54 protein-coding genes (2 of these 54 running past the window's edge) are annotated in these 57,671 nt (G+C 30.7%); 29 read left to right on the top strand and 25 right to left on the bottom strand.

The genetic code is table 11. The features are described from left to right. Positions 1 to 1,618 carry the 3' portion of an ABC transporter permease gene (locus tag LPB136_RS03610; protein WP_072556895.1) on the top strand. 875 nt of this gene lie to the left of the window's left edge, so 1,618 of the gene's 2,493 nt are visible here — the last part of the coding sequence; the start codon falls outside the window, past its left edge; its stop codon occupies positions 1,616 to 1,618. Between the two features lie 47 nt (positions 1,619 to 1,665). On the opposite strand, the gene LPB136_RS03605 is transcribed toward LPB136_RS03610, so the two are convergent. Next, positions 1,666 to 2,013 carry a winged helix-turn-helix transcriptional regulator gene (locus LPB136_RS03605; RefSeq protein WP_204218360.1) on the bottom strand — a complete coding sequence of 116 codons (348 nt, stop codon included), beginning with the start codon at positions 2,011 to 2,013 and terminating at the stop codon, positions 1,666 to 1,668. 218 nt (positions 2,014 to 2,231) lie between these two features. On the opposite strand from LPB136_RS03605, the gene nfsB reads away from it, so the two are divergent. The 7 genes from nfsB (at position 2,232) to LPB136_RS03570 (ending at position 9,340) form a co-directional block, all read left to right on the top strand. Continuing rightward, positions 2,232 to 2,891 carry an oxygen-insensitive NAD(P)H nitroreductase gene (gene nfsB / locus LPB136_RS03600; RefSeq protein ID WP_072554827.1) on the top strand — a complete coding sequence of 220 codons (660 nt, stop codon included), beginning with the start codon at positions 2,232 to 2,234 and terminating at the stop codon, positions 2,889 to 2,891. A 20-nt stretch (positions 2,892 to 2,911) separates the two neighbouring features. Further along, positions 2,912 to 3,751, top strand: a complete 840-nt coding sequence (locus LPB136_RS03595) for a DUF4437 domain-containing protein (protein WP_072554826.1) — start codon at positions 2,912 to 2,914, stop codon at positions 3,749 to 3,751. Between the two features lie 71 nt (positions 3,752 to 3,822). Beyond that, entirely contained in the window at positions 3,823 to 4,416 is a 594-nt protein-coding gene (locus LPB136_RS03590; RefSeq protein WP_072554825.1) for an NAD(P)H-dependent oxidoreductase, read from the top strand. Between the two features lie 6 nt (positions 4,417 to 4,422). After that, complete coding sequence (locus LPB136_RS03585) at positions 4,423 to 6,303, top strand: monovalent cation:proton antiporter-2 (CPA2) family protein (protein ID WP_072554824.1); 1,881 nt, start codon at positions 4,423 to 4,425, stop codon at positions 6,301 to 6,303. 28 nt (positions 6,304 to 6,331) lie between these two features. Further along, positions 6,332 to 7,465: an MBL fold metallo-hydrolase gene (locus tag LPB136_RS03580; protein ID WP_335743867.1), complete on the top strand. Its 1,134-nt coding sequence runs from the start codon at positions 6,332 to 6,334 to the stop codon at positions 7,463 to 7,465. Between the two features lie 22 nt (positions 7,466 to 7,487). Then, positions 7,488 to 8,366 carry a helix-turn-helix domain-containing protein gene (locus tag LPB136_RS03575; protein ID WP_072554822.1) on the top strand — a complete coding sequence of 293 codons (879 nt, stop codon included), beginning with the start codon at positions 7,488 to 7,490 and terminating at the stop codon, positions 8,364 to 8,366. Positions 8,367 to 8,461: 95 nt separating this feature from the next. Then, positions 8,462 to 9,340 (top strand): nuclear transport factor 2 family protein, encoded by an 879-nt coding sequence (locus LPB136_RS03570; RefSeq protein ID WP_072554821.1) that lies wholly within the window; start codon positions 8,462 to 8,464, stop codon positions 9,338 to 9,340. 71 nt (positions 9,341 to 9,411) lie between these two features. Here the strand turns inward: LPB136_RS03570 and LPB136_RS03565 are convergent, their stop codons facing one another. The 5 genes from LPB136_RS03565 to LPB136_RS03545 form a co-directional block, all read right to left on the bottom strand. Then, a complete protein-coding gene (locus LPB136_RS03565) occupies positions 9,412 to 10,089 on the bottom strand; it encodes a type 1 glutamine amidotransferase domain-containing protein (RefSeq protein WP_072554820.1) in 678 nt (225 codons plus the stop codon). A gap of 137 nt (positions 10,090 to 10,226) precedes the next feature. Beyond that, entirely contained in the window at positions 10,227 to 11,384 is a 1,158-nt protein-coding gene (locus tag LPB136_RS03560) for an iron-containing alcohol dehydrogenase (RefSeq protein WP_072554819.1), read from the bottom strand. 16 nt (positions 11,385 to 11,400) lie between these two features. Then, positions 11,401 to 12,033 (bottom strand): nitroreductase family protein, encoded by a 633-nt coding sequence (locus tag LPB136_RS03555; protein ID WP_072554818.1) that lies wholly within the window; start codon positions 12,031 to 12,033, stop codon positions 11,401 to 11,403. An 8-nt stretch (positions 12,034 to 12,041) separates the two neighbouring features. Further along, the gene (locus LPB136_RS03550) at positions 12,042 to 12,707 is read right to left on the bottom strand and encodes an NAD(P)H-binding protein (protein ID WP_072554817.1); all 666 of its coding nucleotides are present in this window, start codon (positions 12,705 to 12,707) and stop codon (positions 12,042 to 12,044) included. A 1-nt stretch (position 12,708) separates the two neighbouring features. After that, entirely contained in the window at positions 12,709 to 13,293 is a 585-nt protein-coding gene (locus tag LPB136_RS03545) for a TetR/AcrR family transcriptional regulator (protein ID WP_072554816.1), read from the bottom strand. A 752-nt stretch (positions 13,294 to 14,045) separates the two neighbouring features. Here LPB136_RS03545 and LPB136_RS03540 point away from each other — a divergent pair. The 14 genes from LPB136_RS03540 (at position 14,046) to LPB136_RS03475 (ending at position 28,723) form a co-directional block, all read left to right on the top strand. Beyond that, on the top strand, positions 14,046 to 15,383 hold the full coding sequence (locus tag LPB136_RS03540) for a TolC family protein (protein WP_072554815.1): 1,338 nt from the start codon (positions 14,046 to 14,048) through the stop codon (positions 15,381 to 15,383). An 11-nt stretch (positions 15,384 to 15,394) separates the two neighbouring features. Next, complete coding sequence (locus tag LPB136_RS03535; RefSeq protein ID WP_072554814.1) at positions 15,395 to 16,492, top strand: efflux RND transporter periplasmic adaptor subunit; 1,098 nt, start codon at positions 15,395 to 15,397, stop codon at positions 16,490 to 16,492. A gap of 3 nt (positions 16,493 to 16,495) precedes the next feature. Further along, positions 16,496 to 17,734 carry an ABC transporter permease gene (locus tag LPB136_RS03530; RefSeq protein ID WP_072554813.1) on the top strand — a complete coding sequence of 413 codons (1,239 nt, stop codon included), beginning with the start codon at positions 16,496 to 16,498 and terminating at the stop codon, positions 17,732 to 17,734. Between the two features lie 12 nt (positions 17,735 to 17,746). Further along, positions 17,747 to 18,421, top strand: coding sequence for an ABC transporter ATP-binding protein (locus tag LPB136_RS03525; RefSeq protein ID WP_072554812.1), 675 nt, complete (start codon positions 17,747 to 17,749; stop codon positions 18,419 to 18,421). A 124-nt stretch (positions 18,422 to 18,545) separates the two neighbouring features. Further along, the gene (locus LPB136_RS03520; protein WP_072554811.1) at positions 18,546 to 18,905 is read left to right on the top strand and encodes a DUF2147 domain-containing protein; all 360 of its coding nucleotides are present in this window, start codon (positions 18,546 to 18,548) and stop codon (positions 18,903 to 18,905) included. After that, the gene (locus LPB136_RS03515) at positions 18,890 to 19,819 is read left to right on the top strand and encodes a DUF6268 family outer membrane beta-barrel protein (protein ID WP_072554810.1); all 930 of its coding nucleotides are present in this window, start codon (positions 18,890 to 18,892) and stop codon (positions 19,817 to 19,819) included. Before LPB136_RS03520 ends, LPB136_RS03515 begins: the two co-directional genes overlap by 16 nt. 53 nt (positions 19,820 to 19,872) lie before the next feature. Next, positions 19,873 to 20,895, top strand: coding sequence for a sensor histidine kinase (locus tag LPB136_RS03510; protein WP_072554809.1), 1,023 nt, complete (start codon positions 19,873 to 19,875; stop codon positions 20,893 to 20,895). A gap of 1 nt (position 20,896) precedes the next feature. Continuing rightward, positions 20,897 to 21,670, top strand: a complete 774-nt coding sequence (locus tag LPB136_RS03505) for a LytR/AlgR family response regulator transcription factor (protein ID WP_072554808.1) — start codon at positions 20,897 to 20,899, stop codon at positions 21,668 to 21,670. 20 nt (positions 21,671 to 21,690) lie between these two features. Then, a complete protein-coding gene (locus LPB136_RS03500) occupies positions 21,691 to 22,095 on the top strand; it encodes a hypothetical protein (protein WP_072554807.1) in 405 nt (134 codons plus the stop codon). Positions 22,096 to 23,013: 918 nt separating this feature from the next. Beyond that, positions 23,014 to 23,973, top strand: a complete 960-nt coding sequence (locus tag LPB136_RS03495) for a tRNA dihydrouridine synthase (protein WP_072554806.1) — start codon at positions 23,014 to 23,016, stop codon at positions 23,971 to 23,973. 14 nt (positions 23,974 to 23,987) lie between these two features. Beyond that, positions 23,988 to 25,187, top strand: coding sequence for a multidrug effflux MFS transporter (locus LPB136_RS03490; protein WP_072554805.1), 1,200 nt, complete (start codon positions 23,988 to 23,990; stop codon positions 25,185 to 25,187). Next, on the top strand, positions 25,174 to 26,220 hold the full coding sequence (locus LPB136_RS03485) for a TlpA disulfide reductase family protein (RefSeq protein WP_072554804.1): 1,047 nt from the start codon (positions 25,174 to 25,176) through the stop codon (positions 26,218 to 26,220). The genes LPB136_RS03490 and LPB136_RS03485 overlap by 14 nt, the downstream gene beginning before the upstream one ends. Continuing rightward, positions 26,221 to 26,925 carry a pseudouridine synthase gene (locus LPB136_RS03480; protein ID WP_072554803.1) on the top strand — a complete coding sequence of 235 codons (705 nt, stop codon included), beginning with the start codon at positions 26,221 to 26,223 and terminating at the stop codon, positions 26,923 to 26,925. It begins immediately after the preceding gene. A gap of 25 nt (positions 26,926 to 26,950) precedes the next feature. After that, positions 26,951 to 28,723, top strand: a complete 1,773-nt coding sequence (locus LPB136_RS03475) for an ABC transporter ATP-binding protein (protein ID WP_072554802.1) — start codon at positions 26,951 to 26,953, stop codon at positions 28,721 to 28,723. Positions 28,724 to 28,973: 250 nt separating this feature from the next. On the opposite strand, the gene LPB136_RS03470 is transcribed toward LPB136_RS03475, so the two are convergent. From LPB136_RS03470 to LPB136_RS03450, 5 genes are all read right to left on the bottom strand, one after another. Continuing rightward, positions 28,974 to 29,153 carry a CPXCG motif-containing cysteine-rich protein gene (locus tag LPB136_RS03470; RefSeq protein ID WP_237267414.1) on the bottom strand — a complete coding sequence of 60 codons (180 nt, stop codon included), beginning with the start codon at positions 29,151 to 29,153 and terminating at the stop codon, positions 28,974 to 28,976. Further along, the gene (locus LPB136_RS03465; protein ID WP_072554800.1) at positions 29,153 to 30,157 is read right to left on the bottom strand and encodes an NADP-dependent oxidoreductase; all 1,005 of its coding nucleotides are present in this window, start codon (positions 30,155 to 30,157) and stop codon (positions 29,153 to 29,155) included. The genes LPB136_RS03470 and LPB136_RS03465 overlap by 1 nt, the downstream gene beginning before the upstream one ends. A gap of 132 nt (positions 30,158 to 30,289) precedes the next feature. Then, complete coding sequence (locus tag LPB136_RS03460) at positions 30,290 to 32,278, bottom strand: alpha-ketoacid dehydrogenase subunit alpha/beta (RefSeq protein WP_072554799.1); 1,989 nt, start codon at positions 32,276 to 32,278, stop codon at positions 30,290 to 30,292. Positions 32,279 to 32,385: 107 nt separating this feature from the next. Further along, positions 32,386 to 32,865 carry an Lrp/AsnC family transcriptional regulator gene (locus LPB136_RS03455; RefSeq protein WP_072554798.1) on the bottom strand — a complete coding sequence of 160 codons (480 nt, stop codon included), beginning with the start codon at positions 32,863 to 32,865 and terminating at the stop codon, positions 32,386 to 32,388. A gap of 84 nt (positions 32,866 to 32,949) precedes the next feature. Then, a complete protein-coding gene (locus tag LPB136_RS03450) occupies positions 32,950 to 33,993 on the bottom strand; it encodes a M14 family zinc carboxypeptidase (protein WP_072554797.1) in 1,044 nt (347 codons plus the stop codon). Positions 33,994 to 34,324: 331 nt separating this feature from the next. Between LPB136_RS03450 and LPB136_RS03445 the strand changes: the two genes are divergently transcribed. After that, complete coding sequence (locus LPB136_RS03445) at positions 34,325 to 34,678, top strand: helix-turn-helix domain-containing protein (RefSeq protein ID WP_072554796.1); 354 nt, start codon at positions 34,325 to 34,327, stop codon at positions 34,676 to 34,678. A 31-nt stretch (positions 34,679 to 34,709) separates the two neighbouring features. Here LPB136_RS03445 and LPB136_RS03440 read toward each other — a convergent pair whose 3' ends face one another. From LPB136_RS03440 to LPB136_RS03410, 7 genes are all read right to left on the bottom strand, one after another. Then, the gene (locus tag LPB136_RS03440; protein ID WP_072554795.1) at positions 34,710 to 35,093 is read right to left on the bottom strand and encodes a DUF3037 domain-containing protein; all 384 of its coding nucleotides are present in this window, start codon (positions 35,091 to 35,093) and stop codon (positions 34,710 to 34,712) included. Beyond that, positions 35,083 to 35,862 carry a HipA family kinase gene (locus tag LPB136_RS03435; RefSeq protein WP_072554794.1) on the bottom strand — a complete coding sequence of 260 codons (780 nt, stop codon included), beginning with the start codon at positions 35,860 to 35,862 and terminating at the stop codon, positions 35,083 to 35,085. The genes LPB136_RS03440 and LPB136_RS03435 overlap by 11 nt, the downstream gene beginning before the upstream one ends. A gap of 5 nt (positions 35,863 to 35,867) precedes the next feature. Continuing rightward, positions 35,868 to 38,309: a M1 family metallopeptidase gene (locus LPB136_RS03430; protein ID WP_072554793.1), complete on the bottom strand. Its 2,442-nt coding sequence runs from the start codon at positions 38,307 to 38,309 to the stop codon at positions 35,868 to 35,870. 263 nt (positions 38,310 to 38,572) lie between these two features. Then, entirely contained in the window at positions 38,573 to 39,121 is a 549-nt protein-coding gene (locus LPB136_RS03425; RefSeq protein ID WP_072554792.1) for a DUF4252 domain-containing protein, read from the bottom strand. 70 nt (positions 39,122 to 39,191) lie between these two features. Next, positions 39,192 to 39,728: a DUF4252 domain-containing protein gene (locus tag LPB136_RS03420; RefSeq protein ID WP_072554791.1), complete on the bottom strand. Its 537-nt coding sequence runs from the start codon at positions 39,726 to 39,728 to the stop codon at positions 39,192 to 39,194. Positions 39,729 to 39,758: 30 nt separating this feature from the next. After that, complete coding sequence (locus LPB136_RS03415) at positions 39,759 to 40,184, bottom strand: hypothetical protein (RefSeq protein ID WP_072554790.1); 426 nt, start codon at positions 40,182 to 40,184, stop codon at positions 39,759 to 39,761. After that, a complete protein-coding gene (locus LPB136_RS03410) occupies positions 40,171 to 40,680 on the bottom strand; it encodes an RNA polymerase sigma factor (protein WP_072554789.1) in 510 nt (169 codons plus the stop codon). Before LPB136_RS03410 ends, LPB136_RS03415 begins: the two co-directional genes overlap by 14 nt. Positions 40,681 to 40,889: 209 nt before the next feature. Between LPB136_RS03410 and LPB136_RS03405 the strand changes: the two genes are divergently transcribed. After that, positions 40,890 to 42,308, top strand: coding sequence for a S41 family peptidase (locus LPB136_RS03405; protein WP_072554788.1), 1,419 nt, complete (start codon positions 40,890 to 40,892; stop codon positions 42,306 to 42,308). Positions 42,309 to 42,380: 72 nt separating this feature from the next. On the opposite strand, the gene LPB136_RS03400 is transcribed toward LPB136_RS03405, so the two are convergent. After that, positions 42,381 to 43,352 carry a patatin-like phospholipase family protein gene (locus tag LPB136_RS03400; protein WP_072554787.1) on the bottom strand — a complete coding sequence of 324 codons (972 nt, stop codon included), beginning with the start codon at positions 43,350 to 43,352 and terminating at the stop codon, positions 42,381 to 42,383. 42 nt (positions 43,353 to 43,394) lie between these two features. Between LPB136_RS03400 and LPB136_RS03395 the strand changes: the two genes are divergently transcribed. The 5 genes from LPB136_RS03395 (at position 43,395) to LPB136_RS03375 (ending at position 50,787) form a co-directional block, all read left to right on the top strand. Then, positions 43,395 to 44,447: a WD40/YVTN/BNR-like repeat-containing protein gene (locus tag LPB136_RS03395; protein ID WP_072554786.1), complete on the top strand. Its 1,053-nt coding sequence runs from the start codon at positions 43,395 to 43,397 to the stop codon at positions 44,445 to 44,447. A 214-nt stretch (positions 44,448 to 44,661) separates the two neighbouring features. Beyond that, positions 44,662 to 47,625: an amidohydrolase family protein gene (locus LPB136_RS03390; protein WP_072554785.1), complete on the top strand. Its 2,964-nt coding sequence runs from the start codon at positions 44,662 to 44,664 to the stop codon at positions 47,623 to 47,625. Between the two features lie 7 nt (positions 47,626 to 47,632). After that, positions 47,633 to 48,931 (top strand): amidohydrolase family protein, encoded by a 1,299-nt coding sequence (locus tag LPB136_RS03385; RefSeq protein WP_072554784.1) that lies wholly within the window; start codon positions 47,633 to 47,635, stop codon positions 48,929 to 48,931. A gap of 187 nt (positions 48,932 to 49,118) precedes the next feature. Continuing rightward, positions 49,119 to 49,916, top strand: coding sequence for a TrmH family RNA methyltransferase (locus LPB136_RS03380; protein WP_072554783.1), 798 nt, complete (start codon positions 49,119 to 49,121; stop codon positions 49,914 to 49,916). A 43-nt stretch (positions 49,917 to 49,959) separates the two neighbouring features. Beyond that, a complete protein-coding gene (locus tag LPB136_RS03375; RefSeq protein ID WP_158009592.1) occupies positions 49,960 to 50,787 on the top strand; it encodes a DUF6503 family protein in 828 nt (275 codons plus the stop codon). A 63-nt stretch (positions 50,788 to 50,850) separates the two neighbouring features. On the opposite strand, the gene LPB136_RS03370 is transcribed toward LPB136_RS03375, so the two are convergent. The 6 genes from LPB136_RS03370 to LPB136_RS03345 all read right to left on the bottom strand — a co-directional run. Next, entirely contained in the window at positions 50,851 to 51,672 is an 822-nt protein-coding gene (locus LPB136_RS03370; RefSeq protein ID WP_072554781.1) for a prohibitin family protein, read from the bottom strand. 37 nt (positions 51,673 to 51,709) lie between these two features. Next, positions 51,710 to 52,102 carry an acyl-CoA thioesterase gene (locus LPB136_RS03365; protein WP_072554780.1) on the bottom strand — a complete coding sequence of 131 codons (393 nt, stop codon included), beginning with the start codon at positions 52,100 to 52,102 and terminating at the stop codon, positions 51,710 to 51,712. A 73-nt stretch (positions 52,103 to 52,175) separates the two neighbouring features. Beyond that, the gene (locus tag LPB136_RS03360; protein WP_237267413.1) at positions 52,176 to 54,194 is read right to left on the bottom strand and encodes a VWA domain-containing protein; all 2,019 of its coding nucleotides are present in this window, start codon (positions 54,192 to 54,194) and stop codon (positions 52,176 to 52,178) included. Between the two features lie 121 nt (positions 54,195 to 54,315). Beyond that, entirely contained in the window at positions 54,316 to 54,852 is a 537-nt protein-coding gene (locus LPB136_RS03355; RefSeq protein ID WP_072554779.1) for a hypothetical protein, read from the bottom strand. 9 nt (positions 54,853 to 54,861) lie between these two features. Beyond that, positions 54,862 to 55,608, bottom strand: coding sequence for a 3-oxoacyl-[acyl-carrier-protein] reductase (gene fabG, locus LPB136_RS03350; RefSeq protein WP_072554778.1), 747 nt, complete (start codon positions 55,606 to 55,608; stop codon positions 54,862 to 54,864). A gap of 105 nt (positions 55,609 to 55,713) precedes the next feature. Beyond that, positions 55,714 to 57,671: the 3' portion of a M16 family metallopeptidase gene (locus tag LPB136_RS03345; protein ID WP_072554777.1), read on the bottom strand. 1,009 nt of this gene lie beyond the right edge of the window; the window shows 1,958 of its 2,967 coding nt (coding positions 1,010-2,967); the start codon falls outside the window, past its right edge; the stop codon is at positions 55,714 to 55,716.

Here is a 57,671-nt window from a genome sequence, read left to right as displayed (position 1 = left end):
AATTTACTTGATTCAGATTATTGGAATTGGACTTATTGGAGGTCTTATTGGTGCTGCAATTGGTACAAGTTTACAATTTGCTTTTCCGTATATTTTACAAGACTTTTTACCTTTTGATGTAGCAATTTCAATCTCATTTCAACCAATACTAATGGGAATTGTTTTAGGTGTAATAATGTCCGTTTTATTTGCATTATTACCACTTTTAGGCACTTGGTATGTTTCGCCTTTAGAAGTTTTAAGAGGTTCTGAAGACAATTTACAAAAGCCTAAAAAAGCAAGAATTCTCGTTTTAATAGCCATTTTGTTGTTTGTCTTTTTATTCTCTTTTTGGATGTTAAAAAGTGCCGTAAACGGAATTATTTTTACTATTGGTATTTTTATAACCTTTGCAATAATGGCTGGTGTTTCCAGTTTATTTATCAAACTGATTAAAAAGTTTTTCCCGAGTTCTTGGGGATACACAAAACGACAAAGTTTATTGAATTTATTTAGACCAAACAACCAAACGATGGTATTGGTTTTAGCAATTGGTTTGGGTACTTTTTTAATCAGTACGCTATATTTTACCAAAGATATTTTATTGGCAAAAACTTCTTTAGAGAATAAGAAAACTGACGCTAATATCATTTTAATGGATGTGCAAAGCAATCAAGAAACTGCACTTTTAAACAATTTTAAAAGCAAAGGTTTAGAAGTGATTGATAACATACCAATTGTTACTATGCGAATGGAAAAAATTCGTGGAAAATCTGTCAATGAAATTAGAAATGACACGACTATAAAAATGCCTAAATGGATGCTAAATCGTGAATTTAGGGTTTCTTACAGAAATACATTGTCTTCCACAGAAGAGTTGTTAGAAGGTGATTTTCCAGGAAAATCGGAACAAGGAAAACCAATTTTAGTATCTATTGCAGACAATCTTGCTAAAGATGCACAATTAGAAATTGGTGATGCAGTTGTATTTAATATTCAAGGAGTATTAATGGAAACCACTATTGGAAGTATTAGAAAAGTAGATTGGAGCAGTATGCAAGTCAACTTTATGATTTTATTTCCGACTGGAGTTTTAGAAAAAGCGCCTAAATTTAACGTGATGACAACCTATGCGCCCAATGAAGAACGTTCTGCAGAATTGCAAAGAGATGTTGTTAAGAAGTTTCCCAATGTTACTATTTTAGATTTACGTCAAGTCTTTACTATTGTAGAAGACATTTTAGATAAAATTTCGTGGATTATCAATTTCATGGCATTTTTCAGCATTCTAACAGGTTTTATTGTGCTAATTGGTTCTGTTAGAAATAGCAAGTATCAACGCATAAAAGAAAGTGTTTTGCTAAGAACTTTAGGAGCTAAAAGCAAACAAATTTTACAAATAACAGCCTTAGAATATGTGTATTTAGGTTTATTAGGAAGTTTAACTGGGATTTTATTGTCTTTAGTTGGAAGTCAATTATTGGCAACTTTGTTGTTTAAAGAACCGTTTGTACCATCATTAATTCCGTTTTTGGTCTTTCTACCAGGAATTACAATTTTAGTGGTTGTTATTGGATTGAGTAATTTAAAATCAGTATTAAATAGTCCGCCTTTAGAAGTTTTGAGGAAAGAAGTTTAGAGAATTGTTTCTTTTATAAAACAGGAAAGTAGGAGAGAAGGGAAAAATTAAACTGCAATTTCACCTTGCTCTTCTACTACAAAAACACCCCAATCTGCAATAGATTGTACAACTGGAATTAAAGTTTTACCTAAATCTGTTAAAGAATATTCTACTTTTAGAGGTGGTTTAGATGTGTAAACCTTTCTTTTTACAATACCATCTTCCTCCAAAGTTTTAAGTTGTAAACTTAAGGTACGTTCAGTAACTGTAGGAATTTCCTTTCTTAATTCATTATAACGTAAAGTTTTTCCAATTAAATGAAATAGAATTACAGTTTTCCATTTTCCGCCAATAATTCCCATTGTTAAACTTGCACAACAAGGGTACTCTTTTCCGTTATATTTATGTATCATTATGTTATTTTATTACAAAGATATAATACTATACTTACTTATACAACTATACTTTTTATAGTAAATTTAACATTAAGTTATGTGATTGATTGTTAGTTATTTAATTTAGATTTATGCAATTATTTTATACTATCCTTTTTGACCGTTATTGTGTAAATATTTAACTATATATACTTTTGCCACTATAAAAATGATAGTATAACTAAAAACATATAAAAATGAATTTAAAAGAAGTATTAAACTGGAGATACACAACAAAGGAATATAACCCAACTAAAAAAATATCTGATGCAGATATGGCCGAAGTTAAAAATTTATTAAGAATGAGTCCATCAAGTGTAAATTTACAACCTTGGCATTTTATAGTTGCTGAAACTACAGAAGGTAAAGCACGTATTGCAAAAGGAACACAAGGCTTTTTTCATTTTAACGAACCAAAAGTAACAAACGCTTCAGCTGTTGTATTGTTTTGTGTTAAAACTGATGCTGATGACACCTATTTTAATCATATTGCCGATTCTGAAGACAAAAATGGAAGGTTTCCCAATGAAGACATCAAAAACGGATACCTAGGAGCTGTTAAGGCTTTTGCAGGTATTCATAAATACGATTTAAAAGATTTACAACATTGGATGGAAAAACAAGTATATCTTAATATTGGAAGCTTTTTATTAGGAGTTGCAAGTTTAGGGATTGATGCTACACCAATGGAAGGAATAGATGTAAAAGCGTTAGATGAAGAATTTGGTTTAAGAGAAAAAGGATACACTTCTTTAGTTGCCGTATCTTTAGGCTATAGAGCGGAATCTGATTTTAATTCAACAGAAAAAACGCCAAAATCTAGATTAGCTGAAAGTGAAATTTTCACTCAAATATAATTTGCAATAAACATTAAGTCATGAAAAAAAGTATAATCACTTTCGTAGCAATATTATTTTGTATTTATACAAACGCACAAACACCAACAACAGATGCTGTAAAATCAAAAAATGAAGTAGTAACTGCAGACAACGTAGAATGGGGTTGGTTAAATCCGCTACGAGGAGATAAAAGTCCAGCCGCAGGAAAACTTTGGGGAGATAGAACTAAAAATGAGCCAGCAGGATTTTTAGTGAAATTCAAGAAAGGATTTTCTTCGCCAGCACATATTCATAACATTACTTATCGAGGTGTAGTTATTAAAGGTTTATTACATAACGATGATGAAAATGCTGAAAAACAATGGCTACCAGCAGGTTCCTATTGGCAACAACCAGCAGGTGAAGCACATATAACTGCAGCAGGTAGTCAAGAAAACATGGCTTTTTTAGATATTCAAGAAGGTCCATACTTGGTGCAGCCAACTTCTGAAGCTTTTGATAATGGTGAAAAACCTGTAAACGTAGACAAAACCAATTTAGTTTGGTTAAATGCTAATGATATAGAGTGGGTTGCTGCAAAAAGTAATGTAGAAACCGCATTTTTATGGGGGAGCCACAATAAAAATCAATTACGTGCAACGCTTTTAAAATTACCAGCAGGTTTCAGTGGGAAAATCAAAAATTTGAGCCCCAATTTTAGAGCTGTAGTTATTTCTGGAGGATTAATGCAACAGTTTTCTAAAAAAGGAGTTGTAAACCAATTAAATGCTCCATCTTATTTTGGGGCTGAAGAAAATGCAACTTCAATAATTTCTACGGATAAAGAAACAGTTATTTACATAAGAAGTAATGGCAAGTTTGAATTGACTTTAAGATAGATAATTTAAGATAATTAAAGCGCAAATATTTTAGTGAAAATTATTTCATCTAATTTGGTTAAATTCGTGAAATGAAAAAAATTCTAATTTTATTTTCGCATCCTAAATTCGAAAAATCGAGAGTTAATCTATCATTGATTAACCATATTAAATACAAGGAAAACGTAACTTTTCATGATTTGTATGAGCAATATCCAGATTTTCATATTGACGTAAATGCCGAAAAAGAATTACTTAATAAGCATGATGTTATCATTTGGCATCATCCTTTTTATTGGTACAGTTGTCCGCCTTTAATGAAACAGTGGATTGATATGGTGTTAGAATTCAATTGGGCTTATGGACCAAAAGGCAACGCTTTACAAAACAAGATTTGTTTAAATACAATTACAACAGGCGGTACTAAAGAAGTTTACTGCTCTGAAGGGTATAATAGTTTTACCATTAAACAATTTTTAAGACCTTTTGAGCAAACTGCTATTTTGTGTGGTATGGAATATTTTCCTCCATTTGCAGTAATGGGTACTCATAATTTATCTGATGAAGTATTAGAGGATTACACTATTAACTACGGAAAATTTATAGATTTATTACAAGATGGATTAGATATTAATGATCTTGAAAATAAGTCGTTTTTAAATGATATTCCACAACTAAAACTTTAATAAAGCATGACAGGAAGTATACTTTTTGAAGCAATTGTATTTTTAGCAGGCGCTATTTTATGTGTTTCAATTGCCAAAAGATTAGGCTTAAGCTCTGTAATAGGATATTTACTAGCAGGAGTTTTAATTGGTCCGTACGTTTTAGGTTTTATAGGTGAAGAAGGACAAGACATTTTACATTTTGCGGAATTTGGGGTAGTTATGATGCTGTTTTTAATTGGACTAGAAATAGAACCAAAAAATTTCTGGAATATGAGAAAAACCATTCTAGGAATGGGAGGTTTACAAGTAGGAGGAACTATGTTACTTTCTTATCTTCTTTTTATTGGTTTAGGTTTCGACTGGAAAGTTTCATTGGTAATTTCAATGGCAGTAGCATTATCGTCAACAGCAATTGCAATGCAAACCATAAAAGAAAAAGGATTGATGGATACTACGTTTGGTACATCGTCATTTTCTATTTTATTGTTTCAAGATATCATCGTAATTTTTATGTTAGGTTTTATCCCGTTATTAGCAAATTCAGAAAGTGCTACAACATCAAAAAATCATGGAGATCAAGCTACTTTACTAGAAAGTCTTCCAATGGGTTTTCAAACATTAGCAATTATATTATCTGTTGTTTTAATTATAGTTGCTGGTAAATATTTAATAGTACCAATGTTAAGAAAAGTTGCAAAAACAGACGTTAGAGAATTACTTATTGCCGCAGCTTTGTTAATTGTCTTTGGAATTTCCTTTTTAATGGAGTATGTAGGAATAAGTCCTGCTTTAGGAGCGTTTTTAGGTGGAGTTGTATTATCTAATAGTGAGTTTAAACACGAGCTAGAAAGTACTTTAGAACCCTTTAAAAACTTATTATTAGGGTTATTCTTTATGGCGGTTGGTGCTTCTATTAACTTTATTGTAATCGCTAAAAATCCGCTTACAATTGGTGGAGTTTTAATTACAATTATAGTTCTAAAAGCCCTTGTTTTATATATTACAGGCGCTATTTTTAAGCTAAAATTAGACCAAAAACTATTGTTAACTTTTAGTTTAGCGCAAATAGGGGAATTTGCTTTTGTATTGCTATCATTTGCCTTTGGATTGAACATTTTGTCGCAAGATGAAATGGATATGCTGCTTGTAATTACTGCATTATCGATGTCTTTAACACCAATAATTGGTATTGTAAATGAACGTTTTATTCTTCCTAAAATAGGTACAAAAGAATCTGTAAAAAGACCAATGGATCATATTGCGAAATCACAAAAAATAATATTGGTTGGTTTTGGTCATTTTGGAAGTACAATTGGTCGTTTTTTACGATCTCATGGAGTAGAAGCAACCATTTTAGATCATGATTCTAATCGAGTAGATTTTCTTCGAAAAATGGGTTTCGAAGTCTATTATGGAGATGCAACACGATTAGACTTGTTAGAATCTGCAGGCATTGCAGAAGCTAAAATTATTATTTGTGCTACCAATAAAATAGGGGTTTCGAAAGCAATTAGTAAAATTGTGAAAGAAAAATATCCGCATGTAGAATTAATGATTCGTACAAAAAACAGGTACGATGCTTATGAATTATTAAATCTTGGGCACGAAAATATTTATAGAGAATCATTAGACACTTCTTTAGTTTTAGCTAAAGATGTTTTAAGTAAAATGGGGTTCAGAAAATATACATTAAACAGACAAGTACAGAACTTTAAGAAGTATGATGAAGAAAGTTTAAGACGATTAGCTTCTGAGCCAAAACGAGAAGAAGACTATATTTTTAAGGCAAGACAAGAACTTGCGCAACAAGAGAAGTTTTTAAACGAAGATTTTAAAAGAGGTGTTGTAGATTATGATCATCATTGGGATAGTGAACAGATTAGAAAAATTTTAAATAAAAAATAATACACTTTTTAAAATTAAAAATTACAGATTGGAAAAACTTTTTAAATACATAAAACGAATGTTAATATCTATTATAATATTTATAGTTGTTCTAGTAGCAGCTTATTTTTTATTTGTTGGTTTTTATCCAACTTTTGGTGGAGATGTTTCTAAAGAAAGGCAAGCAGAATTCACAAAATCTACACAATTTATCAAAGGAAAATTTGAAAATACAAAGCCAGTAAATATGAGCCAAAGTTTTTCAGAAACGTTAAACATGGCTAAAAAATTCTTTTTTACCAATGTAAAAAACGGAAGACCTAAAAATGATCTTTCAGTTAAAAAAATAGATTCATTAAACATTGTTAATTATGCAGATTCAACAAGATTTATTTGGTTTGGTCATTCTTCTTTTTTACTTCAAATAAATCAGAAAAATATTTTAATAGATCCTATGTTTAGTAATGTTCCTGCACCACATTCTATGTTAGGCGGAAAACGATTTAGTACAGAATTGCCAATTGAAGTGCAAAAATTACCTAAAATAGATGCTGTTATCATTTCGCATGACCATTATGATCATTTAGACTATGAATCAATTTCTATTTTAAAAGAAAAAGTAGATACTTTCTATACACCTTTAGGTGTTGGTGTACATTTAGAAGCTTGGGGAGTTCAAAAAGAAAGAATTATAGAATTAGATTGGTGGCAAGAAACTACTTTTTATGATTTAAAATTTGTTTGTACACCTGCAATACATTTTTCTGGAAGAAAATTTAGCAACGGACAAAGTACGCTTTGGAGTTCTTGGATAATTCAATCTAAATCTGAAAATATTTTCTTTAGTGGAGATAGTGGTTATGGTTCTCATTTTAAAGAAATAGGAGAGAAGTACGGACCTTTCGATTTTGCAATGATGGAATGTGGCCAATACAATGAAATGTGGCCAGAGATTCATATGTTTCCAGAAGAAACTGCTCAAGCTGGTGTAGATGTAAGAGCAAAAAAAGTAATGCCAATTCATTGGGGAGCTTTTAAATTAGCATTACACTCATGGACAGATCCTATAGAACGTATCACCAAAAAAGCCAATGAATTAAATCTACCTTTAATTACACCTAAAATTGGTGAGCCTTTTTTGTTAAATGAAAATAAAATTGATTCAGATAATTGGTGGAAATAGCTCTGTAACTTAATGATTTTCTATGAAAAATGAAATACCTAGTATCCTTTTTAATTCTGAAAAACCAAACAATAGTGGTATTGAAATAATTACTATTGAAAGTCTTTATAAACGTAAAGATGATATAGATCATAGTCCCGAAAAAGCACACCAAGTGGCTTTTAATATGATTGTTTTTTATACAGAAGGAGAGAGTAAACAATTGGTAGATTTTGTTTGGCATACTGTAAAAAAAAATACAATTATACATTTATCTAAAGGTCAAATTAATGCTTTTCAGTTTACCGAAAGTTTAAAAGGTTATATTTTATTATTTACAGACAAATACTTAAAAAAGCAGATTAATTTATTGCCAAAAAATGAAATAGCAAGACTCTTTAATTCTCATTTATTTTCGCCTATTATACAAGTTCCAGAAGATTCTAATGTTCAAAAATACATTAAGTTGTTTTATGATGAATATTCAAATGTAAATGAAGGTTATAACCAAGAGAACACCTATAGTGCTTTACATTCTATAATTTTTTCAAAATTAGAACGCTTAAAACAATATCAAACCTTTCATTTAAAACAATCAGATAAATTAAATAAATTTCTAGATTTTAAATCTCTATTAGAAACTCATTTTAGTAAAAGTAGAAATGCTGATTTTTATGCTGAAAAACTTAACATTACTTATAAACATCTTAATACAATCTGTAAAGACATTATTTCTTTAACAGCAAAGCAATTTATAGATGAGTTTATTGTTTTAGAAGCTAAACGATTACTGGTAAATTCAGAAATTAAAAGCACAGAGCTCGCATATTCTCTAGGTTTTGAGGAACCAACAAATTTTGTAAAGTACTTTAAAAAGCATACGGAATTTACCCCTAATCAATTCAAAAAAGATTATATATGACTTTTTAGGTTCGACATTTACCATTTTTAAAACTTTTTTAACCTTTAGTAAAGAATACTTCTACTGTAATTTTGTCATCATAAATAAGAACAATTATGAAACAAACAATTACAGCAATAGTATTAATAATGACAATTGCTGCTTGCAAATCAGAAAAAGTAAAAATCACTAAAAAGGAAACAAAAAAAACAACAAAAATGGTACTATCAAACCAAGACAAAACATTAGCAGTTTTAAAAAGTATTGAAACAGGAGATCAAAAAGCAATAGCTTATATTAACCCAACAAATTATAAACAACACAATCTTGCAGTAGCAGATGGTTTAGCAGGTTTTGGAGCTTTGTTAGCGCTTGCACCAGAAGACGGATTTAAAGTAAATACAGTAAGAGCTTTTGAAGACGAAGATTATGTATTTACACAAACCGAATATGATTTTTTTGGTTCTAAAGTAGGTTTCGATGTTTTTAGACTCGAAAACGGATTAATAGTAGAGCATTGGGATAATTTATTAGATGTTATGCCTGCTAATGCTAGCGGACATACACAAACTGATGGAACGACTTCTATTACAGATTTAGATAAAACAGAAGAAAATAAAAAGGTAGTTTCAAACTTTATTTCAGATGTTTTAATAAATGGCAAAATGGATAAGTTACAAGACTACTTTAATGGTGATAACTACATACAACACAATCCAAATATAGCAGATGGTTTGTCTGGTTTAGGGCAAGCTTTAGAAGGAATGGCAAAACAAGGTATTTCTATGGTTTTTACTAAAACGCACAAGGTATTAGGACAAGGTAATTTTGTTTTAGCTATTAGTGAAGGAACTTTTGCAGGACAACCAACTTCTTATTACGACTTATTTAGAGTTGAAAATGGTAAAATTGCAGAACATTGGGATGTTATTGAGACTATTGCACCAGAAGCAGATAGAAAAAATACGAATGGAAAATTTAACTTTCCTAAATAATAAACTATAATAAGTTAAAACAAAAAAAGGTTGCCCGAATGGACAACCTTTTTTTATATTTAATTTTAAGCTTATTTCAAACTTCCCAATAATTTTTCTGCAACTAACTCAGATGATGCCGGATTTTGACCAGTAATTAAATTACCATCTTGTATAGCATAAGCAGCCCAATCTTCTTTTTTAGAGTAGATTCCTCCATTTTTACTTAACATATCTTCCACTAAAAATGGAACCACACTTGTTAAACCAACAGCATCTTCTTCAGTATTTGTGAAACCTGTTACTTTTTTACCTTTCACTAATGGTTGTCCATCAGTTCCTTTTACATCCTTTAATGCGGCAGGAGCGTGGCATACAAATGCTAAAAGCTTCTCTTGAGTATTAAACTTTTCGATTAAAGCAATAGATGTTTTATCGTTTGCTAAATCCCATAATGGTCCGTGACCTCCTGGATAAAACACAGCATCAAAATTGTCTGCATTTATATCAGATAACTTATGTGTATTTGCAATTAATACTTTAGTTTCTTCGTCTTTGTTAAAACGTTCTGTAGCTTCTGTTGCTGCATCTGGTGAATCACTACTTGGATCTATTGGCGCAGCACCTCCTTTTGGAGTTGCAATAGTAATTTTAGCACCATTATCTAATAGTGAATAATATGGGCTAGCAAATTCTTCAACCCAAAATCCTGTTTTCTTTCCTGTATCTCCTAATTTATCGTGAGATGTTAATACAAATAATACGTTCATGTTTTTATCTTTTTTTAGTTCCGTTTTTACCTCTGAAACGCTTTCAGAAGATGTTTCGTTTTTTGTGTCTTTACAACTTTATGCTGTAATGATAGTTAGCGTTAACGCTACTATTTTTATTAATTTCATTTATAAATTTAGTAAGCCATTTTTACAATTTTCTCTGCATCATCTGGCATTAAAGCTTGACGTTCACCTAATTTCCAACCTCTAGCTTTAAAACGCTTAGCAATTTCTTCCGCTGTTCCTTCGAAATCTTTAGTGTAGTCAGACAGTTTTGTGTCAATACCTAATTCATGGAAAAATGCAGTAGTTTTTTCTATTGCAGCATAGGCTTTATCGTCTGTATTACCTTCAGTTATATTCCAAATTCGCTCACCATATTGTGCTAATTTTTCTTTTTTAGCTTCGAAATTATATTTGTAATGACTTGGTGTAATTACTGCTAAAGTACGTGCGTGATCTATTCCAAATAAAGCTGTTAATTCATGCCCCATCATATGGATTGCCCAATCTCCAGGAACTCCTTTTTGAATAAGTCCGTTTAATGCCATAGTACAACTCCACATAAAGTTAGATGCTGCTTGGTAATTTGTTGGATCTTTTAATACAGTTGGAGCAACTTCTACTAGTGTTTGTAGTATGCTTTCTGCAAAACGGTCTTGTAATAAAGCGCCTATTGGATACGTCATGTATTGTTCTAAAACGTGTGTAAATGCATCGGTTAATCCGTTTGCTAATTGACGTTCTGGAATAGACGTAATCACTTGTGGGTCTAGAATAGAGAACACTGGAAATAAACCAGGTCCACCCATTGCCAATTTTTCCTTAGTTTCTTCACGTGTAATTACTGCACCTGAATTCATTTCAGATCCTGTTGCAGGTAATGTTAACACAGTACCAAAAGGCATTCCTTTTTCAGTTCTGATATTTTTAGTTAAAATATCCCAAGGTGTATCTCCTTCAAAAACTGCAGCTGCAGATAAAAATTTGGTTCCATCAATTACAGATCCACCACCAACAGCTAGTAAATAAGTAATATTTTCATCTTTAATAACCTTTAAAGCATCCATTAATGTTGCATATTCTGGGTTTGCAGGTATACCCCCAAACTCAGTAACATCAACATCTGCTAAAGCAGTTTTTACTTGATCGTAAATTCCATTTTTCTTAATACTTCCGCCTCCATAAAGTAATAATACTTTAGCGTCTGTGGGAATTTCATTTTTTATTTGTTTTATAGTATCCTTACCAAATATAATCTTGGTTGGGTTTTTAAAATCAAAATTATTCATATTATTTTATCTTTTATTATTCAATTACAGTTACTATTTCTTCCATAGGTCTTCTAACCTTTACAAGATTTACTAACCAATCTTTATCTTCAGCTCTATAACCAATTGGTAATAAAACAGCACTACGTAAACCTTTTTCACGTAATCCTAAAATTTCATCTACAGCAGTTGGGTCAAAACCTTCTAAAGGAGTTGCATCCACACCTTCATAAGCTGCAGCAGTAACAGCATTAGCGAAAGCTATATAAGCTTGTTTGGCTGCGTGATTAAAATTTTCTTCTGGATCTTTTTGAGGATACATCCCTAATAACATTTGTCGGTAATTTTCCCATCCTTCGTTTTTAAATCCACGAATTTTGTTTGTTAAATCAAACATATAGTTAATTCTATCTTCAGTATATGTATCCCAAGCAGCAAAAACCAACAAGTGAGAACAATCTGTAATTACGGATTGATTCCAAGCTATTGGTTTAATTTTTTCCTTAATTTCCTGGTTTTTAATTACAAAAATTTCGAATGGCTGTAATCCACTTGAAGTAGGAGAAAGTCTAGCAGCTTCTAAAATTCGTTCTATTTTATCTTCAGCAACTTGTTCTCCATTCATTGCTTTTGCAGCATATCTCCAGTTTAATTTATCTAATAATTCCATATTTACTTTTAATTATTTTTTGTAATTCTTTTTATCTCGTTTGAAGTAATAATGACTTCGGCATAATTCTTTCTATTTGCTAAGTTTATCATGGCTTTTACCATTTTTAAAGGATCGGTAATTTTATATTCTTTTAATTTTCCAAAGAATAAAGGTTGAATAACCTTAAATATAGCCAAGCCAATAGCTTCTAAAATTCTATTTTCTTTACGATTTCCACCAATTAAAGAAGGTTGAAAAATGAAAGTATTTTTAATGTGCTGTTTTAAAACATCTCGTTCCATTTCACCTTTTGTTTTATTGTAAAATACTTTACTTTTTGCATTAGCGCCTAAAGCAGAAATCACTAAAAATGTATCAATTCCATTTGCTTTGGCTAATTTTGCAGCTGTTACAGGAATACCGTAATCTATTTGCTTATACAATTCCTTATCTGGTGTTTTGGCTTTGGTTGTACCAATACAACAGAATACTTGATCTGCAGTAAAATCTGTTTTAAATTGCTCCAATTGTAAAACATCTCCAATAAACTGAGTAACTTTACTAGGCAAATCTTCAATTTTTGAACGCGAAAACAATTTGATATTTTGGTAGTTATTATCGTTAATTAACTGGTCTAATAATAAACCGCCTGTTAACCCTGTTGCGCCTAATATAATTGCTGTTTTTTTCATTTTATTTACATTTTTTTATACTGCTCCAAGCAGACTGATAGGCTTCTTCAATATGTGTTCTATCTAAAGTAAATGCGCCACGTTTTTGAGAAATCATTAAAAATGATAATGGATTAATTGCATAAGCATATAAAATGTAATCAGATAATGGTTTTATAATCCCCTCTTTTTTTCCACGAGCCCAAAGGTCGAGTAGGGGTTGCAAGTGTTTTATTCCTTCATTTCTACTTTCTTCATCAATCATTGGTGTGTTGTCACATTGTGCTAAAAACATTGCGTTTTCACATTCTTTCAGTTTAAAATCTGCAATACGATTCCAAATTAACTTGAAACCAGTTTCTACAGACATATCTTCTCTGTATGTTTCAAAAGCATATTTTGTATATTTTGCTTTAACTTCAACGTAAGTTTTATTAACAAGGTCTTGTTTGTTTTCAAAATATAAATAAATAGTAGCAGGAGAAACGTTAGCCATTTTTGCTATTTTACTCATTGGTGTTGCGTGAAAACCGCTATTATTAACCAGTTCTATAGTTGCTTTTACTAAAGCATTACGTTTGTCTATACTTTTTTGAAGTTTTGCCATTTTTTATATTTCTTATGCAAAGGTATAATAAAAAATGAATGTTCATTCTTTTTTTAACAAAGATTTAAAATTATCTAAAGAAAATAGCGCTATTGGATGGGTTGCAGTTAGCTCCGATAATCTGATTTATAAAGAGATCGTTAGATTATGAAACATTTAACCAACAAAGAAGTACCATCTTTAATGCTTGTAAAGTAAGTCGAAATAATGTTGCACGTTTTTTGGCTAGCCTAATTAGTGATGAAGATTTATGGACAACTTGGAAAGGAAAAATGCCTGTCATTTATAGCAAATTAAACTAAAATGGAATCTTTATATAAATCTGACAAAGGAAAAATCGAAATTTAAAATCTTTATGATTAAAAGTAAAAGAGATTAAATATCAATTATCAGTATAAAAATATAGAACTTATTTTTATAAAACCAACGTAATATTTATGACTATCTTTTTTTGTCTTATAATGTTCTGCGTTATGTTACTTTGCTTTGGGTTAAAGCGAGATTAATACCTCAAATTTTCTTTATTTTTTTCTTCTCAAATGTTTCTCTACAATGTTAATGGAATACGCTTTTTACGAAATGACGATAGGAGAGTAGTGAAATGTGTATGGAATGGGATAAAAACACCACTCTATATTCTTCAACACTTCCTTTTCGACCCCAAAACCCAAAATTCGACTTCAATAACTAATTTCTAAAAAGGAAGTCTTAGCTCTACATCTTTGCAAAGAATTTAAAACATATTTTTTGCAATGAACAGAAATTTAATACTCTTTTTAGTAACGCTAAGCACAACATTTATATTTGGGCAAAGGAATGAAACTGATGCTCAAATTCAGTTCCTGTCATTTCAGGATGTTCTGAAATACGCTGATGAACACGCAATACAAATCCAAAGTGCGGTCATTGGCGAACAAATTGCAAGTGCTAATAAAAAGGATGCAAAATCCTATTTATATCCTTCTGTAAATGCTAGTGCAGGATATAACAACAACCTAACCTTGCAACCCACTTTGGTTCCTGAACAGTTTTTTAATCCAAACGCTACTGAAGGTAGTTTTCGAGAATTAACCTTTGGACAACAACACGTTTATTCTACTGGAATTCAAGCACAATGGGATATTCTAAATTTTCAAAAAATATTTGCTTCGGAAACAACAGGTATAGTAACTGAACAAAGTGAAATTAACACACAAAAAAGCAAGTTTAACACCTATAATCTTTTGGCTTCAACATATTATTCCATTTTGCTGACACAAGAAGCTATTGTTATTTATGAAGAAAACTTAAAGGTTTCAGATACGATATATAACAGTACAAACGAAAAATTTCAAAAAGGAATCGTTAGTGAAGATGCTCTCAATTCGGCTAACATTAAACAATTACAAAATCGTAACACTTTACAACAAGCTTTAAGTAATCGAATCAGATTTTATACGCAATTGCAAAGCCAATTAAACACCAACCAACAAATTACTATTTCAGATACACCTCAAAATTTCAGGTTAACAAGTACAAATTTTGAAACCATACACCCTGAAATTACTTGGCAAGAAATGGAAGTCGATAAACAAAAATCGCTTCTAAAAGAAAAGAAAGCATTGCTTCTGCCTAATCTAAGTCTTAACTATCAATACAACACGAGTTGGGCTACCGATGTATTTACAGATTTTTCAAACGCTAACGAATTACCACAACAATATATTGGTGCAAAGCTGAATATTCCAATCTTTAGTGGTTTTTCTTCTCAATCAAAAATAAAGAAATCAAAATTGGAACTGCAACAACAAGAATTGCAACTGGAAAACACAAAATTGGTAACCCAAAACGAAGACGATTTGTTGCTTTTAGATGTCAATCAATTTGAAGAAGAATTAGCAGAAAACACCAAAATTATGGTTCTCAGGCAGAAAAATGATGTGCACGCAGAAAACAAATACAATAGTGGTATTACAAGTTTAAACGAACGTTTAGACAGTTATGAAGATTTGTTAAATGCACAAAATACGTATCTGCAAAGTTTGGCATCATACACATTGGCGAAGTATAAATTGTATATCAGACAAATTGATTTAAAATCCAACAATTAATTAACATAAAAATGAAACAGAATAGAATAACCTTTTTAGGATGTATGCTCGTAGCAATTTCGTTATTGTCATCGTGTAATAACAAAGAAACCACAACACCAACAAGAAAACACATAGAAGATGCAGTTTTTGCAAGTGGTTTTATAGAACAAGAAAATCAATATACCGTATCTGCTAATGCAGATGGAATTTTAACCACAATACCAGTAAGCGAAGGCGATATTATAACTAATAACACAATGGTTGCTGTTATAAAAAGTGATGTGCAAAACAATCAAGTTGAAGATGCACAGGCAGTTTACAACAATGCAGTAACCAATGCTTCTGCCAATGCTTCTATATTACAGCAAATTCAAACAAACATTAATCAGGCAAAAACACAATTGTCTTTAGACAAAACAAATTACCAGCGTTATAAAAATTTACGTACAAAAAATTCGGTTTCACAATTGGATTTTGAAAAAGCCGAATTGCAGTATGAAGCTTCACAAAATAACCTTTTGGTTTTACAAGACAGTTACAAGGCAACTGCGTCTGATTTAAAACTAAATGAAAAAAGAAGCCTAGCACAAGTCAATACACAAAAAGCCATTCTTGATGATTACAAACTAAATTCATCTATTTCTGGAACGGTTATCAATGTGTTTAAAAAACAAGGCGAACTCATCAAAAGAGGCGAAGCTGTTGCAGAAATTGGAAGTGGTGCGTTTATCATCAAACTATTTGTTGCGGAAGATGATATTAAAAAAATAAACAATAATCAGGCAGTTTCTGTGCATTTAAACACCAACCCTAACGAGACATTTAAAGCAAAAATTTCAAAAATATATCCTTCATTTAATACCACAGAGCAGTCTTATGTTGTAGAAGCACAGTTTGAACAAGTTCCTTCTAAAATATTTTCAGGTTCTCAACTACAAGCAAATATTGAAACTGGCAGTAGTAAAAATGTGTTGGTTATTCCAACTGCATATCTCATTAGAGAAAATTATGTCATACTTGAAAATGATAAAGAAATAGCTATAAAAATAGGAAGAAAAAATAATGATTGGACGGAAGTAATTTCAGGAATTACAGAAGAAGACATCATTGTAAAATCAAAAATATAAAAGATGAATACCAATCAGAAAATTGCAAAAGTACATCTCACTTCAAGGTTTAGGCAATTGCTAGTAGCGATATTAAGTGTAAGCTTTGGTATTTCAATGTACATAGCAATGAACAGTTTTATGGCAGGTGTAAATAATATTCAAACGGAAATCACTTTCACATCAATGTCGCATATTAAAATTTACAATGATTTATCGGAAGATATAACACCAATAATATCAAAACCGAAAGATAGTAATACGATTTTAATGGTCAATAATGCCAGAAATATTCAATATACACAAGGCATTAAAAACGCAGATGCTATTAAAAATGAATTGTTGAATTTGCCTGAAATTAATGGTGTTGCACTACAACTCAATGAGAAAGTTTTTATTAGAAACGGAGTTTCAAATACAAGTGCATCGCTTTCAGGTATTGAAACAGTTAATGAAAACAAACTTTTTGAAACCGCAAAATATATTGTAGAAGGTAATTTAAGTGAATTAGACAAACGCTCTGATGGTATTATTTTAGGCGTTGGATTGGCACAAACCATTGGCGTAAAAACAGGTAATACCATTTCAGTTTCAACATCTGAAGGAATATCTAAAACCTTTAAAATTATAGGGCTTTTAGAGTCAGGTTCTAAAGTTACAGATAAAACGAGCGCCTTAATTTCCATTCAAACGGCAAGGCAATTATTTTCTAAAAACAAAAGCTATGCAACTGATGTTTTGGTAAATACCTATGATTATAATAATGCCAAAACCGTTGCAGAAAAAGTTCGCAAACTCACGGACTACAAGGTAGAATCTTGGCAAGAAGGAAACGACCAACTGGTTTCGTCCAGTTTATTGAGAGATGTATTGGCAATTGCAGTTTCCCTTACCATATTGATTGTTGCAGGATTTGGAATTTACAATATTATGAATATGACCGTAAACGAAAAGATTAAAGAAATCGCCATCTTAAAAGCAATGGGATTCAATGGGAAAGATGTTATTGAAATTTTTCTAACACAGTCGGTAGCCATTGGTTTAATAGGTGGATTTGTAGGTTTATTTTTAGGAAATGTTATTGTACAAATGCTAGACATTGTACCGTTTAAAATTGCTTCACAAAACACATTACCTGTTGTTTACAATTTAAAAGATTATGTATTTGCATTTTCTTTTGGTGCAATTATCACGCTAATAGCAGGATATCTTCCATCACGCAAGGCGTCAAAGGTTGACCCTGTAGAAATATTAAGAGGTTAAAAATATAAATAAATGAAAGCAATTTCTCTATCAAATATCAACAAGCATTTTTACGACCCAGTAGAATTTCAAGTATTAAAAGATATTTCTTTTGATGTGAAAAAAGGCGAATTTGTTTCCATTATCGGAAAATCGGGTTCGGGTAAATCCACCTTACTGTATCTGCTATCTACAATGGATACAAAATACAACGGAAACATTTCAATTAATGGTACACAGGTTACTGGTTTATCACAAAATGAACTGGCGAAGTTTAGAAACGAACAAATCGGTTTCGTGTTTCAGTTTCACTTTTTGCTACCAGAATTTACCGTTTTGGACAATGTGATGTTGCCCGCTTTAAAACTAAATAAAAAAAGTAAAGATGAAATTGAAGCTGAAGCCATCGCATCGCTTCACTTGTTAGGCCTAAAGGGCAATGAACATAAGAAAGCCTCTAAAATATCTGGCGGGCAACAACAACGGGTTGCCATTGCAAGAGCACTAATAAATTCGCCATCCATTATTATGGGCGATGAACCCACAGGAAACCTCGATTCTAAAAACACAAATATTGTTTTTGATGTATTTAAAGAATTGGCAAAAGAACGCGGACAGACCATTATAGCTGTTACTCACGATGATGAATTTGCCGCTAATTGCGACCGTATTATTGAGCTTTCGGATGGAAAATTAATTAGTCAATAATTAAAAATTAGTTTTTTTCGAGTTCAAAGCCCAAAATTCGATTTCAATAACAAATTTCTGATAAGAAACAGAACATATTTTATTCTTGTAAAGAATTAAGAATAATAAATTAAAAATCTAATAAATGAAAAATTTAAGAAATGTAATAGTACTAATTACTATCAGTTTGTTTAGCATAAACAGTTTTGCACAGTCCGACGTAGTAGGCGAATGGGTTTTAGGCGAGCAAAATTCAGTTGTAAAAATTGAACAACAAGATGGTTTTTATTGCGGAGAAATTATGTCTTCGGATAACCCCAAGGCTGAAATTGGAAAACTGATGGTTAAAGAACTCAAGCAAACTAAAGACACCTGGAAAGGAAAGGTATATTCCCCAAAGCGTAAAAAATGGTATGATGCTGAATTTGTTCCAAAAGAAAATTTGTTAGAAGTTAAAATAAAGGTTGGCTTTTTTAGCAAAACTATGGAATGGAAAAGAAAATAATTATGCGATATTTTAATATAAATACATCAAAGCAAAAAGCAAGTGTTGGTCTATTTTTCTTCTTTATTTTTCTGAAAGTAAGTTATGCACAGGATTTTAAATTAGCAGGAATTAAATATGTAAACTACCAAAAATCAGAAATTAAAAATGATTTAGGAAATCAAGAAATTTCATTTCAAGAATTTGGTACTTTTGTAAACTTTCCAAAGAAATTAAAAAACGATAAAACTGTTTTAGTTAATGGGTTTGGTTATGGATTTGTGGAAGCATCATTTGATAATCCGTTGTTTCAGCCTAGTCAAAACGAAGAAAAATTACAGACGTTTTTTTACCAGTTAACCTTGCTACATCAATGGAACGAAAAATGGAATCTTTTAGTCAATTTAAAACCTACTTTAGCATCAGATTTTGAGGCTAAATTGAGTTCCGACGATTTTATTTTTCAAGGAGCAGTTACAGCCACAAGAAAGTTTAGTTCCTCATTTAAACTGGGAGGTGGTTTAGCATATAGTGCACGTTTGGGAAGTCCAAGATTAATTCCTTTAATCAATTTGCAATATAAAAACAATAAACACGAAATAAATGCTTTTTTGCCTATAAGTGCAAAATACAGTTATTCATTATTGCCAAATAACAAATTAGATTTGGGTGTAAAATATAATCTTAACGGAGGAAATTTTAACGTACATTCTGATGACAATAGTATTGATAAAATAAACTATTCTAGAGCAAATTTTGGAGTAACAGCCGATTATCAACTCACTAAACTGCTTCGTTTAGAAGCTTTTGGAGGGGTAAGTGCAGGTAGAAAGTATAGTTTGATTGATGCAGATGATATTACGTATGATTTTGACTCTGAATCAGCACCATTTTTTAGTGTAGGAATTGTGTTGGTTCCGCCAAAAAGAAAATAATAGCGTTAATTTTAATTTAATATATTACTATCTGTAATTTACTGTAATTAGAAATGTCAAAAAATATTGTAATTAGAATTGTTTTAGTGTCGTTGTACGCTATTCTTGTAATGAAATTAGTTAGTTTGGGTATACCTGAAAACGCTGAATTTCAATTGCAAATTCCAAAGGGATTGTTTTTGTTTTTTTACCTGCTATTTTTCAATTTGAATGTTGAAGGTAGCTTATTTTTTGACCGTTATTTGAATAAAAAATATCCTTGGTATTCCAACCCACAAAAAAGACTTTTTATTCAAATAGGAGTTATCATATTATGGACATTTATATCCATAGGGATACCATTTACTGCTTGGTATTTTATTAACGGGCAGTCCTTAATTTATCCAAAAGCACCAGTTATAATATTTATATGTTCCGTTGTTTTTTTAATTGGTTTTATTAGTATTTCTATAGCTATAAACTTCTTTAAGCAATGGAAAGATTCTTTGCTGAATGCAGAACACTACAAAAAGGAAAAACTAAAAGCAGATTATAGAGTGTTGCAAAATCAAGTAAATCCTCATTTTTTGTTTAACAGCTTGAATGTTTTAATTTCAGAAATAAAACATAATCCAAAAACAGCAGAACATTTCACACGCAAACTATCAAAAGTGTATCGCTATGTATTGCAAAGTAAAAATCACGATTTAATTTCCTTAAAAAAGGAACTTGATTTTATTGATTCCTTTATTTTTTTGCACAAAGTTAGAATTGGGGATGCTTTGGAATATGTAGTAAATATTTCTGATGAAGCATTGCAAATGCAAATCCCGCCTTTAACCTTACAAATTTTAATTGAAAACGCCATTAAGCACAATGTTGCAAACGAAGAAAATGTGTTAAAAATTTCTATTAAAAGTGATGGAAATGATATGTTAATTGTTAGTAACAATCTACAAATTATTGATAATGTAGATTCAACATATACTGGTTTATCCAACCTAAGTAAGCGATTTGAATTGCTTAAAAAAGAGGGCTTTACCTATGGAGAAAAAGAAGAAAAATTTATAGTTACTATTCCTTTAATTTCAGCATAAAATGATAAAAGTATTAATTATAGAAGATGAAATTCCTGCACAACGTTTATTAAAAGAAACCTTGCAGGAAATAGATATTAAAACCGAAGTTATTGGTTGTTTAAACAGTATAAAATCTGCCGTTGATTGGTTTCAAAACAATCCGCATCCAGATATTGTTTTATTGGATATTCAATTATCTGATGGATTAAGTTTTGAAATTTTTAAACAAGTAAACATTGAAAACTCTATAATATTTACAACCGCTTATGACGAATACGCTATACAAGCATTCAAAGTAAATAGTATTGATTATCTGTTAAAACCTGTTGAAAAAGATGAGTTGCAAACTGCCTTTGAGAAGTACTATCAATACAATACTCAATTCATTCACGATCAAAACTCAAATATAGATTTTAAGGAACTCGCTTCGCTCATAAAAAGTGAAAAGCCTAATTACCGTAAACGATTTTTAATTCAATCTAACGAATCTTTTTTTCATATATCTGTTGAAGAAATTGCGCTTTTTTACAGTATGCAAGGAATTACTTTTGCAGTAACTTTCGAAAAAAGAGAATATCCAGTTAATTTTTCACTCGAAAGTTTAAAAGAGCAATTACAACCTGATAGTTTTTTTAAAATAAATCGTCAATTCGTGGTGAGTATGGATGCTATTAAAAGAGTTCATTCTTATTTTAATGGGAAACTAAAACTTGAAATAGAACCATCACACGCAGAAGATATAATTGTTGGAAAAGATAAAGCTTCAGCTTTTAAACGTTGGATGGATAAGTAAACAAAGAAGGGAAATAAATTATGATAGACTTTATAAAATCAGAACTAAAAACCTTTGATTTAGAACTAACTTCTAAACAAAATGGGAGGGAAGGAGTTGATTTTTTAATTGGAGATAATCAATTATATCTAAAATCTATAGATTTAGATACTACACAACGTAGTATTAAAATAGCAAAACAAGATTTAGGAGAATTAAGAGATAAGCTATTTGTCGCTCTAATATTAATAATAGATAAAGAACCGAAGGTTGTTTATTTAATTCCATCAAAAAATTTATCACAATCTGATAGCAATATTTTCATAGAAAATAATGTTAGTTTAATGCCAAGTTTATCAAATTGGGAGATTAAAGTTTCTTCAAATACAATTCAAGAATTAATAAAATATGCTTTAGAAAATATGACTGATAAACTTAAAAGTTAGTTTATTATGTTAAATAACGTAGCACGTTTTTAGACAGATGAAGCGTTGGCAAAAGGCCTAATATAAATTTGGCTCAACAATAGGTGAATGAGCGTAATATTTTAGAGAGTCAACAATAAATATCGTTGATAATCAATGGATTAAATCCTTTTCATAATTAACTTAATCAGTTACAATTTATTCTAAAATATAGAGAAACTAGCCGTAATTGTTTCCAAAATTATATGTAAGTCTTGATTTTTTTGTTTCTTTTTTCATCAAGGAAAAAAAGAAAATAATAAAGGATTAATAGTAACAATGTAATTATCTATTTAACATAATATTATAAGTACTAAACAATAGAAACTTCCATTATAGTTCCAAATATAACAAGTGCATAGAATTTTATTTTTTTAAAATTTATGCTCTTGTGGGAAGTTGACGAAAATGTTAATGGAAAAAAATTACAGCACAATTTTAATTGATATTACAAATTTAGAAGAAATCTAAAAATTAGCTTTTGTGCGTTGGCAAGCGTTGGAAAATTGTGTTTAAAAAAATTACTGCGCTAGCATAATTATTTTTAATAAAACAATCGAGCGTTTTTGGCAAGAGGCAATTTAATATAATGGCGAATTATAGCTACAAATTTTAATGCTCTAAATGTTCCTTATAAATAACGTATTTGAAAAATATTCTTGAATAATACCAAATACGAGATTCTACGGAATTATAATGAACACTTGTTGACGAATGTTAAAACACCCCAATAGCAATGTTTATTTCTATGTTCTAAACTTTATGGGATATTTTACATAATAGAGAATTATAGCTATCAAAGCATTTGTACTATAATTAATATTATGTTAAATAGAGTTTTTCAAAGTAGATAACATAAACAACTATACTTCTATTTATATTTGCAACTTATAATAAACTATGAGTTTAAAATTATTAGCTTCACCTTTACAAGGTTTCACAGATTTTCGTTTTAGAAATGCACAAAATAAATATTTTGGTGGAATTGATACTTTTTACGCTCCATATATCCGTTTAAATGGAAAATTAAAAATTAAATCGAGTTATCAACGAGATTTAGAATTAGAAAATAACACAACCTTGGAAGTTATTCCGCAGATAATTTCTAATGACGCTGAAGAATTTCTATTTGTAACCAAATACATTCAAGAATTAGGTTACAAAGAGTTAAACTGGAATTTAGGTTGTCCGTATCCAATGGTTACTAAATCTGGTATGGGTTCTGGATTAATTTGTAACCCCACTAAAATTGATGAAATTCTACATCGTGTACATAATGAAACTGACGTAATAGTTTCTATGAAAATGCGAATGGGTTATGAAAATAGCGAAGAAATTCTGCATTCTTTTCCTATTTTGGACAAATATCCGCTTAAAAACATAGCAATTCATGCAAGAATTGGTAAACAATTGTACAAAGGTGGCGTAGATTTAGATGCTTTTCAGAAATGTATAGAAAACACAAAGCATCTACTCTATTATAATGGCGATATTACGTCTGTTGAAAGCTTTAAAAAGATGCAAGAACGCTTCCCTTCTATCAATAATTTTATGATTGGTCGTGGTTTAATTGCAGATCCATTTTTACCAAGCATGATTAAAGCGAATACAACAGAATATCCATCAGATCGTTGGGATATTTTTGAAGCGTTTCATAATGAAATTTATCAACAATATGACGAAGCTTTATCAGGTCCAACACCTATAAAAATGAAGATGTTAGGCTTTTGGGAATACTTTTCTAAAACCTTTAACAATCCGCAAAAAACCTATAAAAAAATTAAAAAAGCAACAAATCCGTTTAAGTACAGAAATGCTGTTAAAGATATACTAAATGACGAAAGAAAGCTGAATAATTAGCCTACTTTTACAGGATGCAAAAACAAAACAAAAAGCAATTAGAATTTATAGCATTAATGGCTTCATTAATGTCTTTAGTTGCCTTATCTATAGACGCTTTATTACCAGCTTTAAGTGAAATAGGAAAAGCAGTTGGTGTTACAGAATCTAATGACAATCAGTTATTAATAACCATGATTTTTTTGGGATTAGGATTCGGACAGTTAATTTCTGGTCCAATTTCAGATAGTTTTGGAAGAAAACCGGTAATCTATTTCGGATTTATAGTATTTGTAATTGCAAGTATTATTTGTGTGTATGCAGATAGTTTAGAAATGATGATTTTTGGTAGAATACTACAAGGAATTGGACTTTCTGCACCAAGAACCATAAGTATAGCAATGGTTCGAGATAGTTTTTCAGGAGATTATATGGCACGAATTATGTCTTTTGTTGTTGTTATTTTTATTTTGGTTCCAATAGTTGCGCCTGCAATTGGTAAAATATTTTTAGACAATTTTGGTTGGCAATCAATCTTTTACAGTCAATTATTATTTGGAGTTTTGGTTATGCTTTGGTTATGGAAAAGACAGCCAGAAACCTTAAAACCAGCACATAAAAAACCATTTAAACTCAGTTTATTTGTAGATGGAACAAAAGAATTTTTGAAGCACAAATCAGCTATCATTTTTACCATAATTTCAGGGTTTATTACAGGTTCTTTTATGGTTTATTTATCAGCTTCTCAAAAGATTTTTGAAGAACAATATGCATTAAAAGAAGAATTTCCTTTCATTTTTGCTGGTTTGGCATTTGGTGTTGGTTTGGCAACATTTTTTAACGGAACATTTGTAGTAAAATACGGAATGTTTAAATTAGTTTCTGTTTTTATGATATGTTTTGTAGCAATATCATTAACATACGTATTATTATTCTTTGGAGAAGAAAATCCGAGCGCCACTATTCTACTCACATTCTTTGCGTTACAGTTTTTCTCACTTGGTTTTTTATTCGGAAATATACGATCTTTAGCTATGCAACCAATTGGGCATATTGCAGGTGTTGGGTCTGCAATAAATGGCTTTGTTTCAACTATAATGGCAGTTCCAATTGCAACATTAATTGGTAAATATGTTACTACTACTTCACTCCCACTTTTTGTAGGATTTTTTGTGTGTGGAACTATTTCCTTAATTTTACTACAGTTAGTTAAAAAACAATATGCAAAATCTTAAATATCTTTTATTCATCGGATGCTTGTTTTTTTTCTTTACTTGTAATACAAAGGAAGAAAAAAAAGTAAGTGTTACTAAGATTTTTAATGGATACACTATCACTGGTGTAAACTATACTGATTCAGATAGTATATATCTATTAAACAAAGACTTAAATGTAATTAATAAAGCTAAAATTGATAATCAAAATATCTTATTAAAAGGCGAAATCAATGCTCCTTCTGTAGCTTTTTTAAAATTGAATAAAGAAGAGGATTTACACACAATTATTCTTGAAAACGAATCTTTCAACGTACTTTTTGCTAATAATAGCGCTACGGTTTTAGGTGGGAAATTGCATCAAAAATATGCTGATTATCAGAATAATATACATCAAACAGCTATTTCAAAATCTAAATATGTTGATGATACTTATATAAATGAGAATTATTTAAATTTCATTGAAGAAAACAGTACAAATCTATTAGGTTTACATCTTATTCAGCAGAAAGCTTTATCCTCGAAAACTATTGGTGAAATTCAACAAAGAATAGAAAGTTCTACAAATACAGAATTAAAAGCTTATTTAACAGATTTAAAAGCAAACACTATAATTACTGAAGCTGCCGCAAAAATTGAAAATAGACCGATTGCTAAAGGTTTTTCTGGTACTAATTTAATTGGAAGAATTACTACGCTTGCACAAGTAAAACGTGGTAAAAAAGCAGTATTAATCGATTTTTGGGCAAGTTGGTGCGGACCTTGTAGAGTACTTTCACCAAGAATTAAAAAATTATATGATACTTATAAAAATCAAGGTTTTGATATTGTTACTGTTTCGCAAGACAGGTCAATAAATGCTTGGGAAAACGGTGTTTATGAAGATGCAATGGAAAATTGGAATCATGTGTATGATGACGATAATGATATTGCCAAAATGTATGGAGTACGTGGAATTCCACACATGGTTTTGTTAGATGATAAAGGAAGAATTATCCAAAACAAAATTCCGATTGATAAACTGGAGAAAGAACTTAAAAAAATCTTTAAATAGTTGAATTTAGAAATCATTTTTGAAGATGAATTTATCATCTGTGTAAATAAACCCAATAACGTTTTGGTGCATCATGCACGTCATTCCAGGAATGTAGCAGATGAACAATCTTTGTTACAATTATTAGATACACAAATTGGAGGTAAGTTCTACCCTATTCATCGTTTGGATAGAAAAACATCAGGAATTATTCTTTTAGCAAAAGAAACTACATACGTTTCTAAGTTTCAAGAGTTGTTTACTGAAAATCAGATTGATAAAACTTACTTCGGAATTGTGCGTGGTCATGCTCCAGAAACTAAAATCATAGATTCTCCTGTAAAAGGACGTGATGGAAAAGTACATAAAGAAGCAGAAACACATCTTAGAACATTAGAAAAAATTGTGCTAGACATTCCTGTAAAACCATACGATTCTTCTCGTTATAGTTTGGTTGAATTAAAACCAAAAACGGGTAGAATGCATCAATTACGTGTACATTCTAACAAGATTTCGCATCCGTTAATTGGCGATCCAAAATATGGTGACAAAAATCATAATGTAATGTTCGATGAAAACTTTAACTGTGCCAACATGTTTTTACATGCTGGAATTTTAGAATTTAAACACCCATTTTCTGAAGATAAATTAGTGTTAAAATCAACATTTCCAAAAGATTGGATAAGCTTATTTGAAGTATTCAACTGGCAATCTCCATTAAAATAATTATTACTTATAGTATTTAAAAAACATGCAACACCTAAAAAAAACAGTTACTACTAAAGATAAGTCTAAGCCTAAAGTAACCATGAAACAGGCTTTTAAAACTATTATTTGGCCAAGGCGAAAATTAGTTTTAATCGGTTTATTATTAATAATTATTAGGAGTTTATCTGGTTTTGTTTTACCAATGCAAAGTAAAGTATTGTTAGACGAAGTGGTACCAAATAAAGATTACAATCAATTATACATTCTAATCTCAATTGTTATTGGCGCAATATTAGTACAAGCTATTACTTCTTTTTTATTAACGAAAGTATTAGCTATACAAGCTCAACATTTAATCAGCGAATTGCGTGCACAAGTACAAAAGAAGGTATTATCATTACCCATTAGTTTTTTCGATAACACAAAATCTGGCGCTTTAGTTTCAAGAATTATGAGTGATGTTGAAGGCGTTAGAAACCTTATTGGTACTGGATTAGTACAATTAGTTGGAGGAACATTTACTGCTATTTTAACCTTAGTTATTTTACTAAAAATGAATGTTTGGATGACGCTTTTTACCTTTGTTCCGTTATCTATATTCGGGTTTATTGCTTTAAAATCGTTTAAATATATACGACCAATTTTTAGAGCAAGAGGAAAAATAAATGCCGAAGTAAAAGGAAGATTAACAGAAACATTAGCAGGAATTCGTGTTATTAAAGCTTTTAATGCAGAAGAACAAGAAAGCAAAATATTTGAAAAAGGAGTTGCAGATATTTTTACCAATGTTAAAAAAAGCATGACTGCAACTGCAATAATGACCAGTTCTTCGACCTTTTTAATAGGTTTAGCAACAACAGGAGTTATGGGAATTGGTGGTTATTTTATGATGCAAGGTTCTATGACTTTTGGAGATTTTATCCAATTCACCTTTTTATTAGCATTTATGGTAGCGCCAATTGTGCAAATGAGCAATATTGGTAGTCAGTTAACGGAAGCTTTAGCAGGTTTAGACAGAACTGAAGAGCTCATGAATATGACTGCGGAAGACGATAACAAAAACAGAACAACAGAACTTAATACGATTAAAGGTAACATTGAATTTAAGGATGTTTCATTTTCTTATGAAGAAGGAAAAGAAGTATTACATAACATCAATTTTAAAGCGCCAGCTGGCTCTGTAACTGCTTTAGTTGGAAGTTCTGGTTCTGGAAAATCTACCATTGCAGGATTATCGGCAACTTTTTTAACACCAAAAAAAGGTACAGTTACTATTGATAATGAAGATTTAGCAAAAGTAAAATTGAGTAGTTATCGTCAGCATTTAGGAGTGGTTTTACAAGACGAGTTTTTGTTTGAAGGAACTATTAGAGAAAACATCATGTTTCCAAGACCAAACGCAACGGAAACTGAAGTCTTAAACGCAGTAAATGCAGCTTATGTAAACGAATTTACAGACAGGTTTGAGAAAGGTCTAGATACTTTAATTGGAGAAAGAGGTGTTAAACTTTCTGGCGGTCAACGACAACGTTTAGCTATTGCGCGTGCAATTTTAGCAAACCCTAAAGTGTTAATTTTAGATGAAGCAACGTCAAGTTTAGATACGGAAAGTGAAGCGTTGATTCAGAAAAGTTTAGCGGAATTAATTAAAGACAGAACTACTGTTGTTATTGCGCACCGTCTAAGTACTATTAAAAAAGCAGATCAGATTTTAGTTATAGAAGTCGGTCATATTGTAGAACGCGGAACTCATGACGAATTAATTGCTCTTGAAGGTAGATATTACGAGTTATACACGTATCAATCTAAAATTTAATAAACTGTCTCTTTCCTGTGGTGTAGGCAGGAATCCAAACAAACTTAAGTATAGATTCCCGATTTCTCGGGAATGACAGAAAGTTAGCAAACAAGTTTAGCCCTGATTGAACGGTCTGTTTGAGCTCTTTTTTAGTTTTGGTCATTGAGCGAAGTCGAAATGCAAAACTAAAAAAAGCGAGTAGTGAAAGCAGGAAATAGCTTCAAAATAAAATGTCATTTCAGTTTTAACCGAAATGGCATTTTAAAAATTATTGTTCTATAGAATTTACTTCAAAGGAAATCAACTCGTTAGCTTCAAAAGTTGGTTTTACTTCTATCGGATTGCAGCAAACTTCGCAATCTTCAATATAGGTTTGTTGGCGCACACTTTGGTCTAAAACCATGGAAATGGATTCCCAACAATGCGGACATTGAAAAAAGTGCTCCACTACTCCTCTATTACTTTTAGTACTAATTTTCCTTTTTTATTCCCTGTAAATAAACGCTGATATGTTTCGTAGAAATTCTCAATTCCGTTGTAAATATCTTCTTTAGATTTTAATTTTCCTTGCGCCATCCACATGCCCATTTCTTGAGCAGCAGTTCCATAATCTTTAGCATAATCCATAACAACCATTCCTTGCATTGTTGCCCTGTTTACCAATAAAGACAAGTAATTACTCGGTCCTTTTACCTTTACTTTATTGTTGTATTGAGAAATTGCACCGCAAATTACAATTCTTGCATGCATTCGTAATTTAGTTAAAGCTGCGTCTAAAATTTCTCCTCCAACATTATCAAAATACACATCAATTCCTTTTGGGCATTTTTCTTTTAAAGCTTCGTGTAAATCATCTGATTTATAGTCGATTGCAGCATCAAAACCTAATTCATTTACCACATAATCGCATTTTTCTTTACCGCCAGCAATACCAATTACGGTACAACCTTTAATTTTTGCAATTTGCCCAACAACACTTCCAACAGCTCCAGCAGCTCCGGAAACTAAGACAATATCGCCTTCCTTTATTTTACCAACTTGGGTAATTCCAAAATAAGCAGTCATTCCTGGCATACCTAAAGTTCCTATATACATTGGCATTGGCGCCAATTTATCATCAACTTTATAATAATTTTCTCCGTTAGTAACAATGTATTGTTGCACGCCGCCCCAACCAGTTACACAATCGCCAGTTTTAAATATTGGGTGCTTATTTGCCTTAACAACTTTACCAATAGACCCAGATCTCATAACATCATTAATACCAACTGGCGGAATGTAAGATTTAGTGTCATTCATCCAACCACGCATTGCAGGGTCTAAAGAAATATAGTGGTTTTGGATTAATATTTCACCTTCTTTTAGTTCTGGAATTGGGTTGTTTTGCAATTCAAAAGTGTCTGCTTCTACGTTTCCTACCGGTCGTTTTTTAAAGATAATTTGCTTGTTCATTGTATAAATTTGTTTTTTGGGCGCAACCTTAAGGTCGGGCTTTCGTTACTCGCTTTTTGCAAAAAAGCAAAAGAGCTCAAACAAGCCACTCAATCCCTTGCGCGGGTGTACTTGCTAAAATAAATGATTAATTTAATAGTTTAAGATTTCTAATAAGCTTTTTTCAAATCTAGACTTGGCCAAATATTGTTTTTCTAAATTAGGCTCAAACGGAATTGGAGTTTCTAAACTAGCTACTCTTTTTACTGGTGCATCTAAATAGGTAAAGCAATTTTCTGTAATTAATGCCGATAAATCACTTGCAATTCCACCAAACATAGAGTCTTCTTGCAAAATTATTGCCCGTCCAGTTTTCTTTACAGATGCATAAATTGCTTCAGTATCTAAAGGTTGTAACGAACGTAAATCGATTAAATCTGCTTGTATCGTGTTATTCTTTTCTAATGTTTCTAAAGCCCAATGAACTCCTTGTCCGTAAGAAATTATTGTAATTTCATTTCCTTCTTTTAAAAGCGCAGCTTTACCAATTGGCAATGTAAAATAATCTTCCGACACTTCCTGATAAACAGATCTGTACAATGTTTTATGTTCAAAAAATAATACCGGATTTGGGTCATTTATTGCTGAAGCTAATAAACCTTTAGCATCTTGCGGAAATGCAGGGTAAATTACTTTTAAACCTGGTGTTTTGGTAAACCAAGCTTCGTTTGTTTGACTATGAAATGGTCCCGCGCCAACACCTGCTCCACAAGGCATTCTTATAACAACATCAGCTTTTTCATTCCATCTATAATGCGATTTTGCTAACAAATTTACAATGGGATTAAAGCCAGACGAAACAAAGTCTGCAAACTGCATTTCCATTACGGCTTTCATTCCGTTTACCGATAAACCATACGCAGCAGAAACAATTGCAGATTCACAAATTGGTGTATTTCTAACTCGCTCTTTCCCGAACTGCGCAACAAATCCGTCAGTAATTTTAAAAACACCTCCATATTCTGCAACATCTTGCCCCATTATAACTAAGTTGTCATAACGTTCCATAGATTGCCTTAAACCTTCAGAAACTGCATCCACCAAACGAATATTATTTGTCTTTTCTGATGGAATTAGCTCTTCAAAATCATGTTTTTTATAAACGTCACCAAGTTCTGTATCTAAATTTGGAGTTATTTTTTCTTCATCAAAAGCTATTTGTAAATGTTCATTTATTTCATCAACAATTTCTGCTTTAAAACGAATTTCGATTTCTTCCGTTAAAATTCCTTCCGATTTTAAGTATTGCTGATAATTTTCTATAGGGTCTTTAGTTGCCCATTTATCCAATAATTCTTGCGGAACATATTTTGTACCACTCGCCTCTTCATGACCACGAATTCTAAAGGTTTTGAATTCCAATAAAATAGGTCTTGGATTTGCACGAATGCTTTCTGCCAATTCAGACACTTTTGTATAGACTTCAACAACATTATTACCATCAATAATATGGCTTTCCATTCCGTAGCCAATTCCTTTATCAGCTAAATCGGTACAATTAAATTGTTCAGAAACTGGAGTAGAAAGTCCGTAACCGTTATTTTCAATGCAAAACAAAACCGGTAAACTCCAAACAGAAGCAACGTTTAATGCTTCGTGAAAATCGCCTTCACTTGTTCCTCCATCACCCGTAAAAACAGCGCAAACTTGTTTGTTGTCTTTCAGTTTATTTGCCAAGGCAATTCCGTCTGCTACACCAAATTGTGGTCCAAGATGAGAAATCATCCCAACTATTTTATATTCTTGTGTTCCAAAATGGAAACTTCTATCTCTTCCTTTTGTAAAACCATTTAATTTACCTTGCCATTGCGAGAAAAGTCTATGTAACGGAATTTTACGAGTTGTAAAAACACCTAAATTACGATGCATTGGTAAAATATATTCATCAGTATTTAAAGCAGCAGCAACTCCAACAGAAATTGCTTCTTGACCAATACCTGAAAACCATTTAGAAATTTTTCCTTGACGCAGTAAAATCAACATTTTTTCCTCAATTAAACGAGGCTTTAACATCGATTTATACAAATGAAGTAATGTTGCTTTATCTATGCTGTTTTCGGAGTACCTAATTTGGTGAGACATTAATATTTTAGCTATTTGTTCCTTACAAACATATATAGAAAAAATGTGAATACATAAAAAAATCCTCATTAAAAATGAGGATTTGACAATATTTTAGCGTTTATTTCTTACAATTCTTTAAAAATCGCATGCATCATACGTTTTTTATCATTGATACTTTCTTCTAAAGCAATAGTAGTTTCTGTTCTATTTACACCAGGAATTTCATCTATAGCATAAATTATATCTTTTGCATCATTAGTTCCTTTTGCTCTTACTTTACAAAATATATTATAAACACCTGCAACTACATAAGCAACAGTAACATTAGGTATTTTACGTAAGTTTTCTATTACACTTTGAGTCATTGATGTTTTTTCTAAGAAAACTCCAACATGTGCTATAAAAGAATAACCCATTTTTTCATAGTTCAAAGTTAACGTAGAACCCTGAATAATACCTTCATCTTCCATCTTTTTAACACGAACATGAATTGTTCCTGCTGAAACTAATAATTTTTTTGCAATATCAGTAAACGGTGTTCTAGCGTTTTCAATTAAAATATCTAAAATCTGATGATCTATTTCATCTAATACGAATTTCTTCATTTTTTGTGTTTTATTCAAATAATACGGCAAAAATATGATTTTTTTACAAATAAACGAAAGAAAAAAAGAGAAAAATTCAAAAATTTAGCTCCCGAAAACGATTTCGCTGTGTCCTTTTTGACTGTTTAACTCTTCATTTTTAATTTCCTTTAATTCTGAAACAAATTTGTCCTCAACAATCTTATCTATATATTGAAATGCTTTATCTTCTTGATTTTCATTTCTATGAATAACATCAAAAAAGGATTTTTGATTGTTTGGAATGTCAAAATACGGCTTATATTCATCAAAGTTTTTAGCAGTTGCAACATGATAAATTCCTTGTAAAAGTGCAAAGAAATTAAACTTACGAGCTTCTTCCCTATTATAATCGTCTGGAAAATGACCTGCTTCAATTAATATTGTATTGTAACCTAATTTTTGAAAATTATCTCCTGTTGCGGTTGGATAAAATTCATCCGTATATCGACCAACAAAATTTGGTATAATTTGTTGCAAAAGTAAATTCATAGCAACAATTACATTCATTGTTTGTTTTCTTCCATCCGTTAACACTCTAGTTTCTTCTTCCGAAGGTGCTAAAAAAGAAATGGTAGCCGGATTTGCTGTTCCTTCCACACCAAAAATTGTACGTTGATCATGTAAATTAAAACAAAATTGCGGCTTAAAGTCATCTAAAACCGAACGTAACAACTTACTTTCTTTAGCTTGTAAAGCAACCGCATCTCTATTTAAATCAATGTTATTTGCATTTACACGTGTATATGCTTTAGATCCGTCTGGATTTAACATTGGTATAATTTTAATAGTACAATTATTTAAAATTTCTTGAACAAAAGTTTCATTACTGTTTTCAATAACATTTAATAAATCAAAAACAGCTTTGGTTCCCGTACTTTCATTTCCGTGCATTTGAGACCAAATTAAAATCTTGCGTTTTCCACTTCCAAATGAAACAGTATATATAGGAGTGTTTTTTTCTGAAGTTCCAATTTGTGAAACTTCTGTTTTCTGAAGTTTTAAAATATTGGGTTTAATATCTTCAAAAGTAATCCACTTACCAAATAACGAAGTTTCTTTTTGTTGCTGATATATTTTTTGTAATTCTAAAATAGAAAGTAATTGCATAGTTCTTTTTTACTTGACAAAAGTAACATTTTATTTTATGATGTTTTACAAAAGTAAATTCATCAATTGTTACAAATGTAAAACTGTTATTTGTAAATTTAATTTACAATTCTATCCAAAATGTATTTTTCAATCAACTTCTTAAATATTAAAAACACAGCAACATAAGTTTTCATTATAACAAAAACACAACAAGCTGTAATTGTGTTATTTAAACTAATTTAAATAAAGCTTTAATTTAATCGTAAAGGATTTAAATAATGATTTAACATTGTAAACTTGTAATTGTTTTTTACAAATGTTACATTTGTAACACAACAAACATGTTACAATGGTAAACACTGCTGATTTTATAAATAGACTTAAAAAACTTATGGAATTTCACCAATTAACGGCATCTAATTTTGCAGATGCAATTGGTGTACAACGCTCTTCTATCTCACATATTCTTTCAGGAAGAAACAAGCCAAGTTTGGATTTTGTTTTGAAAATTACAAATACATATACTGATGTTGATATGTATTGGCTTTTAAATGGAACCGGAAATTTTCCGAAGAAAAATATAGAAACAACTCCTTCTCAGTCAAATTTATCTTTTCCTCCTAGCAGCTCTAATGATGGAAAAAAAATAAAAAGAATTGTTGTTTTTTATGAAGACGGCACTTTTGAAGAATACAACAAGTAGAAAAAACTACTTCTCTTTTTTTAGTTTTTGATTACAAAACATATTCATTGAATATATCTTCTAACTCTTTTTGAGGATTAACACATAAACCAGAATGCGTTTTAGAACTCTGCACAATTGTACTTCTACAAGCTGCCAACCATCTAAATCTATCAGACAGTTCAAAAGCACCAATTTTACCTCCTAAAGGATTTCCTTCGCAAATCTGTTGCCAAGCTTGTAAATAATTATTAAAAGTTTCTACAGTTACCTCAGATGAAAAGGCTTTCAACTTATCTGGATTAACAAAATATTTTATCCCCAGAAATTTTTTCCTTTTTGAAAACAAAATAACACCTACATTAAAAAACTCTTCCCTTTCTACTTTTGGAACAATTCTTATAATGGCGTATTCAAATGTGTATTTATTTTGCATCTTCAGCCTCTTTTACTAATAAATCTATCTTAGAAAACCTTGTGTCAATAAATTTTATATAAGCTTCTCTCATTTCATTAGGACTAAAAGTATCGGACTCACTTAGCAGCCAATCTTCAGGTATACTTGCAACAATCTCTGTTATTTTATCTAGATTTAATAACTTCTTAATTTCTACTGAAGCTTCAGTTAAACAAGTTGCTTTATTCAACAAAACATGATCTTTTACAAGTGGAAAGGTTCTTGAAAGATGATTCTCCCAATTTTTCCAATCGTGATGAAAATAAAAGCTAGCACCGTTATCTATAATCCAAAGCTCATTATTCCAATGTAATAAATTAGTGTTTTTAGCTGTTCTATCAATATTACTAATAATACTGTCTAATAAGACTACTTTAGAAGCCGTCATTGCATCTACAGTACTTACTAAAGGATCATACGTTATGGCTTCAGATAAAAAATGCAATCCTAAATTTAAACCAACACTAAACTTTAGTAAGTCTTGTATTTCTTCGTCTGGCTCCGTTTTACTAAAAGAATCGTCTAAATTCATAAAAACCAACTCAGGAACTTTTAAGTCAATTACTCGCGCAATTTCTCCACCAATAAATTCTGATATTAATGCTTTTTTTCCTTGACCTGCACCTCTAAATTTTAATACGTACAAAAATCCGTCATCTGCTTTTACAATTGCAGGAAGAGAACCTCCTTCTCGTAAAGGACAAACATATTGAGTAACATCTACTGTTCTAATGTCTAATTTATTCATTTAAATTATTGCAACAGTTTTGCCATTGCTTCTTTAATAATTGCTTCGTTTTTGTTTCTACTAGAATGATTGGCTTTTCCTTGAAATTGCACCATTTGACGCAGTAAATTTACGCCAACCTTATCAAAACCATATTGCTTGTATTGGTTTCCTTTTACAACAACATCATCTACTAGATTTTGTATCGCTTCTGTGTTGTCGTTTTTTGCAATAAATTCAAACGCTTTTTGATAAAATGCTTTATCCTTGGCAATGTTTGTTAAAAACATACCGCTAAGTATGTGCTTAGCTACAAAAGGCAATTCGCTTTCATCTTTTTCTTCAATAAAAATACGTGTTAATGGCGTTGCTAAGACTTTTCTAATCTCATCTGGCATCGCTTTCGATTTTTCTATAGCTGCTTTTTTATCTACATAATACAAACCAACTAAACCTTTACCAATTACAGAATACGATTTACTTTGCAATGCTTTTTCAAAAATTGGTTGCAATTCTGGATCTGTTAATTTACCCAATGTTTCAACCGCAGCAGCTTGCACTAAAGTTTTAGCATCGTTATTAGCAATCTGTTTAATTTTACTAATAACCGCTTTCTTGGTGTTCTTATTGATTAAATCAATATTTTCTAAAGCAAGCATTCTAATTTTATAGAAATCATCATTCATTGCATTTGCAACCGCGTTAAAAGCATTTTTATCATCTTGTTTTTTAGCAACTTCTAATAAAGCTTCCTTTTTATGACCGTAATATTTCGCATATTTTAATTGGTGAATATAATCGCTCAGGACTTTGTTCTCAACAACATCAGAAACCAAAACTCCATCTGCATTTACTTGAATTAAATCTGGATGATTATTATAAGGCAATATAAATGACGCATCTTTTCCGTTTACGAAAACCGTATGACGCGTTGCCTTGCTTCCTTCAAAAACATCAATTGCAAACGGAAATTTAAATTCTTTACCTTGTTGTAGCTGAATAATGTTTACAGTTACTGTTTTTTGAAGCTTATTATAATCGTAAGAAATTTCTAGCTTCGGATGTCCGTTTCCAAAAAACCACTGATTAAAAAACCAATTTAAATCTTTTCCACTAACCTCTTCTAATGTTAACCTTAATTGATGTGCTTCTGCAGCTTTGTATTTAAAATCAGTTAAATATTTCTTTAAACCTGCGTAAAAAGCATCATCTCCTAAATAGTTACGCAACATGTGCAAAATTGCACCACCTTTGTTGTAACTAACTGCATCGAACATGTCTTCTTTATCAGCATAATCAAATCGGATTAAATGCTTGTCAAAATTTTGTCCGTTTTTATAACCTTCCACATCTTCTAACAAATGCGCGTCTGCATCTTCAACCCCATATTTATATTCTCTCCATAAATATTCGCTATAACTTGCAAAACTTTCGTTTAAAGCTAAGTTAGACCAGCTTTCTGTAGTTACTAAATTACCAAACCAATGATGAAAAACCTCATGTGCAATGGTGTTTTCCTGTACATTTTGATCAATTAATTGCCCTGGTTTCTGATATGCTTTTTCTCCATGAATAACAGCAGTTGTGTTTTCCATAGCTCCAGAAACATAATCTACACCAACAATTTGATCGTATTTATTCCAAGGATATTCAACACCTAATTTATCACCAAAGAAACCAATCATTTCTTTTGTGTGTCCAAAAATTTCTTTTGCATAAGGCGCATATTCTTTAGACACATAATAACTTATAGGAAGATTTTTATACTGTTCTCTTACTATTTCATATTCTCCAACTCCCATAAAAAACAAATACGGAGCGTGTTTTTGATCTAGTTTCCAATAATCTGTTCTGTTTGTTCCGTTTTTAGTTTGAGAAACTAATTTTCCGTTTGATAAGGTTACAAACTTATCTGGAACCGTTATATAAATTTCTTGTGTTGTTTTTTGATTTGGCGAGTCAATTGTTGGAAACCAACAGCTGTTTGCTTCCGTTTCTCCTTGTGTCCAAATTTGAGTTGGTTTGTTCTTGTCTAATCCTGTTGGATTGATAAAATACAATCCTTTTGCTTGTGTTATTGCAGCACTTCCTTTTTGTTTTACTTTTTCTGGTTGTGCTGTATATTTTAAATAGATTGTAAACTCTTCATTACGAGAATAAGTTCTACCTAAATCTATAATCAACTTTAAATTATCATAATTATAATCTAAAGTTTGATTATTCATTTTTACTTCATGAATAATCATAGCTTTTGCGTCTAACGTAATTTTATCAGTTGCATAAAAATATGGTTTAGCTGTCAACCATTCTTCTCCATTTAATTTTTGCTCTTGAAAATTAAAGTCGACCTTTAGTTTTGTATGAATTAATTTATGTTCTTTTTCCTTTTCGGCTCTATAAACATTCGTTTGAGCTGTTGCAACAAAACTTGTTAAGGCAATTAATAGTGATAAAATTGTTTTTCTCATATATGTTTCTGGATTTCCTGTAAAAACAGTCTCGAAATTTCTGGGTATTTATTTTACTTTCTGTGGATTCCTGCCTACGCAGGAATGACAATGAGTTACTTTCAATAAGTATTCCAAAAATAATAAAGAATAGTATTAAAAAATAAAAACCCATTATGGGTCAAAAATACTAAATAAAAGATTGTGAGTTGTTAATGCGTAGTTAAAACAAAAAAGCCATAACATTAATTGTTACGGCTTTTTAAAATATATAATCGGGTTGGTTATTCTTTTGCTTCTAAAAGCATTTTAAACTGAGAAAGACTTGCGTTATCTCCTTCTAATTTTACATGTTTCATTGCTTCCATAATTTTTCCAGGATTCATATTGTCTCCTAAAATACGTGCAACTCCTACTCCTGCATCTTTACTGTAACCAAAAGCTACAATTTCATCAATTGCATCTGCATCTCCGCTATAAAATACTTTTCCGTTTCCTCTTTTATCTTTAAAAGAAACTAAGCTTTTATATTCTGAAGAATTAGAAAAGATAGCTTTTAACTTGTTCTTTTCAGCTTCATAATTTGCTTCGTTACCTTTATATTGCATTGCTACAATATTTACTTTTCTAATACTCTCTAAAGATTCTTTTACATCTGCATTTGCATCTTTTCCTTGAGACATTTTTAAAACACTCGCAGGAATATCTACAGTCATAAATCCTTTTTTATCTTGACTTTCAACTAAATAACTCTGTAAAGTTTGTTCTTTTTTACAAGAACTCATCAATAATACAATAGCTACAAAAGAAAGTATTGTGGATAGTTTTTTCATCTTAAATTTAATTTTTTTATGTTGATTTATATTCGAGCGCTTTTAAAAAGCGCTCGAACTAAATATAGTTTTACTTACTGTTCATTTCAACTTTTACATTGTTTTCCTTAGAAAAAGTATCTGCTAGTTTAGACATTTTATTAATATCTATAGTTCCTGTTAAAGAAACAATTACAGACTCCATATTTCCTTTAGATCTTTTACCGTCGTTATCTTTGATAAACATCAAAACTTCACTAACAAAATCTTTGTTTTTTGTAGCCTTAACATAAATCTTTACATGAGAGCCTTTGTCTTTAACTCGCATTAATTCTGTAAGGTTAGATTTGCTAACAGCAGTTTTTACCATACCTTCCATTTGAGAAGCAATACTAGAATTATCGGTAGAAAACATTTTTAATTCTTTTAAATCTTGAATCATTTTAAAGACTTCCATTGCTTCGTTGTCTTTAGATTCTACATTAAATTTTGATAAAATTTCAAATGCATCTTTAGTTACTACAACTGTAGATACATCATCTAAATCTTCTAATTTATCAAACATTGATTGACCAAAAGTTAAACTTGAGGTAAATACTAGTGCTATTATTGTTATTATTTTTTTCATGGTTTCTTATTTTTACTTGGTTTTACTAATTTACTTGGTTTTAAATATTTTATTAACTGTGTCTTCGTATGTATATAAACTTGCTACAGCTTGGTTTCCTTTGTTAAGGTTTGTAGACAACAACTTTAAAGCTTCTGTTACTTGTGCTAACTGTTTTTCTTGTTGTCTATGCTCGTATTCTCCATAACCTGCATACATACTTATTAATAAGACGACAGACGCTGCAACTTGTAACCATTTCCAGTTCTTTTTCTTGTTTTCAGGTTTTAACTGAATGGTTTTGTTAAAGGTTTCGTCTTTACTTTTCTTAAAATACCCAAACATATAACTGTACTCTTGCAAATGCGATGCCACATTTTCTGAGGCAAAGTAAGTACTTAATGTTTTCTCTTCTTGCAAAGTGGTTTCTGCGTTCAGATATTTTTCTACTAATTTTTCTATGTTAGCTAACTCCATAGTTGTGTTGTTTAATTAATGCTTCTCTTATTGTTTTTCTTGCTCTAGAAAGTGCTACTCTAATGGCTGTTGGTTTCATGTCAACCATTTTTGCAATTTCATCGAAACTATATTGTTCAATATCTCTTAACTGAATAATAATTTTTTGTTGTTCTGGTAAATCTTCTATCAGTCTATGTACTTTTTCTACACTATCATTATGTTCTACTTTTTTATCAAGACTTGTATCTTTTTCTTTATAATTACTATGGATTAATGTTAAATTACTGGCTTGTTTAGATTTTAATCTATCAAAACAATAATTTTTAGTCATTGTCATAGCAAAAGCCTCTACATTCTTATATTCAGACAGTTTTTGTTTGTTCTTCCAAAGTTTAAAATACAACTCTTGCGTAGCATCTTCGGCTTCTTCAGTAGATACAAGTAATCGTTTTGCTAAACGAAATACTTTATCTTTAAACGGTAAAACAACTTTTAAAAAGTCTGATTGTTTCATTTTTATTAGTTAGATTATTGTAAACTTTTTAGATTAGTAACGTCTAAATTATCAGGTTTACATTATTACGACGAAGCAATATAAATTTTGTTACAACGCAAACCTATTTATTTTGTAATATTGCTAAAATACTCGCAAAGCGGAAGAAAAAAAACAATATACTATTACTATTCAGATTACGTTACCAATATAATAAAGCCTTTAATTTTATGAAATTTACTCGATTATTTATTTTATTTATCGCCCTTAGCACGTTAATTTCTTGTTCAAAAAACGAAAATATTCCAACAGATATTGAAGTTCAAACTTTTGTTTGGAAAGGATTAAACGCCTATTATTTATGGCAAGGTGAAATTCCAGATTTATCTGACAGACGTTTTTCTGCAGACCAACAATTATATAGCTATTTACAAGGATTTAGTAATCCAGAAAATTTATTTGAAAGCTTATTATTTGAACGTGGAGTAACCGATAAATTTTCTTGGATTGTAGATGATTACATCGCTTTAGAAAATTCTTTTGAAGGCACAACTGAAACTTCTGGAATGGAGTTTGGCTTGCGCACTTTTGAAAACGACCCAACAAAAGTATATGGTTATGTTCGTTATGTAGTTCCTGGAACTGACGCAGAAAACAAAGGTATAACTCGTGGAATGATTTTTACACAAGTAAACGGAACAGCTTTAACATTAGCTAATTATAGAAGCTTACTATTTTCTTCAAGTACTTCATATACAATTCAATTAGCCGATTTTAATAGTGGGAATCCAACTGAAAACGGAACTGAAATCGCTTTAGATAAAAGTCAGTTTACTGAAAACTCAGTACACACAAGTGCTATTTTTGATGAAGGAACAAATAAAATTGGATACCTAATGTATAACGCGTTTACTCCTCAGTTTGATGATGAATTAAATGCTGTTTTTGCAAATTTTAAAAGCGAATTGGTTACAGATTTAGTAATAGACTTACGTTATAATGGCGGCGGTTCTGTTAGAACTGCAACCTATTTAGCAAGTATGATTACTGGACAATTTAACGGAGATGTTTTCTCTAAACAAAGATGGAACAGTAAAGTTGAAGAAGCTTCTGATCCAAGTAATTTTATCAATAATTTTACAGATCAAATTAATAACGGAATTGTTAATCAACCAATAAACAGCTTAAATTTAGAAAACATTTATTTTATTACAACAGGAAGCTCTGCTTCTGCCTCAGAACTTGTAATTAACGGATTAGTTCCTCACATAAATGTAAAACAAGTTGGTACAAAAACTTTAGGTAAATATGTTGGCTCTATAACTTTATATGATTCTCCTAACTTCAACAAAACTGATGTAAATCCAAATCATAATTGGGCAATGCAACCAATTGTTTTAGAAATAGTAAATAAAGATGGTAATAATGATAAAGATGGTATTGAGCCAACTGTAGAATTTCCTGAAGATTACGGTAATTTAGGTGTTTTAGGAGACAGAAACGAACCTTTATTAGATAGAACAATTACCTTAATAACAACTGGAGCAAGAGGTGTTTTTACTCCTCAAAACACTTATTTTGGTGAAGAAATTTCAAATTCAAAATTACATACTCCAACTAGTAACAACATGTATGTAGAATTAAAATAATATTTTGCAGATTGTCATAATGTAACCTCATTTTTAAACCTTTGTTTAAAATTATTATGACAATCTGTTTTATTATATATTTTCGTCTAGATTAGATTCCATTAAACCCTTTTCTACTTCTTTATTTTCAATAAGTTCTGGTCTAAAATCACTCATTAAAGTATCATTTTTAAATTTAGCGTGATCAAACCCAGCTTTCCACCATATTTTCATCTCTTTTTTATCGAAAACTAAAGAATTCTTTGTTAAAACCGTTGGTGTATAATACAAATTCAACTTTACATCTTGGTGTTTTGCGGATAGCTTACCAATTGTAACATTATGTTTTTCTACGTGTTCTAACATAAAGTCAAAAACATCTAACATTAATGAAAACGGATTTTTAGCAGGCATTCTATTTATCTGAGTTATTTCAGTTTCTAAAATAATAGCATCAATTTCTTTTGCTCCGCGTTTTATAGCTTCATGTATTGGAACCAAACAACCAAAACCACCATCTGCATATTGGCAATGATTTTTTTCTAACAAACTCATAAAAGGAACATAATTACAAGAACCCCAAATCCAATCACAAAAATCCTCATACTCACACGCTCTAATTGACTTATATTCAACCTGGTTAGCTGTTAAGTTTGAAACCGTTACTACAACATCTTTATTACTCTTTCTAATGTTGTTATACATTTCTAAAGTAACATTCTTCTTAATTAGTTTTCTTAAATTTTTACTTTCTCCAAACGTTTTTCTTCCATTTAAAAAATTCCAAAATGTACTTCTGTGGCGTATAGAAATTACTTTTACACCATGCACTCTTTTTACCCTAAATGGATTATTACTAAATATAGAAGATTGATTTACAGATGTATATAATTCTTTTAATTCATCAACCATATCTAAAGCTAAATGAGAAATCATTAAACTTCCCGTAGAAGTTCCTAAAAATAAATCATAATCATTTCCACGAGTTTTCATTAAGTATTCCGCAACACCTCCTGCAAATGCTCCCTTGCTTCCTCCTCCAGAAATTACCAATGCTTTTTTCACCTGTATAAAATTGATTAAATTAGTTGCCTTAAAACTACAAAAATGAACCGATTATTTATCCTTTTTTCTTTAGCAATCTTAACTATTTCTTGTAAAAATGAATATCAACCAAGAAATATAGACAAAGTAACCATTCAAGAATTTAAAATTGATAGCACTAGTATTAGGGCAATTCAGTTTCTTGATGAAAACACGCTTTATTACGCGGGTTCAAAAGGCGACATTGGTTTTACTACAGATGCTGGTAAAACTTGGAAGACAATACACATTAACTATAACGAGAGTATACAACCACATTTTAGAAGTATTGCTTCAAATGGAACAGACATATTCGCCTTATCTGTAGGAAATCCAGCCTTGTTATATAAAGTTTCTGAAGGAAAAGAAACATTGGTTTATAAGGAAGAACATGAAAAAGTTTTTTATGACTCCATGAAATTCTTTGCAGATGGTAAACACGGAATTGCTGTTGGAGATCCAACTGAAAACTGTGCTTCTATTATTTTAACTTCGGATAGCGGAAAAACATGGTCTAAAATCCCTTGTGATAAATTACCTGTTTTTGAAGATGGTGAAGCTTTTTTTGCAGCGAGTAACACGAACATTAAAATTATTGGCAATACTGTTTGGATTGCTTCCGGAGGAAAGAAATCTCGTATTTTAAAATCTGAAAACAAAGGACAAACTTGGGAGATTTTTGACACACCAATTATTCAAGGAAATGGTCCTCAAGGAATGTATTCTATTGATTTTACTGATAAACAAACTGGAATTGCGATTGGTGGAGACTACTCTAAACCAACAGAAAACAAAGCAAATAAAGCGGTTACAAAAGATGGCGGTAAAACCTGGACTTTAATTGCTGATGAACAAGACCCTAATTATAAGAGTTGTGTGCAATATGTTCCAAATACTAATGGAAAAGAGATTTTTGCAGTTGGTAAAACAGGTGTTTCATTTTCTAACGACGCTGGACAAACTTGGACAGAAGTTAGTAAAGACGCTTATTATACTATTCAGTTTGTAAATGCAAATACAGCTTGGTTATCTGGTAATAACAAAATTGGGAAATTAATAATTCCTAAAATGAAATAAAGAGGGTTAGAAGTTAAACTTGATTAACACAAACAGAATCAACTTTCAATAAAAAAACTGACACGGATTTCACAGATTTACACGAATAAAGAGTATTCATCTTTCCTAATCTGTGTAAATCTGTGAAATTTATGTCTTAATAATCTTAATGTTTTGTTAAAGCCCAAGCTTTATCTTATCAAAAGAAATATCTTTAAAAACTAAAACTAACCAAATGAAAAAAAACCTACTATGGTTGTTATTTTTGTGCACTTCTATTATAACTGCCCAAGAATACTTTCCAAAAGATGACGGAGTTAAAACTCCCAACAACAAAACAATAGCCTTTACCAAAGCAACTATTTATATAACACCCACAAATGTTATAAAAAACGGAACTTTATTAGTTAAAAACGGAAAAGTTGTAAACGTTGGACGTTCAGTTTCAATTCCAAAAGATGCACAAACCGTTAATTTAAATGGTAAAAGTATCTACCCTTCTTTTATTGATGCGTACACCGATTTTGGAATTGCAAAACCAAAAAGAGAAAGAGGAAATCCTAATGCGAGTCCACAATACGAACCAGAAAGAAAAGGATATTACTGGAATGACCATATTAGACCAGAAACAAACCCCATAGCCGATTTTAAATTCGATGCTAAAAAAGCAAAAGATTTATTAAAAGCTGGTTTTGGCGTTGTAAACACTCACATGCAAGATGGTATTATTAGAGGAAACGGTTTATTAGTTTCTTTAAATACCGAAACTACAAATGCCTACAGAATTCTAGAAGATAAGTCTGCTCAATATCTTTCTTTTACTAAAAGTAACAAATCAAAACAAATGTATCCAGGATCTTTAATGGGGTCTATGGCGCTTTTACGTCAAACTTATAATGATGCAGATTGGTATTTAAAAGGAAATACAAAAAATAAAGATTTAGCATTAGAAGCTTTAGATAGAAATAAAAACTTACCTCAAATTTTTTATGCAGGTTCAAAAATTAATGCTTTTAGAGCTGATAAAATTGGTGATGAATTCGGAATTCAATACACAATAGTTGGTGGTGGAGACGAATTTGAACGTATAAACGATGTAAGAGCAACCAATGCTACCTTTATTATTCCTATCAATTTTAGAGCAGCTTATGATGTTTCTAATCCGTATTTAGCGGAACATATAAGTTTACACGATATGAGAAAATGGAACCAAGAACCTACCAACCCTAAAGTATTGGCTGAAAATGGTGTAACTTTTTCTTTAACTACGCATTCTTTAAAAAAGATGAATGACTTTAACAAGAACATTCAAAAAGCGATAAAATATGGTTTAGACAAAACAAAAGCTTTAGAGGCGCTAACTACAGTTCCTGCTAAAATATTAGGAAAATCGAACATTGGTAACCTACAAGTTGGTAGTTATGCCAATTTTTTAATTACTTCTGGAGATGTTTTTGACCCTAAAACTACATTGTACGAAAACTGGACTTTAGGTGATAAAAACGTAATTAATGACATGAATGTTAAAGATATTGCAGGAAATTATGCTTTAGCTTTAAACGGAAAAACATACGATTTAACAATCTCAGGAAAAGATGCCAAACAAAAGGGTTCATTAAAATTAGGAGATAAAAAAATAAAATCTAAATTCTCTTTTAAAGATGGATGGATTTTTATGAGTATTCCTTCAGAAAATGATGCAACAAAATTTAATCGTTTAACGGCTAAAATTACTGATAGTCCTGTAATTACTGGAAAATCAATTAATGAAGACGGAAACGAAACGGAATGGTCTGCTGCCAAAATTGTTAAGAAAGATGATAAAAAATCTGACGCTAAAAAGAAAAAAGACGACAGCTCTACTCCTATTATATTACCTGTTTCTTATCCAAATGTTGGTTTCGGTTTAGCACAACAACCAAAACAAGAAACTATTTTATTTAAAAATGCCACAGTTTGGACAGGTGAAAAAGAAGGAAACTTATCTAATACAGATGTTTTAATCAAAAACGGTAAAATTGCTAAGATTGGAAAAAATATTTCCGCTAGAGGCGCAAAAACAATTGATGCTACAGGAAAATATGTAACAGCCGGAATTATTGACGAACATTCACATATTGCAACAACTTCAGTTAATGAATGGGCACAAAATTCAACTGCAGAAGTAACTATTGAAGATGTTGTAGATCCTAATGATGTAAATATTTACAGAAATTTAGCTGGTGGAGTAACTTCAATTCAAATTTTACATGGTTCTGCTAACCCAATTGGTGGTCGTTCTGCGATTATCAAACTAAAATGGGGAGAAAGTGCTGATAATATGATTTATAACAATTCCCCTAAATTTATAAAATTTGCTTTAGGTGAAAATGTAAAACAATCTCGAAGCCAAAACGGAACTCGTTTTCCGCAAACGCGTATGGGAGTTGAGCAAATGTATATCGATTACTTTACACGCGCTAAACAATATGATGCTAAAAAGAAAAGCGGACAACCGTATAGAAAAGACGCTGAGTTAGAAACTTTAGCTGAAATCATCAATAAAGAACGTTTTATTTCTTGCCACTCTTACGTACAATCAGAAATTAATATGTTAATGAAAGTTGCTGAGAAATTCGACTTTAACATTAACACATTTACACACATTTTAGAAGGCTATAAAGTAGCTGATAAAATGAAAGAACACGGTGTTGGAGGTTCAACTTTCTCAGATTGGTGGGCTTATAAATACGAAGTAAATGACGCAATACCTTATAATGCAGCAATTATGCACAACCAAGGTGTAACAGTTGCAATAAACTCTGATGATGCAGAAATGTCTAGAAGACTAAACCAAGAAGCTGCTAAAACAGTTAAATATGGTGGTATGTCTGAAGAGGAAGCATGGAAAATGGTAACAATTAACCCTGCGAAATTATTGCATATAGACAAAAAAGTAGGAAGCATAAAAGTTGGTAAAGATGCCGATGTTGTTTTATGGAATACAAATCCTTTATCAGTATATGCAAAACCTTTAAAAACTATTATTGAAGGAAGAACCTATTTTGATATTGATGCAGATTTAGATAAAAGAGCCGCTATTAAAGCTGAAAGAAGCAAATTACAAAACATGATGCTTCATGAAAAAATTAATGGTGGTAAAGTGCAACCTCCATCTAAAAAGGTGAAAGAATTATTCCATTGTGAAACTTTAAAATAGACAGAAGATGAAAAATTATATATATACAATAGCTTTTTTACTTTCAATCGGAAGTTTATTTGCACAACAAACACCTGCTCCTAAACAAACTTTAGATTATACAATTGAAGGTGCAACTGCACATTTAGGAAATGGACAAGTAATAGAAAACTCATTAATAATGTTTTCTAATGGGAAAATTACACACGTTGGTAATGCACTTACAAAAATTGCAAGACGTGGAACTGTAATTGATGCCAAAGGAAAACATGTATATCCTGGATTTATAGTAGCAAATACTACTTTAGGTTTAGGTGAAGTTGATGCCGTTAAAGCATCAATTGATGAGCGAGAAATTGGAACTTACAATCCACACATAAGAAGCATAATTGCCTATAATACAGAAAGTAAAGTTGTAGAATCTATGCGTCCAAATGGCGTTTTAATTGTACAAACTACACCACGTGGAGGCACAATTTCTGGAACTTCTTCTATCGTTCAATTAGACGCATGGAACTGGGAAGACGCAATCGTTAAAGAAAATGATGCTATTCATATGAATTGGCCAAGTAGCGTATCTTATTCTGGAAGATGGTGGGCAGGCGAACCAAGAGTTGTAAAAGAAAGTAAGAATTATACGGAAAACTTAAATAAATTTTCTTCTTATTTACAACAAGCTAAAACATATTTAAAAGGAAATAAATCTGAAAAGAACTTACCTTTTGAAGCTATGAAAGGATTATTTAACGGAAATCAGAAATTATTTATTCACGTTAGTGGGGAAAGAGAAATTACCGATGCTATAACACTTTCTAAAGAAGCAGGTATTAATAACATTGTAATTGTACATGGTGGAAACGCAGATAAAGTTGCGGATTTATTAGTTAAAAACAATATTCCTGTAGTTTTAGAACGTGCTCATAGATTACCAAATGCAGAAGATCAAGATTACGATTTACCTTATAGAACTGCTAAAATATTAGTTGACAAAGGTATAACAGTTAGTATTGGTATGGAAGGCGACATGGAACGAATGAGTACACGTAATGCACCTTTTTATGCCGGAACATATGCTGCTTATGGTTTAGGTAAAGAAGAAGCTTTAAAGTTGATTACTTCTAACGCTGCTAAAATTTTAGGAATAGATGACAAAGTCGGAACTCTAGAAGTTGGTAAAGACGCTACCCTGTTTGTTTCTGAAGGAGATGCTTTAGATATGAGAACTAATAAAGTTTCAAACTCTTTTATTAACGGTAGAAAATTAAGTTTAGAAACACACCAAACTAAACTTTGGAAACGTTACTCCGATAAATATAAAAATCAATAACATAAAAAGCTCGGTAACTAAACCGAGCTTTTTTTATTCAACAAAATCAATAATCATACCCCTAAAACAATTATTAATAAGTTGATTTTCTTCCCTCTCTTTAACAAGCAATTACTTATAAAAGACATTACAAATATTAGCAATAATTAACATTAATAACTACCTATAATTAGGTATTTTTGTACTAATGAAAAAACTAACAAGCATACAAAACTCATACATCAAAGACTTAACTAAGCTTCAAGAAAAGTCTAGAGAACGTAAGAAAAAGGGGTTATTTCTAGTTGAAGGAAAAAGAGAAATCTCTATAGCAATGCAAGGAAATTATGAAATAGAAACACTTTTGTTTGTTGCTGATTTATTTTCTCCTTTAGAATTAAAAAACAACATTAATACAACTGTAGAGTTTATTGAAATTTCTAAAGAAGTGTATCAAAAACTAGCATACAGAGAAACAACCGAAGGCGTTTTAGCTGTTGTAAAAATCAAAGAATTAGCATTAAACAATATTGTTTTTAAAAACGAAAATCCGTTAGTTTTAGTTTTAGAAGGAATTGAAAAACCTGGTAATATTGGCGCAATGCTTAGAACTGCAGATGCTGCAAATATTGATGCTGTGTTTATCGCAAATTCTAAAACGGATATGTATAACCCAAATATAATACGCTCTAGTGTTGGGTGTTTATTCACCAATCAAATTGCGGTTGGTTCTTCCGAAGAAATTATTAATTTCCTACAGGAAAAAAATATAGCTATTTACAGTGCTACACTGCAAAACTCTAACGAATATCATAAAGAGAACTATAGCAAAGCAAGCGCAATTGTTGTTGGTACAGAAGCTACAGGTTTATCTGAAATCTGGAGAGAAAAAGCAACACAAAATATAAACATACCAATGCAAGGTCAAATAGATTCTATGAATGTTTCTGTTGCCGCTGCTATTGTTTTGTTTGAAGCTAAAAGACAACGTAATTTTTCCATCTAAAACAATCAACTTTAAAATAAAACCCTTTTAATCTAAAATAAAAATGAAATATCGTTTAATACTTATTCTAAGTTTGTTTTTTGCCTTAACATCATGTAAAAATGAAAAACAGATAGACAAACCTTCCACTAATCTAGGAAAAGAAAACACAATATCATTCCTAAATAAAGGTCATGAATTAGTTTATAAAATGACTCAAAAAGTTGGTGATTATACTAAACTTAGTAACAAAAAAGATGTTGTTTACACGTATACTTATCAAACTCCAGACGGAAAATCTGATGTTTCAACAGAAAAATACATTTTTAATGGAGAATTATCTTACGGAAACTACAATAAACACCAAAGAACTCTAGCAAACTTAGAGGGAATTATAGAACAAGGCTATGATGGAAGCGAGTTTTGGTTGAAAAATAATGGCCAATTAATTACCGATACTACTGCCTTAAAAAGAGTTGCTTTTAACAGACCAACAAATTACTATTGGTTTACTATGATGCAAAAGCTATTAGATCCAGGTTTAAATTATGAGCATTTAGGTGAAAAAACTATTAATAACTTCAAATACGATATTGTTAAAGTTACTTTTGAGTCTAAAGATAACGCTGCAAAAGACATCTATCAGCTATATATTAATAAAGAAACCAACTTGGTAGATCAGTTTCTTTTTACTGTTATGGATTTTAAAAAAACGGAGCCTCTTTTAATGGAACTTACATATGAAAACATAGACGGTCTTTTAATACCAACTAAACGTAGGTATAAAAATTCTAACTGGAATGCAGATGTAACAGATAAACCTTGGATATTAGTAAATTGGTCAGATATAAAATTTGATAATAATCTAAATAAAGAGTTGTTTCAAAAATAAATTACATCAAAAAAAATCCAGCCGTTAAGCTGGATTTTCAATATATAAAAGTTTTATAATTCCTTACTGATTTCCTAAAATAATAGGCATTCCACTGTCTCCAGAACCAATAACAATTATTTTACTATTTGGAGATTCCGATAATTTAACCGTTGCTTCAATACCTTTATCTTGTAAAATTTTATCTGTTAAAGACGCACTTAAAATACGGTTAGATTCCGCTTTACCTTTTGCATCAATAATTACTTTTTCTGCTTCTTTTTGCGCAGTTACTAATCTAAACTCATATTCTAAAGATTCTTGCTCTTGCTTTAACTTACGCTCAATAGCTTGTTTAATTGTAGGAGGTAATTTAACATCTTCTACCAAAACTCTTTTTACTGTTAAAAACTGACCTTCTAATAATTTTGTTACTTCATCTAAAATTTCTTGCTCAATTACATCTCTTTTACTAGAATACAATTGTTCAGGCGTGTAACGACCAACAACACTTCTTGCTGCTGCATTAATTGCAGGATCTAACAATTCGCGCTCATAATCTTCACCTTTAGTTTTTATTAGGCTACCTAAATTTTCAAATTCTGGCTCGTACCAAATTGTTCCGTTTACTTTAACTTCTAGTCCGTTTACAGAAAGTACATTCATTTCGTCTGAAATAGATTGCTGACGAACCTTTCTAACAATCATTTTGTTCCAAGGAGCAACAATATGAAAACCTTCTCCATACGTTTTTTCTGTATTAATACCTTCTCCAAGAGTTTCAAAAATAACTCCACCTTCACCTGGTCCTACAGTTACCGTAGATTTAGCGAATAATATTAAAAGTACCACTACTACCGGAATTAATAATCCCACTTTCGGGAATTCAAATTGTCTTTGTGCCATTGTTTGTTTTATTTTATTTGTTCAAAAATACAATTAATTACTTATCTTTTAATCTATCAGAAACATATTCTACTTTAGTTTTACCATGTTTTTTAGGATTTCCTTCTTCATCTAAAGAAACCATCACAATTTTATCTAAAATGATTATAATTTTATGTGTAAGCTTATTTCTCACTTCACACTTTAAAGTAATTGAAGAGTTACCAAAAGCTAAAACTTCCATTCCTATTTCAATGATATCTCCTTGTTTGGCAGAACTTACAAAGTCTATTTCAGACATATACTTTGTTACTGTTCTTGGTATTTCCAATTGAATAATTGCATAAATACCCAGCTCTTCATCAATCCACTCTAATAATCGACCTCCAAATAAGGTTCCGTTTGGATTTAAATCTTGTGGTTTTACCCATTTTCTTGTATGAAATTTCATAAATATTCTCTTTAAATTCTACAGCAAATTTCTAATATTCTAAGGCCTAAAACAAGTAATACTAATTGCTTTTTTAGATTTTACCATAGTATTTTCTAATAAACCATTCTAGCGACAATAATAGCGCAGCTAGAGCTAAAATCCACTTCCAATCTATTAAATTCTGTTCTTTTGGTACAGATTTTAATGTGCTATAATAGTTTTTATTGTTGATGAGTTCTTGAATAAAGTTATTAGCCTGATTTCCATAAAACAACTTCCCTCCTGTTTTATTCGCTAATTTTTGTAGTTTTTTATGATTTGAGTTTGTAAACTGCTCTTCAACTTGATAATCGGTAACTTTAAATCTTCCGTATTTTGTAATATTTTCTCCAGTTACAGTTACTTTATAGGTATAATTTCCAGTTGATACGTTTTCTAATTCAACTTGATAAGAATTATTTACCAATGAAAAAGGCACTACTTTACTTTCTTTAGAATCGGTATTTGTAAATGTTAACTGCAAAGAAGCTCTATTATCAAACTGATAATTTTTATCTACATAAAAAGCTGATATATTGATTGTTGAATTAGCAGGATATAAACTTTCTGTATTTACTTCTAATCGATTTCTCTTTTTAGTTGAAGCTACATATTGAACTAAATTACCCATAAAAGCATCAAAATACTCAAAAGAATTGTCTTGCCTAAAACTTGCTGAACGCCATTTCCAGAGGTTTTCTCCAAAAATTACGGCATATTTTTTATCAGTTTCTTCAAAAGTGGCAATTAAAGGTTGCTCAGTAGCTATTCCTGCAATTTTTTGATATACTAAAGTTTGATGCGGTTTAGTAATGGTTACTTCTCCAAACTTATCTTCTAACGGTGGAAAATTTGCAAAACCTATATCTTTCTGTAAAAAAGTTAAAAAGGCATTGTTATAAATTGCGGTATAATCTTCTGGCTGATTTATAGCTTTTTTACTAAATCCTAATTGTTGCGAATTGATAAAATTCCAATCGGTTTTTGAACCAGAAACAACCATGAAATTAGAAGTGTTTTGAAAAAAAACACTATTAAACTTATTGTTTGGTTGGTACAAAATAACCAATTGATAATCATTAATTTGATTTTTATAATTATCAATCAACTGAACATCTACTTTGCGTTGTTTATTGCTTTCTATTGCTTTTTTAAACGCACCAATATCTGGATGTAAAACTGACGTTAAAATCAATACTTTAGTTTGTTCATCTATAACTTCTACCGAGAAACTTTTACTGTTGTTTTTGGTGTTTTTTTCGTTTTTTAACTTTTTAACCGAAGCTGTATAATATTGCTGTCCCTCTGTTGAAGAAGTTAAATTTGCAGTTATTGTTTGCGTTTTTTTATCCGGAGAAAAAGAAACTTTTTGTGTAAAAACTGTTTTTCCTTTGCTATAAATAGAAAACTGTGTAGTTACCGATTCATTTCCTTCGTAATACAATAAAGTTTCTACAGGAAATTTATTCTTTATATAACTGTATTTATTTACATTTAATTGAGAAATTCGCACGTCTTTATACTGTGTAGTATCTCCAATAACAATTGGAAAAACAGCTTGTTTTGTACTCGTAAACTCATAATCGTTTCCAATGGTTTGGTTTCCATCAGAAATTAATACAGTTGTAGCAATATTGTCTTTATATAAACTATTAACAGCTTGTAAACCGTCTTCTATATTGGTTTTAGATTCATTAAAAGACAAACTATCTAAAACTTGTGTGTGTTCTCCAATTGAGAATAAAGAAACATCAAACTTATCATTTAAACCTTTATTCTCTTTTAGTGTAGAAATTAACGTGTTTACATTTTCCTCTTGCTTAAAATATTTTGTAGACAAAGAATTATCAACTAAAACCGATAAAACTGGCTTTACTATTGTAGTTACTTCGGATTTTATCTTCGGATTTATAAAAAGTAAACTCAACACAAATAAACTAAATGCTTTTAAAGCAAACAGTAGAATTGTAATTTTTGGCGTTTTCTTTTCTTTATAAAAATATTGAAAAAATGCTACTGCAACGCTTAGCAAAAGCGCTACTATAATGTATAAAAGTGTGGTTGTTTGCAATCTAATTTAAATTTTAGCCGAATATACGAACTGATACGTTAAAGCTAAAACAAACCTATCTAAAAAATAAAAACCTGTAACAATTATAGATTACAGGTTTAAAATAAAAAGTAAATTTAATTTATTGCTTCGTTTTAATAATATCAAAAGAATCCATAAAACGATTGATACTCTTATTTTCATCATTAGCCGTTAAACAAATAACTTGCACTATATACATAGAGTTTTCAACCAAAATAGCTTTTATATAAATAAAACCGCCATCTATTAAAATTTTAATATTTCTACCTGGATAACCATTAAAATTAATTTTATTATCAAAAACTAATTTTCCTTTTACATTATTAACTGCACCATTAACTGCACCATCTAATACTTTACTATTAGTTACACTTGTAGCGCTCTCAAATTGTTCTTTTGGGTAATCAGACCTTATAAGACTGTATACTGCATTATCATCACCAGATGTTGGTGAATGCATTATCATATGCATGTCTAAAGTACCAACTGCAGTTTCTACTTTTTGGATGGATTTTTTAGGTGTTTCAGGAAAATAAGCAACTAAATTTAATTCTTCATTTTTATACTTTTCCCATTCTTGACTCATTAAAACAGTTACGTTCAAAAATAAAACAATAATTAATAATTTATTTTTCATAATATATTTTTAGGTTAACATTCCTCCATCAACAGATAAAGTTTGTCCTGTAATATACGAAGACATATCCGAAGCTAAAAACACACACGCATTTGCAATGTCTTCTGGTGTTCCACCACGTTTCAATGGAATATCATTACGCCAACCTTCTACTACTTTTTCGTCTAACTTTGCTGTCATTTCTGTTTCAATAAAACCTGGAGCAACTACGTTAGATCTAATATTTCTTGAACCTAATTCTAATGCTACCGATTTAGAAAAACCTAAAATACCTGCTTTTGAAGCTGCATAATTAGATTGACCTGCATTCCCTTTTAAACCAACTACAGAACTCATATTTATAATTGAACCTTTGCGTTGTTTCATCATAGGTCTAATAACTGCTTTTGTTAAGTTAAAAACCGATTTTAAGTTTACTTCTATAACTTTATCAAAATCGTCTTCAGAAATACGCATTAATAAATTGTCTTTGGTAATACCTGCATTGTTAATTAACACATCTATAGATCCAAATTCTTCTAATACGTTTTTAGCCAATTCTTGTGCTGCATCAAAATCTGCTGCGTTAGATTGATATCCTTTCGCGTTTACTCCTAATGCTTTTAATTCTGTTTCTAATGCTGTTGCTGCGTCTACAGAAGAGCTGAAGGTAAATGCTACATTACAGCCTTGTTTTGCAAATTCTACTGCAATTCCTCTTCCAATACCTCTTGAGGCTCCTGTAATAATTGCAGTTTTATTTTCTAGTAATTTCATGCTTAAATTTTGTTAGTTGTTTTGTGAGACAAATATAGTAAAACAAAAAAACTCGCAACGTATTTAAACATTGCGAGTTTCTTCCGAAGGAAAAAAAAGAAATAATTATGATTTAATCTCTTTCTTATCTACATAATTAAATAGCTCATCTACTTCTAACTCTTTAATTTTTCCTAATTTTTGAAGCGATTTTACATTTAAATCTTTTTTGTTACCAACTACCATTACATTGTAAGATTCTCCTTTTACATTTTTATCAAAAAATGCTTTTAAGTCTTCAATTGTCATGTCTTTAATAGTGTTATACATAGCTTCTCTATGATCATTGTCAATACCTCTTTTCTTTAATGATTCATACGTCCAGAAAATATTAGATTTTGTAATACGCTGCGCTGCAATTTTCTTTAATGTTGATGCTTTTGCTGCATTAAATTGCTTTTCAGCTTCTGGCATATTGTTCATTAAATCCATCATTGCGTCTACAGCTTGCTCTAATTTATTAGCCTGTGTACCAACATACGCCATAACGTAGTTTGAATCTCCTTTTTTAGATGCGTTGCTATAAGAAGCAAATGCAGAATACGCTAACGATTTAGATTCTCTAATTTCTTGGAAAACAATTGAAGATAATCCACTTCCAAAATAAGTATTAAACAATGTTGATGCTGCTAAATTTTCTGCTTTAAATGGCTCACCTTTTGCTAAAAACATCATTTCAGTTTGCACCATATCATAATTTGTAAAGAATACGTTTCCACCAGTTTCAGTTTCTTTATATTCTTTTGCAACTGGATATTCTTTTAAATCTCCAAATATTTTGTGATTTGTATTTAATGAAGCAACTGCTGCATCAACATCTTTTCCGTAATAGAAAACACGTTGTTTGTAGTTTTTCATGTCTTTTACAATAGAAACCAGCTCTTCTGGATTGATAGCGTTTAACTCATCAATTTGCATAATGTCTCTTAGACGAGAGTTTTCACCATATTTACCGTAGTTCATTAAACCGTTGAATAAGATATTTCCTTTTTGAGTTTTACCATCTTGACGTCCTTTGTAAATTTTCTCTACATATTTACCATACGCTTCTGGATCTGCTTTTGCATTGTCCCATAAGTGTTCTAATAATTCTAAACCTTTATTTAAGTTTTCTTTTAATCCGTTTAAACCAACATACGTTTTATCGCTCCCAGCACTTACGTAGTAAGAAATACCTAATTTATAGAATTCCTTCTTTAATTCTTCTGCTGAATATTTATCTGTTCCTAAGTACTCTAAATAACCTGCTGCAAGAGATAATTTTTTATCATTATCGCTTCCCATGTCAAAAATGATATTCATATCGAATAAATCATTTTTTTCATTCTCTACGTAAGAAACTTTAATTCCGTTATCAGTTGTAATTTCTTTAATAGCAGTTTTATAATCTACATATTGAGGTTGTAATGGTTCAGATTGCTTTTTGTTAAATGCAGTAATATATTCTGAGCTTTTTCCTCTATTTAAGTTAACTGGTGTAATTCCTGGATTAGAAACTTTTACAATGTTCTTGTCTTCACCTTTTCTCTTATAAGTAACTACATAATTATCTTTGTAAAAAGTATTCGCAAAATCTACCAATTCTTGTTTAGAAATTTTCTTTAAATCATTTAAGAAATTGACTTTATCGTTCCAGTTTTCATGATGAATAAACGCATTAAAGTATGCAGAAGCTAATGCTGTATTGTTTTCATATTGACGAGTTTGAGATAATTTTAAATCGTTTACAACAGCTTCAATCATCCATTCATCAAATTCTCCGTTCTTTAATTTTTCAATTTCACCTAAAAGCAAACCTTTAACTTCGTCTAAAGTTTGACCCGATTTTGGACTTCCTGTAAATGAGTGATAACCATAATCATTTAAAAAAGTTGGAGAACAACCTGCTCTTTGTACTAATTGTTTTTGATTTAAATTTAAATCAATTAAACCTGCATTACCATTAGCCATAATCATATCAGCTAAGGTTACCATTTTTTCATCATTTGTATTTACACCACCAGAACGGTATGCAATCGAAATAC

The organism is Tenacibaculum todarodis (assembly GCF_001889045.1).
In the GTDB taxonomy this organism is placed as follows: Bacteria; Bacteroidota; Bacteroidia; order Flavobacteriales; family Flavobacteriaceae; genus Polaribacter; species Polaribacter todarodis.
Note: the sequence above shows the minus strand (reverse complement) of the source record. Positions and strands in the feature narration are given on the sequence as shown.

What these genes read in the sequence shown, in the direction of transcription:
- LPB136_RS03380 (WP_072554783.1), top strand. Translation starts at nt 49,119, where the DNA reads ATGAAAAAACTAACAAGCATACAAAACTCATACATCAAAGACTTAACT.
- LPB136_RS03370 (WP_072554781.1), bottom strand. Translation starts at nt 51,672, where the DNA reads ATGGCACAAAGACAATTTGAATTCCCGAAAGTGGGATTATTAATTCCG.
- LPB136_RS03535 (WP_072554814.1), top strand. Translation starts at nt 15,395, where the DNA reads ATGAAACAGAATAGAATAACCTTTTTAGGATGTATGCTCGTAGCAATT.
- LPB136_RS03505 (WP_072554808.1), top strand. Translation starts at nt 20,897, where the DNA reads ATGATAAAAGTATTAATTATAGAAGATGAAATTCCTGCACAACGTTTA.
- LPB136_RS03575 (WP_072554822.1), top strand. Translation starts at nt 7,488, where the DNA reads ATGAAAAATGAAATACCTAGTATCCTTTTTAATTCTGAAAAACCAAAC.
- LPB136_RS03440 (WP_072554795.1), bottom strand. Translation starts at nt 35,093, where the DNA reads ATGCAAAATAAATACACATTTGAATACGCCATTATAAGAATTGTTCCA.
- fabG (WP_072554778.1), bottom strand. Translation starts at nt 55,608, where the DNA reads ATGAAATTACTAGAAAATAAAACTGCAATTATTACAGGAGCCTCAAGA.
- LPB136_RS03495 (WP_072554806.1), top strand. Translation starts at nt 23,014, where the DNA reads ATGAGTTTAAAATTATTAGCTTCACCTTTACAAGGTTTCACAGATTTT.
- LPB136_RS03560 (WP_072554819.1), bottom strand. Translation starts at nt 11,384, where the DNA reads ATGAATAATTTTGATTTTAAAAACCCAACCAAGATTATATTTGGTAAG.
- LPB136_RS03545 (WP_072554816.1), bottom strand. Translation starts at nt 13,293, where the DNA reads ATGGCAAAACTTCAAAAAAGTATAGACAAACGTAATGCTTTAGTAAAA.
- LPB136_RS03445 (WP_072554796.1), top strand. Translation starts at nt 34,325, where the DNA reads ATGGTAAACACTGCTGATTTTATAAATAGACTTAAAAAACTTATGGAA.
- LPB136_RS03605 (WP_204218360.1), bottom strand. Translation starts at nt 2,013, where the DNA reads ATGATACATAAATATAACGGAAAAGAGTACCCTTGTTGTGCAAGTTTA.
- LPB136_RS03485 (WP_072554804.1), top strand. Translation starts at nt 25,174, where the DNA reads ATGCAAAATCTTAAATATCTTTTATTCATCGGATGCTTGTTTTTTTTC.
- LPB136_RS03465 (WP_072554800.1), bottom strand. Translation starts at nt 30,157, where the DNA reads ATGAACAAGCAAATTATCTTTAAAAAACGACCGGTAGGAAACGTAGAA.
- LPB136_RS03565 (WP_072554820.1), bottom strand. Translation starts at nt 10,089, where the DNA reads ATGAACGTATTATTTGTATTAACATCTCACGATAAATTAGGAGATACA.
- LPB136_RS03430 (WP_072554793.1), bottom strand. Translation starts at nt 38,309, where the DNA reads ATGAGAAAAACAATTTTATCACTATTAATTGCCTTAACAAGTTTTGTT.
- LPB136_RS03355 (WP_072554779.1), bottom strand. Translation starts at nt 54,852, where the DNA reads ATGAAAAATAAATTATTAATTATTGTTTTATTTTTGAACGTAACTGTT.
- LPB136_RS03585 (WP_072554824.1), top strand. Translation starts at nt 4,423, where the DNA reads ATGACAGGAAGTATACTTTTTGAAGCAATTGTATTTTTAGCAGGCGCT.
- LPB136_RS03500 (WP_072554807.1), top strand. Translation starts at nt 21,691, where the DNA reads ATGATAGACTTTATAAAATCAGAACTAAAAACCTTTGATTTAGAACTA.
- LPB136_RS03410 (WP_072554789.1), bottom strand. Translation starts at nt 40,680, where the DNA reads ATGAAACAATCAGACTTTTTAAAAGTTGTTTTACCGTTTAAAGATAAA.
- LPB136_RS03375 (WP_158009592.1), top strand. Translation starts at nt 49,960, where the DNA reads ATGAAATATCGTTTAATACTTATTCTAAGTTTGTTTTTTGCCTTAACA.
- LPB136_RS03365 (WP_072554780.1), bottom strand. Translation starts at nt 52,102, where the DNA reads ATGAAATTTCATACAAGAAAATGGGTAAAACCACAAGATTTAAATCCA.
- LPB136_RS03595 (WP_072554826.1), top strand. Translation starts at nt 2,912, where the DNA reads ATGAAAAAAAGTATAATCACTTTCGTAGCAATATTATTTTGTATTTAT.
- LPB136_RS03475 (WP_072554802.1), top strand. Translation starts at nt 26,951, where the DNA reads ATGCAACACCTAAAAAAAACAGTTACTACTAAAGATAAGTCTAAGCCT.
- LPB136_RS03530 (WP_072554813.1), top strand. Translation starts at nt 16,496, where the DNA reads ATGAATACCAATCAGAAAATTGCAAAAGTACATCTCACTTCAAGGTTT.
- LPB136_RS03395 (WP_072554786.1), top strand. Translation starts at nt 43,395, where the DNA reads ATGAACCGATTATTTATCCTTTTTTCTTTAGCAATCTTAACTATTTCT.
- LPB136_RS03555 (WP_072554818.1), bottom strand. Translation starts at nt 12,033, where the DNA reads ATGGAATTATTAGATAAATTAAACTGGAGATATGCTGCAAAAGCAATG.
- LPB136_RS03420 (WP_072554791.1), bottom strand. Translation starts at nt 39,728, where the DNA reads ATGAAAAAAATAATAACAATAATAGCACTAGTATTTACCTCAAGTTTA.
- LPB136_RS03455 (WP_072554798.1), bottom strand. Translation starts at nt 32,865, where the DNA reads ATGAAGAAATTCGTATTAGATGAAATAGATCATCAGATTTTAGATATT.
- LPB136_RS03405 (WP_072554788.1), top strand. Translation starts at nt 40,890, where the DNA reads ATGAAATTTACTCGATTATTTATTTTATTTATCGCCCTTAGCACGTTA.
- LPB136_RS03450 (WP_072554797.1), bottom strand. Translation starts at nt 33,993, where the DNA reads ATGCAATTACTTTCTATTTTAGAATTACAAAAAATATATCAGCAACAA.
- LPB136_RS03490 (WP_072554805.1), top strand. Translation starts at nt 23,988, where the DNA reads ATGCAAAAACAAAACAAAAAGCAATTAGAATTTATAGCATTAATGGCT.
- LPB136_RS03590 (WP_072554825.1), top strand. Translation starts at nt 3,823, where the DNA reads ATGAAAAAAATTCTAATTTTATTTTCGCATCCTAAATTCGAAAAATCG.
- LPB136_RS03520 (WP_072554811.1), top strand. Translation starts at nt 18,546, where the DNA reads ATGAAAAATTTAAGAAATGTAATAGTACTAATTACTATCAGTTTGTTT.
- LPB136_RS03460 (WP_072554799.1), bottom strand. Translation starts at nt 32,278, where the DNA reads ATGTCTCACCAAATTAGGTACTCCGAAAACAGCATAGATAAAGCAACA.
- LPB136_RS03385 (WP_072554784.1), top strand. Translation starts at nt 47,633, where the DNA reads ATGAAAAATTATATATATACAATAGCTTTTTTACTTTCAATCGGAAGT.
- LPB136_RS03425 (WP_072554792.1), bottom strand. Translation starts at nt 39,121, where the DNA reads ATGAAAAAACTATCCACAATACTTTCTTTTGTAGCTATTGTATTATTG.
- LPB136_RS03510 (WP_072554809.1), top strand. Translation starts at nt 19,873, where the DNA reads ATGTCAAAAAATATTGTAATTAGAATTGTTTTAGTGTCGTTGTACGCT.
- LPB136_RS03570 (WP_072554821.1), top strand. Translation starts at nt 8,462, where the DNA reads ATGAAACAAACAATTACAGCAATAGTATTAATAATGACAATTGCTGCT.
- LPB136_RS03515 (WP_072554810.1), top strand. Translation starts at nt 18,890, where the DNA reads ATGGAAAAGAAAATAATTATGCGATATTTTAATATAAATACATCAAAG.
- LPB136_RS03415 (WP_072554790.1), bottom strand. Translation starts at nt 40,184, where the DNA reads ATGGAGTTAGCTAACATAGAAAAATTAGTAGAAAAATATCTGAACGCA.
- LPB136_RS03540 (WP_072554815.1), top strand. Translation starts at nt 14,046, where the DNA reads ATGAACAGAAATTTAATACTCTTTTTAGTAACGCTAAGCACAACATTT.
- LPB136_RS03525 (WP_072554812.1), top strand. Translation starts at nt 17,747, where the DNA reads ATGAAAGCAATTTCTCTATCAAATATCAACAAGCATTTTTACGACCCA.
- nfsB (WP_072554827.1), top strand. Translation starts at nt 2,232, where the DNA reads ATGAATTTAAAAGAAGTATTAAACTGGAGATACACAACAAAGGAATAT.
- LPB136_RS03550 (WP_072554817.1), bottom strand. Translation starts at nt 12,707, where the DNA reads ATGAAAAAAACAGCAATTATATTAGGCGCAACAGGGTTAACAGGCGGT.
- LPB136_RS03390 (WP_072554785.1), top strand. Translation starts at nt 44,662, where the DNA reads ATGAAAAAAAACCTACTATGGTTGTTATTTTTGTGCACTTCTATTATA.
- LPB136_RS03435 (WP_072554794.1), bottom strand. Translation starts at nt 35,862, where the DNA reads ATGAATAAATTAGACATTAGAACAGTAGATGTTACTCAATATGTTTGT.